The sequence below is a fragment of the Corallococcus caeni genome, from assembly GCF_036245865.1.
GTDB lineage: Bacteria > Myxococcota > Myxococcia > Myxococcales > Myxococcaceae > Corallococcus > Corallococcus caeni.
The window spans coordinates 1-56,295 of record NZ_BTTW01000015.1; the positions used below are offsets into that span (position 1 = coordinate 1).

Here is a 56,295-nt window from a genome sequence, read left to right on the forward strand (position 1 = left end):
GCCGTCCAGTGACTTTCGCCGCTTCTTTTCGAAGGGGAGCGGCTTCTACTTCAGCGCCGCGTTCCCTGTCAACCTGCTTGCTGTCAGCTTCCTTCACCGCTTGCCGTCCGTGTGTTGCCTGCCGGACAGCTGCTTCTTCGGTGGGGGGCGGCTTCTATCTCTTCGCCGCGTTCGCTGTCAACCCGCTCGTTGACTGCCCTATTTCCTTGTCGGTCCTGCGCTCTCTTCGAAGTGCCTTCCGCGCCAGTGCGCGGGCTTCGAAGCGAGGGGCGCGGCTTGTACCACCACCGCATCCTGTGTCAACCGCCCTACTGCAGCTTCTGCTCCCGACTGCCGCCGCCACCAGCTCCGCCTCTCATGAGGCGGCAACCCGCTCCAACACCCTCAACGCCCGCTGATCCACTGTCCCGCTGCGGCAACCATCTAAGAATCGGATCGGAGAATGTCAACTTCTCGTCACCGTGACCGCTTCGACCCGCTGTCACCGGAGTGACGCCTGCGTGTCGCCGCGAGGTGTGCGGCTTATCCATCAGGCGATCGGGCGGCGCAAGAAATTTGATGCAGGCCGCCGGCGCAGTGCGACGTCGTGGGGGGAGAACCCGTGGGGCGGGCCGTCCCATTCCCCGGTGGATTTCAGCTCCCGAACCTGAGCTTCGAGAGGTCCACCCTGCCCCGCCGGCACTTCTCCGCGACCACCACCGAACGCAACTCCTGGTAGGCGCGCTCGAAGTCGTCGTTCACCACGATGTAGTCGTAGGACGCGATCCCTCGCTCGATCTCCGAGCGGGCAGCCAGCATCCGGCGACGGATGGTCTCATCCGAGTCCGTCTGGCGGTCCCGAAGGCGGCGCTCCAGTTCCTCCATGGACGGAGGGAGCACGAAGATGAGGACCGCGTCCGGGTGCTTGCGCTTGATGGACTGCCCACCCTGGACGTCGATGTCGAAGATGGCGGTGCCGCGGCGCTTGCGGGCCTCATCCACCACGGACTGCGGGCTGCCGTAGAAGTGGCCGTGTACCTCGGCCCATTCCACGAACTCGCCCTGTTCGATCTTCTCCTGGAAGGCGGCGACCCCCACGAAGTGGTAGTCCACGCCCTCCTGCTCCTTGCCCCGGGGGCGCCGGGTGGTGACGCTGGTGGAGAAGATGCCGTCCGGCATCTCCTTCAGCAGACGGTGCGCGAGGGTGGTCTTTCCGGCCCCGGAAGGGGCGGAGAGGACGAGGAGCACACCAGGCTGGAGTCCAGAGGGTTCGTTCATTCGACGTTCTGCACCTGTTCGCGGATGCGCTCGACTTCGGCCTTCATCGAGACCACGCGCGCGGAGATCTCCGCGTGCTGGCTCTTGGAGCCTGTCGTGTTCACCTCGCGGTGCATCTCCTGCACGAGGAAATCCATGCGCCGGCCCACCGGCTCGGGGCTCGCCATCAGGAGCCGGAACTGCTCGAGGTGCGTCGCGAGCCGGGTCACCTCTTCCGCGATGTCCGTGCGTTCGGCGAACAGGGCGACTTCCTGCGCCAACCGCTGCGGATCCACCGCGACGCCACGCGCGAGCTCCGCCACACGCTCGGTGAGCCGCTGCTGGTAGTCGCTGACCGCTCGCGGTGCGAGCCGGGCAACCTCCTGGCTCCAGCCCTCGATGAGCTTCATCCGGGCGTCCAGGTCCGTGTGGATGGACTCACCCTCGGTGTTCCGCATCGTCTCCAGGGCCCCGAGCGCCTGCTGGAGCGCGGTCTGCGTGGCCTGGGTGGCGGACTCCACGTCCACGCCCTTCTCCTCCAGCCGGATGACGCCCGGCTGGTTGGCCACCTGCGACCAGGCGACCTCCACCGACTGGCCCAGGGCCTCGGCGACCTCCCGATAGGCGCGCGCGTACTCGCGGGCCAGGGCGACATCCACCGTGGGGACGTTGCCCGAGACGGTGGCGGCCTGCCGGCGCACCAAGATCTCCACCGAGCCTCGCGCGAGGCGGTCCTTCACCTGCTTCACGAGCGCGGGCTCCAGCGCGGACAGCTCGCGCGGCAGCCGGACCTTCACTTCACAGAACTTGTGGTTGAGCGAGCGTGCTTCCACGGAGACCTCTTCGTCCCCCACGCGGGCGCGGCCCGAACCAAATCCGGTCATGCTTTTGAGCATCGGGCCGGGTGCTAGGGGCTTTCCGCCCCAAGGTCAAGCCAGCGTCTTGTGTCCATTCCAATTCTGGTAGGGTCCGCCGCGATGGCGTGGCACAAGCGGCTTGAAACGTGGGCGAAGCTGGCACTGACGCTCCTGGCTTCCCTCCTGTTCTGGCGCCCCGGACGTCGGCGCGCTGCCGGAACGCCCCTCCCCTCCCCGCGAAAGGTCCTGCTCGTCCGGCCCGACAACCGCGTGGGCGAGGCCCTTCTCACGACGCCCCTGCTACGGACCCTCAAGGCGCATGTCCATCCGCGTCCGGAGGTGCACGTGCTGGTGCACGCCAAGGTGGCTCGCGTCCTCCAGGGCCACCCTGACGCGGATGCGGTCCTGGCGTTCGACCGGCGCATGCTGTGGCTGGGCCCCCTGGCGCCCGGCGTCCGCGCACTCCGTCGCGCGGGCTACGACACCGTGGTGGATTGCGCCAACTGGAGCGCTCCCTCCGTGACGAGCGCGCTCGTTGCCCGGATGGCGGGGCCGAAGGCGGTCGTCATTGGACCGGGCATCTGGCCGGTGTCTTTGCTGCAGTCCGTGTCCGTGCCTGCCCGTTCCGATACGCGGCACGAGGCCGTTCAGCGAACCCACCTGCTGACGCCCCTGACCCAGGGGGCTGTCGCGCAGGGGCTCTCGTTCCGGGAGCCGGTGGTGAGCGGGGCGTTCCGCGACTACCTCGTGGGGTTCTCCGGGCAGGGTCCTCGGCGGGCGGTCATCAATCCGGGAGGGCGGCTGGGCGAGCGCCGCATCCCGCCCGAGGCATTCGCGGCCGCGGCCCGGGAGCTGATTTCGCTGGGCTATTCGCCTGTCGTGACCTGGGGCCCGGGAGAAGAGGCCCTGGCTCGGACCGTGATCTCCGGCGCTCCGGGGGCGGAGCTGGCTCCCTCGACGAGCATCGATGAGCTTGCGGCCCTCATGCGGAGCGCGGGCCTCACCATCTGCAACAACACCGGACCCATGCACCTGTCGGTCGCCGTGGGCGCGCCCACGCTGGCGTTCTTCCTGCGCATCGACATGGAGCGCTGGGGCCATGCGGTGGCCCCCCACCGGATGGTGGACCTGACGCCCATCGTGGATGGGGCTTCCCGGGCGGGGCTGGAACAGCGCGTGGCCGAGGAGGTCCGGTCGTTCGTCTCGGAGCGGGCCTCGCTCACGGGGTGAGCGGTCGCTCCTGCTCGGACACCATCCTCGGGACGCCGTCTTCCACGGGCCAGGCTCGCAGGCACTTGGGGCACCGGACTTCGGGCGGGGGGCCTTCGTGTTCCTCGAGCGGGCCCTTGCAGTGGGGACAGCCCAGGATGGACCGCAGCAACGGGTCCAGGACCATGGGCTACTTCGCGCCCTCGCGCCCGAGCCGGCGCGCCAGCTCCGTGGTGCTGTGGTCCTTCGGGTCTCCCGCCACCGCGGTCCTGCCTCCGTAGGCCCGGACCTCGTCACCTTCCGGGATGGAGTCCGGCGTGTAGTCCGTCCCCTTCACGTGCACGTCGGGCTTCAGGGCCCGGATGATGGTTCGCACGTTCGGCTCGTCGAAGACGACGACGCGGTCCGTGCAGGCCAGGGCCGCGACCAGCTCCGCGCGCTCCGCTTCCGGAATGTGCGGACGGCCGGGCCCCTTGTAGGCCCGGGTGGAGGCGTCCGAGTTCACTGCCACGACCAGCACGTCCGCCAGCGCCTTCGCGCCCTCCAGGTACCGGACGTGCCCGACGTGCAGCAGGTCGAAGACCCCGTTGGCCAGGGCCACCGTGCGGCCCTGCTCGCGCCAGCGTTCCCGCTCCTCCGCGATGGCGGCGAGGGGACGAAGCTTGTCCAGGGTGTTCATCGTCGGCTCCGCAGCGCTTCGAGGAGTTCTTCGCGGGAGACCGTCGCCGTGCCCGGCTTCTGCACCACCAGGGAGCCCGCCACGTTCGCCAGCCTCGCGGCTTCACCGAAGGACGCTCCGGCCGCGAGTGCCAGCGCGAAGCTCGCGATGACCGTGTCGCCGGCTCCCGTCACGTCCACCGCCGACTTCGCGCCGTGCACGGGGATCAGGTCGACGCCGCCCTTCGCGTCGAAGAGGGCCATGCCGTGCCGGCCTCGGGTCACCAACAACGCCTGGCAGCCCAGCTTGCGGACCGCTTCGCGACCGGCCTCCAGCAGGTCTTCCTTCGTGCGCACCGGCCGACCCGTGAGCGCTTCCAGCTCCGGCTCGTTGGGCTTGCACACCGTGAGGCCCGCGAAGGCCGCGAGCGCGTAGCGGCTGTCCACGCAGACCGGGAGGCCGTCCGCGGCGAGCTTTCTCAGGGCCTCCCGGACCTCGTCGTTGACGACGCCCGCGCCGTAGTCCGAGACCACCACCGCGTCCGCGTCCTTCGCTGCCGCCGTCACCTGCCTGGCGATGGCCTTGCGCATCCGGGGCGGGAGGGGGCCTCGCTGGCCGCGATCCACGCGGAGCATCTGCTGCCTCGTGGTGCTGATGCCGCCCGCGAGGATGCGCGTCTTCGTCTCCGTCTCGATGCTCCGGCTGCTGACCGCGTGCAGCCGGATGTCCGCCGCGCCGAAGAGCTTGCGCAGCGAGCTGCCCATCGCGTCCACGCCCAGCGCGCCCACGGCCGTCACCTGCCCCGACAGCGCGCGGATGTTGGCCGCCACGTTGGCTCCGCCGCCGAGCTTCACCTCCGACGACTCGTACCGGACGATGAGCACCGGGGCCTCGCGGCTCACCCGGTCCGTCTGTCCGTAGAGGTAGTGGTCGGCGACCAGGTCCCCCACCAGCAACACCCGACGGCGCGCGAAGGCGAGTGGCAGGCGCGAGGACGATGCTGCCGGACGTGAAGACGGGACCGCGGGCATGGGCGCGCTTTGTCCCACAGCGTTCCGGACCTCACAAGTCGCGCGTCTCCCCCGGAAGCCCGAGCGCCCGCCTCAGATGCGCTTCGCCCTCCAGGACCTCCACTCCCAGGCGCACCACCCAGGCCTCGAAGCCGGCCGGCAGCCGCACCGCGTCCTTCTCCGTCGTCACGATGCGCGCGCCCTGCTGGCGGGCCCGGGCTTCGACCTGGCGCAGCTCGTCCGCGGAGAAGCGATGGTGATCCGGGAAGAGGGCCGCGTCCCGGACCTCTGCCCCGAGCGTGGTGACGGTCTTCAGGAAGCCTCCGGGCCGGGCCAGCCCCGCCAGGGCCAGGACCGGCTTTCCTTCGAGCGCGTTCGTCGCGTGCTCGGCGCCCGAGGGATCCCACCAGCCGGTGGGCCCGTAGCGCGTCCGGACCCTGGGCGCGGTCACGGCATCGAGCCAGGGATTGGGGGCGGCGTCCCCCGGGGCGGCTCTCAGCCAGAGGAGCGTGGCGCGGCGCAGGGCCGATGGGGGCTCTCTCAATGGGCCTCTTGGGAGCAGCTGGCCGTTGCCCAGGCCCACGGCTTCGTCCACCACCACCAGGTCTTCGTCGCGGTGCAGGCGGCGGTGCTGGAAGCCGTCGTCCAGCAGGACCGTGTCCAGGCCGAAGTCGTCCCGGGCCCGGAGTGCCGCCGCGACCCGATCCGCTCCCACGAAGAGCCTGGCTCCCGGACACCTGCGGGCGAGCAGGAGGGGTTCGTCTCCGGCTTCCGTCACGGCGGGCAGCGGCTCCTTGCCCGCGAAGGTCAGCGGCTCCTGGGATTCGCGCCCGTAGCCTCTCGTGAGGATGCCGACCTTGCGCCCTTCGCGGATCAGCAGCTCCGCGAGATGGAGGACCGCTGGCGTCTTGCCCGTGCCTCCGACGTTGAGGTTTCCGATGGAGAGGACCCGCAGTCCTTCGACGTGCTCGGCTCGCAGCAGGCCCGAGTCGTAGAGGGCGCCCCGGAGGCGGACCGCTCCGCTGTAGGTCCAGGACAACAGCGCGAGCGGCGACAGGAGGGCGCGACGGGTCCAGGGCTCCGGTGCCGGCGGATAGAAGATCCGCTCCAGGGCCGTGGGCGAGCCGGTCATCGCCGGGGCTCCGTGGCCTGCTGGTAGAGGGCCAGGATGTCCCTGGCGATGTGCTCGTTCGTCGGGTGCCGGGTCCCGGCCGTGGATCCGGACAGGGCGGCGGCGTTGACGGCCTCCACCGTGGGCGCTTCCACCCGCGCGTCCGCCAGCTCCGGGAGCGCGCCTTCGTTCACCGCGACCACCCGGACGCCACAGGCCCTGGCCTGGGCCGCGGCCCTCGCGCTCCAGTCGTTTCCCAGGCCGAGGATCCAGACCTCGTCCAGGGCCTGCAGCCACTTCGCGAAGTCCTCGCCCTGCTGGTAGCCCGCGAACTTCACCTGCTCCGTGAGGCCCCGCTCCTTCACCTGCGTCCGGGTCGCTTCGAGCAGGGCCCCATCCCCTACCAGCACGAGACGGGCTTCGGGGCGTTGCTGGTGGAACGCGGCGAAGGCCTCGACGCCGAGCGCGTGACGGCGGCTCTGCTGGAACGTGGAGATCATCCCCACGAGGTGCGTGTCGTCGAGGCCCAGGGTCCGGCGCAGGGCCTTGCGGTCTTCTGGAGGCTTGAACATCGGGTCCACCAGCGCGGGCAGGACCTGGACGGGGCGATGCCTGCCTTCGAGCTTCGACACCAGGTGGCCCGCGGGCACCGTGTAGGCGGCGGCCTCGGGCAGGGAGGCGCGCAGCGAGCGTGGCGCGTGGATGGAGCGGATCCGCACCGATCCCTTCGGCGTTCCCCAGCGGGCCACGAGATGATCATGGGTGAAGTGCGCGTGGACGACGTCCACCGTCCTGCGGCGGAGGGCTCGCAGGTCGCTCCAGAGCTCCCACGGCGGGGACTTCACGGACAACGTCAGGCCCCCTTCGTCCAGGAGGCCCAGTTGCTGGAAGCGGGGGACGGCGGGTTCCTCGGCGGCGATGTCCCGGCGCTTGCGGTCCACGGCCACCGTGACCTCGTGGCCCAGGGCGCGCTGTGCCTGGGCCAGCAGCGCGACGTTCTCTGCCGGGCCGCTCCAGAAGGGGCTCGCGAGCAGGTGCAGGATGCGCATCAGCGCTTCACCAGCGAATGGTAGAGGTCACCGAGCGCCCGGGCTTCGTGCTCGACGCCGCAGCGGCGACGCGCTTCTTCCTCGGCGTTGCGGCCGACCTGCCGGGCCCGTTCCGGTTCACGGGTCAGTTCGTCCAGCAGGTCGCGCAGGCCCTTCACGTCGCCGGGCTCGAAGAAGAAGCCCGTGCGGCCGTGCTCGATGAGGGTGTCCAGGTACGGCAGCTTCGAGGCCACCACGCAGCAGCCGGATGCCATGGCCTCCACGTGCACCAGCGAGTAGCCCTCCGCGTAGGAGGGATGCACCAGGATGCTCAGGCCCTGGTACCAGGGCTCGATGGCGGACTGCTCTCCCGCGAGCAGCACCCGGTCCTCGAGGCCCTCACGCAGCCCGTTCACCCACGCCAGGTCCGGCCCCTTCGCGAGCCCCACCAGCACCGCCTGCCAGTCCGGCCTTTGTGGCAACAGGGGCCTCAGCGCTTCGATGAAGTCGCCCTGCCCCTTCTCCTTGCGGATGCGCCCGATGACGCCGATGCCGTAACGGCCGCCCTGCTTCAACCGCGCCCAGGCCGCGTCGCGGTCCTCCGGTGGACGGAAGCGCGTGAGGTCGATGCCGTGCGAGATCACCGTGGACGGGAGCGCGATGACGTCCGAGATCTGCTGCGTGAGCGACACCAGCGCGTCCGCGCCCCTGGCGAGCCAGCGGGTGAAGCGCGTGGGGGCCACCGACGTGTGCCTCGTGAAGACGAGCTGGACCCTTCCTCCCAGGGCCTTCAGGAGCATCCCCGCAAGCAGCTCGTTGTTCCGGTGCGCGTGCCAGACGATGGGCTCTCGGTGGGAGCGGCGGATCAGCTCTCCCCAGGTGATGCGCGGCAGGGCTTCCGTCAGGCCGGAGCCGATGACCCGCGTCTCGTCTCCCCGGGCCAGCGCGGGCACCACGGACTCCACGTGCCTCGTCACTCCCGTGTAGCGCTTGTGGAAGTGCGGATGGACGATGAGCGTCATCGAGGGGCCCTCCTTAGGCCGGACATGGCCTCCGCGTTGCGCTCGCTGGCTCCGGAGATGCGGCGCACCGTGGCTTGCGCCTGGGCTCCCAGGTGCTGCCGGTGCTCGGGGTTCGCGAGGAGGTCCTCCAGCGCGGCGTACAGGGCCTCTCCGTCCGCCACCTGGATGCCTCCGTTGCCTTGCAGCACCGCGACGCTGTCGCGGAAGTTGTCCATGTGCGGCCCGAACAACACCGGCCTGCCCTGCCCCGCAGGCTCCAGGATGTTCTGACCGCCCCGCTTCGTGAACGAGCCTCCCACGAACACCACCGTCGCCAGACGGTAGGCTCGCGACAGCTCGCCCATCGAGTCCATCACCACCACCGGCGCGCGCTCGGGATTGCCCTGCGAGCGCAGGCCCACGGTCAGGTTCCGCTCCTTCGCCAGGGTCAGGATCCGTTCAGCCCGGTTCAGGTAGCGCGGCGCGATAACGAGGCTCAGCCTGGGCCAGCGCTCCCGTAGACGCTGATACACCTGCAACAGGATTTCTTCCTCGCCCTCGTGCGTGCTTCCCGCGAGCCAGACCGGATCCGTTGGGGACAGGCCGAGCGCGGTTCGCAGGGCTTCGTCCTCGGGGGCGGGCCCTGCCGCCAGGGCGTCGAACTTGGTGTTTCCGGTGGTGAGGACGCGCTCGGTGGGAGCTCCGAGGGCTCGCGCCCTTTCGGATTCCTCGTCCTGCCGCATCAGCAGCAGGTCCATGTCCTTGAGCGGGTTTTCGATGAGGCCGAAGAGCGTCCGGTACTTCCCTACGTTCGCCGGGGAGAAGCGCCCGTTGGTCATCACCACGCTCGCTCCGGACTGCTTCGCGGCGCGGATGAGGTTGGGCCAGACCTCCGTGTACTCGAGGACCAGGAGGTCCGGCTGGAGGGCCCGCACCGCCCGTCGCGTCGCGCCCCAGAGGTCGTAGGGCGCGTAGACGACTCCGTCGATCTGCTTCGCCAGACGGTCCCTTGCCATCGCGTGGCCGCTGTCCGTCATCGTCGAGAGCACGATGCGGCAGCCTGGGAATCGCTGGCGCAGGGGGCCGAACATCGGCGCGAGGGCCAGCAGGTCTCCCGCGCTGGCTCCGTGCAACCACAGCAGCGGGCCTTCTCCCTTCGGGAGGTCTCCCGGTCCGTAGAAGCCCAGCCGCTGCTTCAGCCCGTGGCGCGTCTTCCTGTGCACGCAGAGCACCGGGAACAGGAGCGCGAAGAGGACGTAGGTGGCGACGACGTAGAGCAGGCGCATGGGCGACTTCCCGCGCTCTATCAGATGCCCGGCGGTCTCGGCACCACTCGCACCGGGCTGGGGACCAGCCAGGGCCGCCACTCGTGGCCGAAGAAACGTCCGGGCGCGTGGGCCCAGACCTCCACCTGGACGACTCCGGGCCCTGTCAGCTCAACGTGCTGTCCGTCGGGTTGCAGGCGGCCGTCGCCCCACACCCGGACCTCGACGGTCCCCGGGGTGTGTTCCGGGAGGCGGACCGTCAGCACCGTGCCCACGGGGGCTTCCCGCGTGTTCGCGTCGAAGCCTTCCAGGGCGAAGCCTTCAGGAGCTCCGAGCGCTGGGAAGACGCAGAGGGCCTGGCCGCTCGACAGGGCCCGCGTGACCTGGGCCTCGGCTTCGCGTGCATCCTGGGACAGGGGGGCTGGCAACACGTCCGGCGGGAGTTCCATGCCGAGCGCGTTGAAGATGTCCTCGTACGCGGGCAGGCCGTGCGCGTCGTTGCCACACAGAGCGATCCGCTTTCGCTCGCGCGCCAGCTCCAGGAAGCGCTCCGTGGGGCGCGGCTCGGGGACCGCTAGCAGCATCACGCCGTGGACCGGGTTCACCAGGGAGGCCCCCACCGCGGGCAGGAGCCGGCTCACCGGGCTTCGCAGCGACTGCCTGAAGAAGGTGTCCGCTGAGTACAGCTCGAAGCCCTGGACCTGGTGCGCGGTCGCATCGTCCTTCCAGGGGTTCTTCGTCTGGACCGGATGCGCGAGGACCGCCGTGCCCCCAGCGGCTTCGACCGCGGCCACTGCCTGCTCCGGTGGCCCCCAGGGCTTCACGCCTTCGATGGGGCGCTGCATCCCGAACGCGGCCAGATGACCCGCGCTGGTGGAGATCTCCACTCCGGGGATGAGCAACACGCCGTCCACCCAGGTCGCGGCGGGCGGCTTGAAGTCGTTGTGGTCCGTGAGCACCACGAAGTCCAGGCCGGCTGCCTTCGCCGCCTGGGCGACCTCCGCGGGCGTCCCCTTCCCGTCCGAGCGCGTGGTGTGTACGTGGTACGCGCCGCGGATCCACGGCTTCGCGTTCGGCGCGGGCGCGATTACGGGGTAGTCCGCGAAGCCGGCCGCGAAGGCGAAGAAGCCCGCGACACCCATGAGAAGGAACAGCACACCGAACACGGCGCGGATCGCCAGGGAGAGCGGCTTCCTGGCCGTGCCGGCCTTGCTCACGCCGCTCCCCGCTCGATGGGGCCTGACGTCTGCAGGCGCCACATGGCGGCGTAGCGGCCTTCCTTCAGGAGCAGCTCCGCGTGGCTTCCGCTCTCCACGATGCGGCCTGCCTCCACCACGTGGATGACGTCCGCGCTCGTCACCGTCGACAGCCGGTGGGCGATGACCAGCGCCGTCCGGCCGGGGAGCACCTTCGCCAGCGCGGCCTGCACTTCGCGCTCGTTCTCCGGATCCAGGCTGCTCGTCGCTTCGTCCAGCACCAGCACGGGGGCCTTCGACAACACGGCCCTCGCGATGCACAGGCGCTGACGCTGGCCTCCGCTCAGGATGACGCCCCGCTCGCCGATTCGCGTGTCGTAGCCCTGCGGCAGGCCCTGGATGAAGGCGTCCGCGTTCGCCACCTTCGCCGCGGCTTCCACTTCCTCGCGCGTCGCTTCCGGCCTGGCGTGCCTCAAGTTCTCCAGCACGGTGCCGTGGAAGAGCAGCGGCTCCTGCGTCACCAGCGCGAACTGACTGCGGACGCTCGCCGCCGTGTACGTGTCCGCGTCCACGCCATCCAGGAGGATGCGCCCCTGCTGCGGACGCTCGAAGCGCAGCAGCAGCGACGTCACCGTGCTCTTGCCGCCTCCACTGCCTCCCACCAGCGCCGCCACCTGCCCCACCTTCAGGTCCAGGGTCAGCCCGTCCAGTGCGCGGCGCTCGCCGTAGAAGAAGCGCACGTCCTCCATGCGCAGCGACCCGCGCAGCGCGGGGGCGGGCACCGCATTGGGTGCGTCCTCCACCGGGTGCTTCAGGTCGAGCAGCGCGAAGAGGCGCTCCCCCGCCGCTCCCGCCTGCACCGCGAACTGCGTCACCCGGCCCAGGTCCTTCACCGGCTGGTACACGAGAATGACCGCCGTGAGCAGCGACAGGAGCGCCTCCGGCTCCATCGCCCGCGTCGCCGCCGCGTACCCCAGCGCCCCCGCGAGCGCCGCCGCCGCGAGCACCTCCATCAGCCCTGGCACGCCTCCGCGCGCCCAGGCCGCGCCCACCACCGCCTCCTCGTGCGCCTTCGCGTAGGACTCGAAGCGCGCCAGCTCCGCCTGCTGCCCGTTGAAGGCCTGGATGGTGCGCAGACCTCCCAACCCTTCGTGCAGCTGGCCCGCGAGCTGCCCCAGGTGGGCCTGCCCTTCCCGCGTTCCCTTCAGCACCTTGCGCGTGAGCTTCGACGCCGGCAGCGCCGCCAGCGGGATCACCGCCAGCATCAAGCCGCCCAGCATCGGACTCATCGCCAGCGCGACGCCCGCGAGGACCAGCACCTGGAGGGTGTCTCGCAGGTACGAGCCCACCGTGTACATGGCGGCCATCTCCACGGCCATCACGTCCGAGGAGAAGCGGCTGAGCAGGTCTCCCGTGCGCTCCTTCGACAGCTGCGACGGCGACAGCGCCGTGAGCCGCAGGAACAGGTCGCGCCGCAGGTCCTTCACCACGCGCTGCGCGAACAGGCCCATGAAGTAGAACTGGCCCAGGTACCCCACGCCCTTCACCGCGCCCACGCCCAGCACCAGCACCGGGAAGCCCCAGAGCGCCGCCTCTCGCGGCAGGTCCGCGAGCCACGGCACCCGGTGCGCGCTCGCGAAGCCCTCCTCGCCTCCCGACAACAGGAAGCGCAGCGCCGGGCCCAGCAGGTACGCGTACGCACCCGTGGCGAGCCCCAACACCGCCATGCACGCGAAGGCCAGGACGAGGATTCCCGCGTGCGGCTTCGCGTAGCGCAAGAGCCGCCAGAGCGCGTGATGCATGACTACTTCACCACCTTCTGCAACGCCGCCCTCGCGAGCACCGAATACGGGTTCAGCTCCAGCACCTTCATCAGCTTCTTTCGCGCGAGCGGCGCGTCGTCCAGGTCAATCTCGATGATGGCCGCGATGATCTGCGCCCGCTCCAGGTACGGATCCAACGTCAGGGCCTGCTTGAGCACCTTGCGCGCCGCGAGCGCCCGCTGCATCAGCGACCCGGGCGAGCCCCGGTACTTCGCCCAGGCGAGGTACGAGTAGTACTCGGGCTCGCTGCCGTTGAGCGACACCGCCTCCTCGAAGCCCTGGATGGCCGCCTTGTAGTCGCCCCGCTTCATCGCGGACTCGCCCCGGCGCAACGCGAGCTCCGCGTCCACGTTGATGGCGGTCGCCCGGCCCACGACCTCCTGCCGGCTGAGGAAGTACTGGAGATAGGCGCGGCGCTTCTCGTCCACGCTCAGCACGCGGTACGCCGCGGACAGCTTCTCCTGCACCTGCTCCAGGAGGTCTTGCAGGTCGGAGATGTCGAACTCCGCGTAGGTGTCCGGGTGAAAGCGCATCGCCGTCTCGTGGTACGCGCGCTCCACCGCCTCCTTGTCCGCCGCGAGGTCCAGCCCCAGCCCGCCGAAGTAGCTGCGCGTGATGATGCGCACCGCTTCCTCGCGCACCGACGCCGCCGTCTCCGGAGGCAGGCTCTTGCGCTTGCGCGGCGCGATGACGTCCGGCGCCGCCGCCGCGCTCAGCACGTCCGTTCCCGTCGCCACCGGCGTCGCGGAGAACGTCACCCCGCCCGTCAGCTTGAGGAACCACAGCAGCGTGTACGCCGCGCGCAGCTCCGCGCGCCCGTGGGCCAAGAGGTCCTTGAGCACGATGCGGCCGTTCACCTGCATCGCCAGCTTGAGGTCCTCCGTGTCCAGCGCCATCGCCTGGAGGTCGCGGCCGAAGTCCGCCGAGCGCACCGGGTACTCGTTCAGGTGCGCCTTGAGGCCCGCCGCCACTCCCCGCAGGGGCATCCGCCGGCGCGCGGCCTCCAGCAGCGGCGCCAGGGCGGGCTGATCCACGGAGGCCACTTCGGAGGAGAACTCGTCGCCCGCGTAGAACGCGTAGCGGCCCTCGCGCATGGCCAGCACGCGCCCGAGCCGGTCCCTCGTGAAGTCGCGCAGGAGCGACAGGAGGTCCTCGCCCACCGCCTCCACGCCCACGTCCGCCAGCGCCGCGCCGATGCGCAGCCCGGAGGCGAGCGCCTCCACCACCGGCTGCTCCTGCGCCTCCGTGAGGACCTTCCGCTCGCGCAGGAAGCGCGGCAGCGCGTCCTCCTTCGCGGAGGAGTCGAAGTTCACCGGCCCGCCGCGCAGGAAGTACACGCGGCGCGACAGGCCCTTAAGGGCCACCACCAGCACGCCGTCACGGCGCAGCCGGTAGAGCGAGTGCAGGAGCGCCGGCAGCGGGAAGGCCTTCAGGTCCCCCGCCGCCACCGCGGGCCGCGACAGCGTGGCGGACAGGCCCGTGGGCGTGACGGCCTGCGCGGCCTTCACCAGCGCCTCCAGGCGGGGCACCAGCTCACCGGGCTTGAGCGGATCCGGGATGTACGCGTTGACCTTGAGGTCCAGCACCGAGCCCACGCCCCTGGCCCGGCCCAGGTGCCCCTTGTCGATGGCCACGATGGGCACCCGCCCCCCCTGGCTGTGCCCGCGGATGAGGTGCACGACGTGCTGCCCGTCCACGCGCGGCAGGTCCACGCCCAGCACCACCACGTCCGGGTTGTCCGCCGAGAAGTGCTCCAACGCCATCACGGCGTCATTCACCGCCCGAACGGTGTACCCGGCCTGCGAGAGCAGGCCCGTCAGGTGCTCCAGTGTCGGGGGGTGGCTCTCAGCGAGCAGAAGCGTCTTCAAGGGGGCCGCAGTCTACAGCCTCCCTCCCCCCGCGCATCAGCTACGATGAGGGTCCTGCCCCTCATGACACCTTCTCCCCGCATCCTCGTCGTGGCCGGCGAGGCCTCCGGTGACACCCACGCCGCGGAGCTCGTCGCCGCCCTCCAGGCCCTCCGGCCCGACCTCACCTTCTTCGGCATGGGAGGCGCCCGGCTGGCCGCCAGGGGGGTGGAGCTCATCCACGACGCCCGCGAGGTGTCCGTCATGGGCATCACGGAGGTGCTCCCCCGCATCCCGCGCATCCTGCGGATCATGAAGGACCTGGCCCAGGCCGCCGAGGAGCGCCGCCCCGACTGCGCCATCCTGGTGGACATCCCGGACTTCAACCTGCGGCTGGCCAAGAAGCTCAAGGCCCTGGGCATCCCGGTGGCCTACTACGTGTCCCCGATGATCTGGGCCTGGCGCCGGGGCCGCGTGCGCACCATCCAGCGGCTGGTGGACCGGATGCTCTGCATCCTGCCCTTCGAGGAGGACTTCTACCGGGAGGCCGGGGTCCCCGCACGCTACGTGGGCAGCCCCGTGCTGGAGCAGATGCCCAAGTCCGCCAGCGCCCGCGAGTTCCGCCAGCGCCTGGGCCTGTCGCAGGACGCTCCCACGCTCGCGCTGCTGCCCGGCAGCCGGATGAGTGAAATCCGCCGCATCCTGCCCACGCTCGTCGGGGCCGCGAAGCAGCTGGCCTCCGAGCGGCCGGGGCTCCAGGTCGTGGTGCCGGTGGCACCCACCATCGCGAAGGAGGAGATCACCTCCCGCTTCGAGGGCAGCGGCGTGACGCCGGTGCTGGTGGACGGCCGAGCCCCGGAGGTGGTGGGCGCGAGCGACGCGGCGGTGGTGGCCTCCGGCACGGCGGTGCTGGAGGCGGGGCTGATGGAGCGGCCGCTCGTGGTCGTCTACCGCGTGTCGCTGGTGACGTACCTGGTGGGCCGGCTGATGCTGAAGGTGGCCTTCGTGTCGCTCATCAACCTGCTGGCCGGCCGGCGCGTGGTGCCGGAGCTGCTCCAAGGGGACATGACGCCGGAGAACATCGCGGCCGAGGTGCGGCGCGTGTGGCTGCCGGGCGAGCCCCGCGACGCCATGGTCCAGGGCCTGGCCGAGGTGCGCGGGCGCCTGGGCGAGGTGGGGGCCGCCCACCGCGCGGCCGAGACGGTGCTGGAGCTGCTGCCCCCGCGCGCTGTCACCTGAGAGGGCAGAACCGACCGGGTTGGCGCCGGTTCTGCTGTTCCGGCGCCGGGTTTGGGGTATGTCCGCCGGGTCATGAACCGTGCGCTGGTCTGTATCCCCACCTACAACGAGCGGGACAACATCGGCCCCATCACCCAGGCGGTGCTGGCGGCGGACCCCCGTGTGGACATCCTCGTCGTCGACGACAACTCGCCCGACGGGACGGGGCAGCTCGCGGACGAGCTGGCCGCGAAGGACCCGCGCGTGCGGGTGCTCCACCGCGAGAAGAAGGAGGGCCTGGGCCGCGCGTACCTGGCCGCCTTCCGGTGGGCCCTGGCCGAGGGCTACACGTACATCCTGGAGATGGACGCGGACTTCAGCCACGACCCGCGCTACCTGCCCACCTTCCTGGACGCGGCGGAGGGCGGCGCGGACCTGGTGCTGGGCTCGCGCTACGTGGCGGGCGGCGGCACGGTGAACTGGGGCGTGGGCCGGAAGATCATCAGCCGCGGCGGTTCGCTCTACGCGCGCAGCATCCTGGGCGTGGACGTGCGCGACCTCACCGGCGGCTTCAAGTGCTTCAACCGCCGCGTGCTGGAGAGCATCAACCTGGATGAGGTGCGCAGCACCGGGTACGCGTTCCAGATTGAGTTGACCTACCGCACCCTGCGCAAGGGCTTCACCGTGCGCGAGGTCCCCATCGTGTTCGAGGACCGGCGCGTGGGGCACTCGAAGATGAACAAGAAGATCTTCGTCGAGGCGCTGGGCATGGTGTGGAAGCTGCGCTTCACGGTCTAGCCGCCATGACGATGTCCGCAATGGTGTCCACCTTCCTCGTGTCGCTGTCCGCCATCTTCTTCGTGGTGGACCCGATTGGCGTCGTGCCGCTGTTCCTGGCGATGACGGCGGGGGACACCAAGCAGCAGATCCGCAGCACCGCCCTGCGCGCCTGTCTGGTGGCGTGCGGGCTGATGCTCTTCTTCGCCGTCTTCGGCCGGGTCATCTTCCAGGTGTTCGCGGTGTCGCTGGGCGCCTTCCGCGTGGCGGGCGGCATCCTGCTCCTCATCACGTCCCTGGACATGCTCCGCGCCCGTCCGTCATCCACGCGCACCAGCCCCACGGAAGAGGAAGAGGGCGTGGTGAAGGACGACGTGGCCATCGTCCCGCTGGCGATTCCGCTGCTCGCGGGGCCGGGCGCCATCGCCACGGCCATGGTGCTGATGGCGCGCTCCGGGACGTCCTTCGTCTCCGCGCTGCCGGTGGTGGCCGCGGTGGTGCTCACCTTCACGTCGACCTACTTCATCCTCAACGCGTCCAGCCTGGTGCAGCGGGTGCTGCGTCAGTCCGGCGTCGCCATCCTGGAGCGCGTGTCCGGCCTCATCCTGGCCGCCATCGCGGTGCAGTTCATCGCGGACGGGGCGAAGGACCTGCTCAAATAACGTCCGCGCCCGCCACCCACGTGGCGCCGTCCTTGCGCACGGTGCCCTGGGGGCGGCCGTCCATGGTGAGGTGCTCCGGGCTGGAGCGCTGCGCGTCGTACGCGTAGCCGCCCTGGACCTCCTGCAGGTACACCACCACCGCGTCCACCACGTTCTCCTGCACGACCTTGAACTGGTCGTTCGCGCACTGGGTGTCGCCGGTGAAGAAGCGCTCCAGCGTGGCCTCCTCCGGGTGGCGCACGTAGACGACCACGGGGGCCCTCTCCTCCTTGCCCTCCGCGACGAACTTCTGGATGGCCTGCGCGGGCGCGGGCTGGCGCATCAGCGCCTGGAGGAGCGTGCACTTCTCGTCCTCCGCCTCCACGCGCTGCGCGTACGGCACGGTGCGCACGCAGCCCACCGTCCCCAGCAAGCCCAGGCCCGCCACGGCGAGCGCCCAACGGATGCGAGGAAGTTCCAGCATGTGACACCTCAAGGCTTGCGCCAGCGAGGGGTGAAGGGCGCGTTCGTCAAGGACGGGTCCTCCACCGCGATGATGTATTCGGCGCGGCGGTTGCCCGCCTCCGCCGTCTCGTCCGGCGTGGGCACCGCCGGGGACTGCTCACCAAAGCCCTCGTAGAACACTGGCACCTTCAGGCCGCGCTGGCGGAAGTAGGACGCGATGCTCTTCGCCCGCTTGAGTGACAGCTCGCGGTTGTCGTTTGTGCTGCCCACCGTGTCGGTGTGCCCCAGCACGTACAGGCGCAGCGACGCCCAGCGCCCGTACTTATTCAGCGCGTCCGTGATGCTCTTGTAGCTGGCGTCCAGCTTGCCCTTCTCCGCCGGGGGGACGTCCGAGCGGCCGGAGGCGAAGGTCACCTCCTCGTGCGGGATGTCCACCTGCCACGGGTAGAGGTCCACGCCGGTGTAGAAGTCGGAGGTGTCGTAGGCACGCAGGCGGATGTGCATGACCTTGCCCTCCGCAGGCAGCCACTTCACCTCCAGGGGCGTGCCCGCGGGCGCGCCCTTGAAGTCCACGTCGCCCGCGAAGGCCGTCTTGCCGGTGTCCATCGTCACCGTGACCTCCGTCTTCGCGGCCGGACGGGACAGCGTGAAGCGTAGCTTGCGGCCGGGCACGTCCACGTCCTCGGGGCGCACCTCCAGCTTCAGCGGGCCGTTCAGCTCCGTGTCGAAGGACAGCGGCAGGGTGCCCGGCTCCGCGTTGTCCGGGAACCGCACGGTGAGCTCGCCCTCGTAGTGGAACTTCCCTTCCGGCTGCTCCAGGGCGACGCGGCGGGTGATGCCCGGCTTGCCGCCCCCCTTGAGCTCCACCGCCTTGCCGTCGCTGCGCTTGAGCTTCACCTCGAAGCCGGCGATGGGCTCCTCGATGTGGATGAGCAGCGCGGGCAGGCCCTCGCCCAGCGCCGCCTTGCCCTCCAGCGAGACCCGGATGGCCTCCGCGAAGGCGGGCAACGGCAGGCCCAGCAGGGCCACGAGAGGTAGGAGTCGAACGGACATGCGGCGTCGGCCTCGGCGTCGCGGGGGGAGGTGGGAAAGCAACTCCAGCCCGGGGGAACGGATTCCCGCGAAGCCTACCGCACGCCCACCAGGGTGATGCCCCGCGCGGTGGCCCCCGCGAAGAGGGCGGGTGCGTCCAGCAGCACCGTGCGCCCTACCTCCAGCGCCAGCACCCGGGCCCCCACCTCCGCCATGACCTCCAGCGTGCGCGGGCCCACGGCGGGCAAATCAAAGCGCAGGTCCTGCTCCGGCTTGCAGCGCTTCACCACCACCGCCCCGGGGCCGCCCAGCTTCGCCCCCCGGCGGATGGTCTCGTCGGTGCCCTCCACGGCCTCCAGCGCCAGCACGTGGCCGTCGCGCACCACCACCGTCTGGCCCACGTCCGCCTGGCCCAGGAGCACCGCCACCTCGCGGCCCAGGGCCACGTCCTTCTCCTGCGCGGGCTTCAGCGTAGGGCCGGCCAGGTGCCCTTCGGGGCACAGCACCTCGCCCAGGAAGTCCGTGGGCGCGATGATGGTGATGCCCTTCTCCTCGAAGTCCGCGGCCACCGCGCGCAACAGCGCGTCGTCCCGGAAGCTGCGCAGGCGGGAGATGATGCGCACCGCGCCCAGGTCCGGCCGGGCCTCCGTGAGCGCGCGCACGCGGCCGATGCCGCCCGCCATGGCCGCCCGGGTGACGCCCGCCTGGAGGAACACCTTCTGGATGCGGGCCACCTGCCCCACGCGCACCCAGGCGAAGTGACTGACTTCCCGCTCCAGCGCCGGGTCCGTCTCTCCCCGGTGCGCGGCCACCACCACCTCCAGGCCGCGCGCACGGGCGGCGCGGACGAAGAGGAAGGGAAGCTGGCCGTTGCCGGCGATGAGGCCGATGCGCTCCACGCGCTGCACTCCGTTCCCTGGCGAAAGGGCCTAGCGCGTGACGCCGCGCTTGCTCGTCTCCACGAACCGCACCAGGTGCTCCACTTCCGGGTGGGCGGAGAGCTCCCCGCGAAGCTGCGCGAGCGCCTCCTGCAGGCCCAGCTTGGAGCGGAAGAGGATGCGGTAGGCCTCCTTCACGCGGCCAATCTGCTCCTCGGTGAAGCCGCCGCGCTCCAGGCCCACGACGTTGAGGCCCACCAGCGTGGCCCGGTCCCCCTGCACGGTGCAGTAGGGGGGCACGTCCATGGTGACCATGGAGCCGCCGGAGATGAACGCGTAGCGCCCCAGCCGGGTGAACTGGTGCACCGCGACGAGGCCCGAAATCTTCACCGAGTCCTCCACCACCACGTGGCCCGCGAGCGCGGCCCCGTTGGCGAGGAGGACCTCATTGCCCACGACGCAGTCGTGCGCGATGTGGCTGTTGGCGAGCAGCAGGTTGCGGTGGCCCAGGCGCGTGGCCCCGCCGCCGGCCACCGTGCCCAGGTTCACCGTGACGAACTCACGGATTTGATTCTCGTCACCGATGACGAGCTCCGTGTCCTCGCCCGCGTACTTCAAGTCCTGGGGCGCCGCGCCCACCGAACAGAACTGGAAGAGGTGGTTGCGCTCCCCGAGCGTGGTGCGGCCTTCAATGACGACGTGCGGCCCGATGCGGGTGCCCGCGCCGATGACGACCTGGGGTCCGATGACCGAGAACGGCCCCACCTCCACGGTGTCGTGGAGCCGGGCCCCCGGATGGACCACCGCGGTGGGATGAACCTGCGCCATGTCCTTCTCTCCTCAGCAGCGCGTGTGACGCGCCCTACGGCGCCGCGCTCTCGTCGCCCTTGGCGGCCTTGTTCTTGTCCACCACGGTGGCGAGGAACTCCCCTTCCGCCACCTTGGCGCCATCCACCGACGCCAGGCCCCGGGTCTTCCAGATGGCGCCCTTGTGGCGGATGACTTCGATGTCCAGTTGGAGCCGGTCCCCGGGCACCACCGGCTTGCGGAAGCGCGCGTTGTCCACGCCCATGAGGTACGTCACGAGCCGCGACGGGTCCATGGCTTCCGTCTTGTACGCAAGGATGGCCGTGGCCTGGGCGAGCGCCTCCAGGATGAGCACGCCCGGCATCACCGGGTGCCCCGGGAAGTGGCCGTTGAAGAAGGGCTCGTTGATGGTGACGTTCTTGTAGGCCGTGAGCTTCTGGCCCGGCACGATTTCCACCACCCGGTCCACCAGGAGGAACGGGTAGCGGTGCGGCAGCAGCGCCTGGATCTCGCCAATGTCCATCATCCGCCCTTCTCCTTCTCCAACAGCTCCACCCTCTTGCGAAGGGCGCGCACTTCCTTGAGCAGGTCCGCCAGCTGCCCCGACGCGGCGCTGGCGCGCAGCCAGTCCTTGTGGGGGATGGCGGGGCTGCCACTGACGACCTGCCCGTCCGGAACGTCGTGGGCGACGCCGGACTGCGCGCCCACCTTGGCCAGGTCACCCACGCGGATGTGGCCCACCACGCCCACCTGCCCCGCGAGCACCACGCCGGTGCCCACCTCCGCCGAACCCGACACGCCCGCCTGCGCGCAGATGAGCGACAGCGGACCCACGCGCACGTTGTGAGCGATCTGCACCAGGTTGTCGAGCTTCGTCCCCTGGCCCACCACCGTTTCCCCCACCGTCGCGCGGTCGATGCAGGTGCAGGCACCCACCTCCACGTCGTCCTCGATGCGGACGATGCCCACCTGGGGAATCTTGAAGTGCCGGGGGCCGTCCTCCCCTTCCGCGTCGAAGGCGAAGCCGAACCCGTCCGCGCCCACCACCGACGAGGCGTGCAGGATGACGCGCGAGCCCACCACGCACCGCTCGCGCACCGTGGCGTGCGGGTAGAGCACGCAGTCGTCGCCGACGCGCGCGTCCTCGCCCACGTAGGCGCCGGGGTGCAGCACCGTGCGGGCGCCGACGTGGGCGCCCTTCTCCACCACCGCCCCGGCCTTCACCGTGGCCTCCGGGTGCACCGTGGCCTCCGGGTGGACGTGCGCGGCCGGGTGGATGCCCGCCGAGGGCCGAGTGGCCGGGTGGAACAGGGTGAGGAGCTTCGCGTAGGCCAGGTGGGGGTTGGGCACCCGCACCAGGGCCACGCCGTCGCGAGCGGCGGCATCCACCCCCACCAGCACCGCCGAGGCGCGGGTGGCCTCGAACTGCCGGCGGTAGCGGGGGTTGCCGTAGAACGACACCTCCCCGGGCACTGCCTCCTCCAGGCCGTTCAGGCCATGGACGAGGAGCCCGGGGTCGCCGAGGAGCTCACCCCGGACGTGGGCGGCGATGTCCCCCAGCCGGTGCGCGGTGGATGCGGAGGGCACGGGGGTGTCCGACGCCTACTTCTTGACCGGGGCGTCCTTGGCCACCGGCGCGGCGGGCTTCTTGCCGTTGTTGTAGCTGCGCACGACCTCGTTGGAGATGTCGTACTGGGACAGCGCGAAGACGATGCCGGAGTCGCGCTTGTCCAGCACCATGCCCAGGCCGTCCCGGTCCGCGATGGACGCGATGACCTGGTCGATGCGGTTGATGATGGGCTCCATCTCCTGGCGCTCCTTGTTGGCGGCCTCGGCGCGGCTGCGCTCGTACTTCTGCGCCAGCTCCATCACCTTCTTCTGGAGCTCGGTGGCCTTCTGGGTGCGCGTGGCCTCGCTCATGGCGCTGGCCTGCTTGTCCAGGGTCTCCTTCTCCTTGCGCAGCGCGTCCTGCTCCTTGTCGATCTCCTTCTGGCGGTCCTCCAGCCACTTCTGCAGGCGGGCCTTGGCGGCCTTGCCGTCGTCCACCTCCAGCAGCACGCGCTGCAGGTCGACGTAGGCCACCTTGAGTTCGGCGGCCGAAGCGGCAACCGGGAGGGCGAGCGACAGGACAGCGGCGGTGGCCGCCAGAGTGCTTCGAAGCGACATGGGTGAGGCTCCTCAAAAGGGTGCTGCAGGCTCCGACGTCCACCCTCCCGGCCTGTTCACTTCCGCCCGGACAGGGGCGGAGGCGAAAGGGCCGGGAAGGCCATGGGGTCAATGCCTATCAGAAGAAGTTACCGATCGTGAACTCGAACAGGATGGGGTCATCCGAAGGCCGCTTGGTCAGCGGGATGCCCCACTCGAAGCGCAGGGGCCCGATGGGCGAGAACCAGCGGAAGCCGAAGCCCACGGAGTGGAAGAGGCCCAGGGGCAGCTTGTCCTGCCGGTCCTCGAAGAACTTCTCGTTGGAGCCGAAGGCATTGCCCGCGTCGTAGAAGAGCACGCCGCGCAGGCCGGCCTTCTCGAAGATGGGGAACTCCAGTTCGAAGTTGAAGATGAGCTGCTTGTTGCCGCCCACCCGGAACTCCGTGACGTTGGCGTCCGGGTTGTCCGCGCGCGGCACGAGCAGCGTGGGGCTGATGCTGCGCAGGTAGTAGCCGCGGATCGTGTTGATGCCGCCCACGTAGTAGAGCTCGCTGATGGGCAGCGGCTTGCTGGAGTCCAGCTGCTGCACGTAGCCCAGCGTGGCGTTCGTCTTGAAGACGAAGCCCAGCGGCATGGGGAAGTACAGGCGCGAGTAGGCGGTGTAGCGGTTGAAGAGGAACGTGCCGCCCAGGAACGAGGGCGCCGTCTCCACCGAGCCGTAGTGGATGAAGCCGCGCGACGGGAAGAGGCGGTTGTCGCGCCGGTCGAAGGACACCGACAGGCGCAGCGCGCTGGTGACGCCGGACTGGAACTGGTTGGCGAGCAGCACCGCGCCAATGCCCTGCCCCGCCTGCACGTCCACGTACTCGCGCGAGTAGCCGACCGTGGCCAGCACGTCGTCCACCAGCTGGCGGCCCAGGGAGATGGTGCCGCCCGTGGAGTTGCGGATGAAGCCCTCGTAGTCCGCCTGGACGCGGAAGAACTCCGCGGACAAGAGGTAGTTCGTGTCCAGGAAGTACGGGTCGTAGAACGACAGCTGGACCAGGGAGCGCAGGCCTGAAATCTGCGCGGACGCGGACACGCTCTGGCCCCAGCCGAGGAAGTTGTTCTGCGACACCTGGGCCGTGAAGATGAAGTTCTCCACGTTGGAGAAGCCCAGGCCCACCTGGAAGGTGCCGGTGGCCTTCTCCTTCACCTCCACCTGCAACACGATGGTGTTGTCGGTGCTGCCCGGGTGCTGGGTGATTTCGACGGTCTCGAAGAAGCCCAGCGCGGTGACGCGCTCGCGGCTGCGCTTCACGCCGGTGCCGTTGTAGAGCTCTCCCTCGTAGACGCGCAGCTCGCGGCGGATGACCTTGTCGCGCGTCTTCGTGTTGCCGACGACGTCGATGCGCTCGATGTTGACGAGCGGGCCCTTCTGGATGTCGAAGGTGAGGTCCACCGTCCGCGACTCCGCGTTGACGGAGGTGACGGGGTTGATGTTGGCGTACGCGTACCCCTTGTCGAAGTACACGTCGGAGATGGCGGAGATGTCCGTGGAGAGCTGGCCGCGGTTGAAGCGCTCCTTCGGGCGCGACTTCATCAGCTTCAGCAGCTCCTCCGGCGGGCGCTCCAGGTCGCCCGCGAAGTCGATCTTCCCGATGTCGTACGACTCACCCTCGGTGATGTGCAGGGTGATGTAGATGTCGCGCTTGTCCGCGGACAGCTGCACGGTGGGCTTGTCCACGCGCACGTTGATGAAGCCGCGGTCGTAGTAGGCGATTTGAATGACGGCGAGGTCGCGCTGGAAGGCCTCCTCGCGGTAGGTGCCCTCGCCGGTGAAGAAGGACAGGAAGCCGCCCTCCTTCGTGATCATGGTCGCCTTGAGCTCCTCCGGGGACACCTTCTCCGCGCCCTGGAGGATGATCTGCTTCACCATCACCTTCGAGTGCTCGTTGATGACGTAGACGACGTTGACCGCGGCGCCGCCCTCCACCGGCTCCAGCCGGTACGTCACCTCCGCCAGGAAGTAGCCCTTCTCGACGTACTTCTCCTGGATCTTCTTCTGCGTGGCGCGCACGGCCTCGATGTCGAGGATGGTGCCGGCCCGAAGCTCCAGCTGCTCCTTCAGGTCATCCGCGCTGAGCTCCTCGTTGCCCTGGAGCTTCACGGAGCGGATGGTAGGGCGCTCCACCACGCGCACCACGTAGGCGATGCCGTTGGCCATGCGCTGCGCGAGCAGCTGCACGTCCGAGAAGTAGCCCAGGGCCCAGATGGCGCGGAGGTCCTCCGCGGTGCGCGTCAGCGGGTCGCCGACCTTCGTGCGCAGCGCGCGGCGGATGGCCTCCGACTCCACGCGGCGGTTGCCCTCGATGCGGACCTCCACGACGCGGTCCGAGGGGGACACGTTGGTGTCCTCGTCGTCCGGGGAGGTGGCCAGCGGTACGTCGCCGCCCGCGGGGGTGCCCGCGTCCGGAGGGGGCACGGGCGTGGCGGCGGGGGAGGACGGGGGGACGACGGCGGGCGAGCCCGCGTCCACGTCCACCTGGGCGTGGGCGGGAAGCGGCCCGAGCGCCCACAGGGCGACCGCCAGCAGCGGGAGCAATGACTTGCGCAGAACGGTGAGCCTCAAGTGCAGTCCGGCCAGGAAAAGGCGGGGCAATGTACGGGATGGGGGGAGGCCCCCTCAATCCAAAAGCGAGCGGCCATCAGGCCTCCGACACCTGCCCGCCGGCCAGTCTCAGGCGGCGGGGCATGGAGCGAGCAAGCGTCTCGTTGTGCGTCACGACGACGGCGGTGATGCCCAGGTCCCGGTTGACGTCCCGGAGCAGCTGGTGGATGCCCTCGCCCGTCGTCGGGTCCAGGTTGCCGGTGGGCTCGTCCGCGAGCAGCACCGCGGGCTTGAGCACCAGCGCGCGCGCCAGGGCCACGCGCTGGGCCTCGCCGCCGGACAGCTCCCCGGGGCGGTGGTCCACGCGGCTGCCCAGGCCCACGCGCTCCAAGAGCTCGCGGGCGTAGGTGTAGGCACCCCCGCGGTCCTTGCGCTGGATGAGCGCGGGCATGGCCACGTTCTCCAGCGCGGTGAACTCCGGCAGGAGGTAGTGGCTCTGGAAGACGAAGCCGATGGTGCGGTTGCGGAACTCGGCGATCTCCGCGTCGTTCATGGAGAAGACAGACCGGCCGTCGAAGAGGACTTCACCGGCGGCAGGGGCATCCAGCGTGCCCAGCACGTGCAGGAAGGTGCTCTTGCCCGCGCCGGACGCGCCAATCATGGAGACGAGCTCCCCGGCCTGGATGTCCAGGGACACGCCGCGCAGCACGTCAATGCGCTTGCCGTGCAGGAAGTAGCTCTTGAAGACGTTGCGGATGGACAACAGCGCCATGGCTACTCCGCCTTCAGACCTTCCACCGGTTCCACGCTGCTCGCCTTGAGGGCCGGGTAGATGGACGCCAGGTAGGTGACGAGCACCGCGATGAGCACCGCCAGCGCCGTCTGCACCGGTTCGATGCGCACCGGCAGCGCGGGGATGTAATAGACCTCGGGGTCCAGCTTGATGCCGACCTTCTCGATGAAGAGGCACCACGCGAGGCCGGAGAACAGGCCCAGCACGCCGCCGGCCACGCCAATCTGGAGCCCCTCGGCGAGGAAGATCTTCACGATGCCGCCGTCCGGGACGCCCAGCGCCTTGAGGACGGAGATCTCCTTGCGCTTCTCCAGCACCAGCATGATGACCGTGGCGACGATGAGGCCCGCGGCGACGATGATGATGATGGACAGGATGATGCCCATCACCAGCTTCTCCAGGCGCAGCGCGGAGAAGAGGTTCTTGTTCATCTCCCCCCAGTCGCGCGCGCGGTAGGGATAGCCGCCCAGCACGCGCACCACCTGGTTGGAGATGCGGCGCGCGTCGTCGATGTCCGCCACCTTCAGCTCGATGCCGGTGGCGCCCTTCACGGCGAAGAAGTCCTGCGCTTCCTTGAGCAGGATGTAGACGAACTTGGAGTCGTACTCGTACATGCCCGAGTAGAAGACGCCCGCCACCCGGAACGCGCGGCTCTTGGGGATGGGACCCGTGGGGCCCAGCTCCGTGCCGAGCGGCGAGACGACGTTCACCCGGTCGCCCACCACCACGCGCAGGGAGGCGGCCAGCTCGCGGCCGATGATGATGCCCGGGAGCACCGTGGGCTTCGCCGGCTTGGAGGGCTTGCCGATGATGGGGTCCTCCTCCGCGTCCTTCTTGCCTTCCGAGTCCTCCACCGCGCTGCTGGGGAGGATTCGCGCGGGGTGCTCCAGGTGGTCCAGGTCGCCGCCGGGCAGGATGTTCTGCGGCAGGTCCGTCACCGAGCCGACCGACTTCGGGTCGATGCCCTTGATGATGACGCCGTCGACGTTGCCCTCGGAGGCGATCATCACCTGGTTGATGATGAAGGGCGTCTGGCCCACCACGCCGGGCACGCGCTTCACCTGCTGCATCACCTTGTCGTAGTCCGGCAGGTCCCCGGCGTAGCGCGACACCACCGCGTGCGCGTTGGTGCCCAGGATCTTCTGCTGGAGGTCGGCCTCGAAGCCGCTCATCACGCTGAGCACGATGATGAGCGCCATCACGCCCACGCCCACGCCGCCCACCGACAGCGCGGTCATCATCATGGTGGGGGACTGTTCGTGCAGCTTCATCCGGTGCTGCGCGGACGCGGCGGCGAGCGGATCCGCCAGGCCCAGCGCCTTGACGCGCGTGCGCTCCACGGCGGCCTCCGCCCCGCGGATGATGAAGTAGACGATGAGCGGCGGGATGATGCCGAACATCAGCACCGCGAGCGCGCCCAGGAGCAGCGACGGGCGGAACACCGCCACGTGCCGGCGCGCGACGAAGAGCTCGAAGCCCAGCCGCAGGTCCACCCGGCCGCTGCCCGCCGCGATGAAGCCCGTGTTGATGCCCAGGATGAGCGCCAGCACCAGCGCGGCGAAGACGAGCCAGTACGCCAGCTCCGGCCGGCCGATGAGCCCCGCGACGTACGTCACCTCTCGCAGCCGGTAGCCGAGCGCCAGTTGCAGGGACGGCACGCGCTCCATCAGCGACAGGAGGATGGGCACCGGCAGGCCCAGGTAGAACACGCCGATGGTGGCTTCCGGGAACGACAGCCGCTGCGCCCGGGACGCGCCCACGAAGCCGGACGCGAACGCCACGGCCATGCTCACGATGAACGCGATGGCGAAGGCGACGGTGGGGGGCAGGGACAGGCCCCCGCTCGCCTCGCGCGCCGCGCCGCCCAAATCCGACGGCACGCCGCTGGAGAGGACGGTCTGCAGCAGCAGCAGCACCAGCTCCGCCAGGAGGATGCCACCGCCGTAGGCGCCCAGCGTGCTCCAGTAGAAGTCCCGGTAGCGCGCCAGGCGGGGGTACAGGGGAGCACCCGCGGCGGGGCTGGGCCCTTCAGCGGAGGCCGGCGCGCGGCGGATTCCGGCCGCGATGAGGCCCCAGCCGGCCAGCCAGACGAGCGTCCCGGCGACCAGCGCCTTGGGGCCGGCCACGGCCGCCGTCTTCTGGGCGCCCAGGGCGAGCGCCCCGGCGTCGAAGGAATGGACGAGCCCGCCCCACCCCACGAAGGAGAGGCCCAGGGCGCCGGCCACCTCGGCCCACGCCTCGGACTCGGAGATGGCCACCCCCAGGAGGATGGCTCCCACGAGTGCCACGAGGGCGCCGGCCCACAGGAGGGGCCAGCGATAGTCGGTCTGCCGTTCGGCGGGGTGCACGAGGCCTCGTGGCTACTTCGCCAGCGGCTTGAGGAGGGGGAAAAGAATCACGTCGCGGATGCTGGCGGCGTCCGTGAACAACATGGCGACGCGATCAATCCCGATGCCCTCACCGGCCGTGGGCGGCATGCCGTGTTCCAGGGCGCGGATGTAGTCCTCGTCGTAGTCCATCGTCTCCTGCTGGCCCCGCTGCTTCGCGTCCAGCTGGGCCTGGAAGCGGCCCTTCTGGTCCAGGGGGTCGTTCAATTCGGAGAAGGCGTTGGCGATTTCCCGGCCCGCGACGAAGAGCTCGAACCGGTCCGTGACTTCCGGGTTCTGGTCGTTGCGGCGGGCGAGCGGGGAGACGGCGGTGGGATACTGGGTGATGAAGGTGGGATGGATGAGCGTGTGCTCGACGTGGGCCTCGAAGAGGGCGCCCACGAGCTCGCCGTGGTTCATGGCGTCCACGGCGCGGCGCTCCACCTCCGAGTGCACCGTCTTGAGCAGCTCGTGACGCAGGCGGTCCACGTCCACCATGTCCTTGTCGGACAGGCCGGGGACGGCCTCGCGGATGGCCTCCGGCATGGGGATGCGCTTCCAGCCCTTGCCGAAGTCGATGGTGTGCTCTCCGTACTTCACCTTGGAGTCGCCGGTGACGTGGCGGGAGGCCTCCGAGAGCATCTCCTCCGTGAGGTCCATCAGGTCCACGTACGTGGCGTACGCCTGATAGAACTCCAGCATCGTGAACTCCGGGTTGTGCCGGGTGCTGATGCCCTCGTTGCGGAAGTTGCGGTTGATTTCGTAGACGCGCTCCATGCCGCCCACCACGAGCCGCTTCAGATAGAGCTCGGGCGCGATGCGCATGTAGAGGTCGATGTCGTACGTGTTGTGGTGCGTGACGAACGGCCGCGCCGCCGCGCCCGTCACCAGCGGGTGCATCATCGGGGTCTCCACCTCGACGAAGTCGCGCCCGTCGAGGAAGTTCCGGATGAACTTCACCAGCTTGCTGCGCTTCAGGAAGACCTGCTTCACGTCCGGGTTGGAGACGAGGTCCAGGTAGCGCTGGCGGTAGCGCACCTCCACGTCCGTGAGGCCGTGCCACTTCTCCGGCATGGGGCGCAGGGACTTGGTGAGGGGCACGAACTTCGTGGCAGACAGGGACAGCTCCCCCGTCTTGCTGCGGAAGATGGGGCCCTCCACCGCGACGAAGTCACCCAGGTCGCACTGCTTGAAGACCTCATAGAGGTCCCCCAGCGCGTCCTTCTTCACGTGCGCCTGGATCTCCCCGGTGCGGTCGCGCAGCTTGATGAACGCGGCCTTGCCGAACGAGCGCATGGCCACGATGCGGCCGGCGACGTCGTAGACGGGCGCGTCCTTCTCCAGGTCCTCCATGGAGTGGTTCGCGTGCGTGGCCAGGATGTCCGCGGCCCGGTGCCTGGGGGCGTAGCCGTTGCCGTAGGGGTTGAACCCGGCCTCGCGCCACTTGGCGGCCTTGTCCAACCGCTGCTGGTAGATCTCCTGCTCCTTGGAGCCGAGATCCGCCGCTTCACCGCTCTTGTCGCCTGGGGGGGTCTTGTTATCGGTCTCGGCCATGACGCGCTCTCGTGAAAGGCGCGGCACGCTAGCCAAGCGGCCCCCGGGACGCAACGCATCAGGGAGGCCGTTCTGCTTCAGGAAGACATCAAAAGAAATGCGCCCACCGCCGCGGCCAGCAGCAGCGGGATGAGGATCTCCACCGGGAAGCGGTGGTTGGCGTGGGCCAGGTGCAGCCCGCGCAGGCCGAAGCGGCGCTGGCGGCGCACGCGGCCCGCCACGAGCGAGGCGAGCGCGGGCGGAGCCTTCTCCCGCTCCACCGAGCGCACGCGCTCCACGGTGCGGGCGTAGCGGTCCCACCCCTGGCGGCACTCCTCGCAGCCGTCCAGGTGACCGCGCACCGCCTGTTCCTGGGCGGCGGGCAGCTCTTCGTCGGCGAGCGCCAGGAACAGCGCCCTCGCCTCACGGTGATCCAAACGCGGTTCCACGTCCGTTGACCTCCACCCGCCGCCGCTCATGGTTCGAAGCGCCCCAGCAGGTCCGCCAGCTTCTCGCGTGCCCGGTGGAGCCGGCTCTTCACGGTCCCCTCGGGCAGCTCGGTGATGTCGACAATCTCGTCGTAGCTCAGGCCCTCGATGTCGCGCAGCGCCACCAGCATGCGCGCATCCGGGTCCAGTTGGGAAATGGCCCGCTGCACCCGGGCCCGCTCGCGCGCCACGTCCAGGGCGGCGTCCGGCTGCGGCGGGGCGCCTCCGCCCTCCGCGATGGCGGCGGCGCTCACCTCGTCGTAGACCTCCGAGCGCCCGCGCCCCCGGCGTTGGAGGTACTTCAGCCGGTTGAGGCAGTGGTTCTTGGAGATGCGGAACAGCCACGTGGACAGGCGCGCGTCCTCGCGGAAGCGCCGGACGTTCTGGTGCACGCTGACGAAGATCTCCTGCACCAGGTCGTGGGCCTCCTCGCGGTCGCCCACCATGCGGAAGCAGAAGTCGTAGAGGCGGTCCTGGTGTTCGCGCACCAGGGACTCGAAGGCCTCCGGGTCCCCGCGCCGCAGCCGGACGAGCAGCGCCTGTTCCTCGCGGCGGGCGGCCTCGCGACGCGGGTCGGCGGCGGCCTTGGAGGCCAGGGCCTGCTGTCCGACGTCGAGCACTCCGCCCGGTGACACCCGCGCCTCCCGTGTAAGGCCCACTCCATCCTACCGCACCACCCTGCCCCGCCCCCTGACACCGGCCTTCCGAAAAAGGTTCCCGGGCACGAAAAACCCCTCCCGGCCTTGGGGCCCGGGAGGGGTGGGAGGCGTCCGGACAGGGCCGCCGGAGCCTGCCTTAGTCCGCGGAGGCGTTGCGGTTGGGGTTCTTCACGCCCAGGAGCTGCGCGGTGACGAACTCGTCCAGGTCGCCGTCCAGCACCTTGTCCACGTTGCCCGTCTCCACGCCGGTGCGCAGGTCCTTGACCATGCGGTACGGCGCCAGCACGTAGCTGCGGATCTGCGAGCCGAAGGAGATGTCCTTCTTGGCCGCCTCCGCCGCGTCGCGCTCGGCATCGCGCTTCTTCATCTCCAGCTCGTACAGGCGGCCGCGCAGGATCTGGAAGGCCATGTCCTTGTTGGCCGACTGCGAGCGCTCCGTCTGGCAGGTGATCATGATGCCCGTGGGCAGGTGCCGCAGCTGCGCCGTGGACGACGTCTTGTTGACCTTCTGGCCACCCGCGCCACTGCCGCGGATGAACTTCAACTCGTAGTCCTTCTCCGGCAGGTCGATCTGGATGCTGTCGTCGACCTCCGGGTACACGTCCACGGACGCGAAGGCCGTCTGCCGGCGCGCGTTGGCGTCGAAGGGGCTGATGCGCACGAGCCGGTGCACGCCCACCTCCGCCTTGAGGTAGCCGTAGGCGTTCTCGCCCTCGATGCGCAGCGAGACGTTCTTGAAGCCCGCCTCTTCGCCCGGCAGCGCGTCGCTGATCTCGACCTTCCAGCCCTTCGTCTCGCCGTAGCGCGTGTACATGCGCATGAGCATGGCGGCCCAGTCCATGGAGTCCGTGCCGCCCGCGCCCGGGTTGATGTCCATGAAGCAGTTGCTGTGGTCCTGGGGCCCGGAGAGCATCCGCGCCAGCTCCAGCTTCGCGACCTCCGCCTCCAGCGACCCGAGCGAGCCTTCGGCTTCCTGCGCGCTCGCCTCGTCGTTCATCTCCGCCGCCAGCTCCAGCAGCGTCTGCGCGTCGTCCAGCCCGCGCATCGTCTTGTCGAAGGCGCCCACGCTGGCCTCCAGCGTGGACTTCTCCTTCAGGAGCCCCTGGGCCTTGGTGTTGTCATCCCAGAAGCCGGGCTGCGTGGAGTCACGTTCAATCAGCGCGATGCGGGACCGCTTGCGGTCCAGGTCAAAGATGCCCCCGGAGCGCGTTGAGGCGCTCCTTCAGGGCGTTGATCTTCTCCATCGAATCGTTCGCCATGGTGTTCGTCGTCTCCTTCGTATCGAAACAGTTGGGAAAGCCGGGGTGTTTCAGGAGGCCTTGAGCGACGACACCGGCGCATCCTGACGGGGCTGCGTGCGCGCCGTTCCTGGCACGAGCGCCCGCAGGCGGTCCAGCCAGAAGGCGCCGGCCATGCCCAGGGAGATGGGCAGGATGAGCGCGATGGCGCGCCAGTTGTCCTGGTCACACCAGGGCAGCACCTTGAGCGCCAGCCCCAGCGCGCCCGTGGCCGCGAGCAGGCCCCACACCCACTTGAGCCGCGCGCGCGCCTTCGCGCTGTTCCAGGTGAGGCGCAGGCCGTACGGCACGGCCAGGAGCGTCAGGGGGTTGGCCAGGAAGAGGTTCTCATTGTGGTGGGTGACGACGTGGTTCGTGCCCACCCACATGATGACGAGCGCCAGCCCCGGGATGCCCAGCACCAGCCCCACCACCACGTTCTCCAGGCCCAGGAGGATGCGGGCCGCGCGGCTGCCCCTGCGCTCCCACGCGGCCAGCCCCAGGGCGGCGCCGCCCAGGAGCACGCCCAGCGCCAGGATGTACGGGCCAAAGGCCGGCGGCCGCGCGGGGGGCCGGGGACGGGAGGACGCGTAGTAGTCCCACTGCTTCTCCACCAGCGGCACGGGCCTGCCGTCCGGGCCCGGCACCTTCAGCTCCGCCACCTGCTGCTCCAGCTCGTCCGGGAGGAAGGCCTCCTCGCGGCGGGTGATGGGCTTGTCGATGGAGTCGTTCATCATGAAGTCGAGCAGGAAGCTCATGGGCGGGCTCACCGCCGTGTAGCGCCGCGTGTGCTCGCGCAGCGTCATGCGGGCCGGGGCCTTCTCCGCCTCCGACAGCCGGCCGCCGACGGCCACGTCGATCATGTCGCGCAGCCGCGTCACGCAGTTGTCGCTGTAGTGCTCGTAGAGGTAGTCGCGGTTCTGCGGCAGCACGTTGTCCGCCAGCTTCTTCGCCACCGTCACGCGCTGCTCGGGCGTGAGGTTGAGCTCCTGCACGCGCACGTCGCGCCGCTCCGACTTGTAGAAGCGGAAGGTGCCGTTGACGCTCGACTCACCGACCCAGAACTCCAGGCGGCCCTTGGCGAAGCGCACCACCGTCTGGTCGTCGAACGAATACATCCCGTAGTTGTAGAGCCGCTGCAGGTTCCGGGCGCGGTCCTCCACCACCAGCGAGCCGTGGCCCCACCAGGAGAAGACGTCGTCGCCGGGGCTGAAGGTCACCAGCCAGATGGACAGGTCCTCGCCCCGGCTCTCGCCCGTACCCCACGGCGGCACCGGCGCGGCGCGCGCGGAGGACGCGGTCAGCAGGAGACCCAACAGGCTTGCGACGACGAGAGACGACAGGCGGGGCATCGTTCCATCCAACACGAGACACGGGAGGCCGCAAGCCCCCCGGCGGGGTTTCAGATGAGCTTCGCCCGGCGGGCGCGCGAGTCGATGGTCAGCGAGTCCGCCACCATGCCCCGCTCGCCCAGGAGCTGCTCCTCCAGGGCGGCCATGCGCTTCGCGTCGCGCGGCTTCTCATGGTCGTGCCCCAGCAGGTGCAGCAGGCCGTGCGCGAGGTAGCGACCCATCTCCGACTCCAGCGTGCGGCCGTACTCCTTCGCCTGCCGCTTCGCCGTGTCCAGGGAGATGACCACGTCGCCCAGCGGGCGCGGGCCCGGCGTGCCCTTGGGCTGGTCCCCCGCCGGGAAGGACAGCACGTCCGTGGCCTTGTCCTTCTGGCGCCAGGTGCGGTTGAGCCGGCGGATGGCCCGGTCCCCCACCAGCGACAGGGACAGCTCGCAGTTGGTGAGCCCCAGGCGCTTGAGGTAGTCGCGGCCCCAGGTGGAGAGCAGGCGCTCGTAGTCCTCGCCCTGCCCGTGCGCCACCTGCACCGTCACCTGGTTGTCCGCGGCCTTCGCCCTGGGCTCCGGCTTCTCGATGTGGGCCAGCTCCACGCGGAACGCCGGCGCGCAGACGGACCAGTAGTCACACGCGCCCTGGCTGTCGTTGCGGTACACGACGCGCTTGCCGCGCGGCACCAGCCCCACCTCGCCCGCGCCAATGCGTTCGCGCTTGCCGTCCACCACGAGGGTGAGCTCGCCCGTGAGCACGAGCACCACCTCGTCGAACTCCGGCGTCTGCGCGGGTTCGCTCCAGCCCGGCGGGGCCCGCATGCGCGCCACCGACGCGGACTCCGTCTGCGTGCTCGCGACGCCGACGAACTCCTCGATGCGCTTGCCGTCGTCCCGCGGAATCACCTTGCCCTTGCGCAGCTTCACGCCCTCCACCTTGCGGCTCATGACATGCCCGCCGTTCGCACCTTCGAGTCCTTCGCTTCCGTCTTGGCGGGCGCGGGCGCCATCATCAGCGGCGCGCCCCCGGCCTTGCCCCCACCCATGGCGCCCGCCGGGTAGACGGGACGCGTGTGGTAGATGCCCTCCAGCGTGTGCAGGAAGGACTGGGCGATGAGGTTCAGGTCCTTGAGCGTCAGGTCGCACTCGTCGAGCTGGCCCTCGGAGAAGATGATGTTGATGATCTTCTGCACCTGCGCCTGGAGCTTCGCGCTGGTGGGGTCCGGCATGGAGCGCGTGGAGGCCTCCACCGCGTCGGCGATCATCACCAGCGCCGCCTCGCGGAACTGCGGCTTGGGGCCCGGGTAGCGGTAGATGCTCTCGTCGATGGGGGGCGCGCCTTCCTTGCCCTCCTGCTCCTTCAGGGCCTTGTGGAAGAAGAAGCCCACCGTGCGCGTGCCGTGGTGCTGGGGGATGGCGTCCGCCACCAGCTTGGGCAGGCGGTACTGCCGCGCCATCTCCAGGCCTTCCGTCACGTGGCGCTTGATGATGACCGCGCTCATCGCGGGCGCGAGCCCGTCGTGCCGGTTCTCCCCCTTCTGGTTCTCCCCGAAGTAGAGCGGGTTCCGGCCCTTCCCGATGTCGTGGTAGTACGCGCACGAGCGGGCCAGCAGCGGGTTGGCGCCAATCGTCTCCGCCGCGTTCTCCACCAGCGTGCCGATGATGATGGAGTGGTGGTACGTGCCGGGCGCCTGGACGATGAGTTCCTTGAGCGCCGGGTGGTTCAGGTTCGCCAGCTCCAGCAGCTTGATGTCCGACGCGTAGCCGAACGTGGCCTCGATGAGCGGCGTCAGCGCCATCACCATCACCGGGACGGCCAGCGCGGTGCCGACGAACGCGCACAGCGCCGTGACGACGGTGTCCCCGGCCAGGCCCTTGCCCTCCACGAGGAACAGGAACAGCACCGCGATGAGGTTGGCGATGCCGGTGACGAGGCCCGCGCGGAAGATGCCCACGCGGTCCTTCGCCTTGACGATGCGGTCCGCCGCCACCAGCGAGCCCACCAGCGTGTAGATGCCGAACGCCAGCGAGTTGCCCAGCATCACGCCCGCGAGGCACGCGAACACCATGGCGAAGAACAGCGCCAGCTCCTGCGCGAGGATGAAGCGCACCAGCATGGCGCCCGCCGCCACCGGGAAGGCGTAATAGAACGCTTCAATGGGCAGCGCCGTGTAGCGGTCCTGCACCGCGTCCGCGATGGACACCCAGACCTGGAGCAGGCCCAGCAGGCCCACCAGCAGCAGGCCCAGCAACATGCCGTCCTTGCGCGTGGGGCGGAAGCGGCGGAAGGCCGCGCGGCAGAAGCCGTAGAAGCACACCACCAGCAGCGCCACCAGGCCCGTGCCGCCCACCTGGAGCTGGAGCAGGTCCAGCCGGTCCGTCTGCGCGCGCATCCCGCGCAGCATGACGAGGTGCGTTTCGTTGACGAGCTCGCCGTCGCCGATGACGCGCTGGCCCTTCTTGATGGCGATGACGGCGTCCTTCACCGCGTCGCCCGCGAGCCGGCGGCGCAGGTCCGTCTCCGCGATGTTGATGGTCAGGCTGGGGCGCACGAGCCGCTTGGCGATTCGCAGCACCGCGCGGCGCTGCACCGCCGGGGCGTCCGGCAGCACGTTGCCGGGCACGGAGGCGAACCGGTCCAGCTCCTGGTGCGCCTCCCGCATGTCCACCACCTGGGCGGCGCCCGCGGGCAGCGTCTCCTCGTTCTTGTGCTGCACGTCGCGCACGGTGAGGCCCTGGGGCGCTTCCCGCACCAGCTCCTCGCGCGAGCCGGCCACGTACACCTGGCCGCCATCCGCGCGGTAGGCGCGGTCGAGCAGCACCAGGGTGGCGGCCTCCGCGTCTTCCGAGAAGCCGTTGGCGACGAGCGCCTGGAAGTCCTCGTTCTCCAGCCCCGCGTCCCGCTGGCCGAAGAGCTGCTCCAGGAACTGGGCCTGCATCTCCTCGCGGTCGTGGCGCTGGCGCTCCAGGGCCTCGGGCGTGAGCGGCGCGGGGCGGCGGCGCCTGGGCGCGCCCTCCTCCGGCGGGGCCTCGTCGGCGTGGGCCTCCTTCTCCTCCGCCAGGTGGTCGCGCGCGGAGGCGAAGGCGGCGCGCACGGACGCGCGCAGGTTGCCCACCACCGCCGGGTTGAGGTCGTACACCGGGCGCACGGCGCTCCGGGCCTCGCGGCGGCGCTGCTCCGTCATGGCCTGGTGGACGATGTCGTAGTCGCGCGCGGCCTTGAAGCCGGCGGGCGAGTTGGCCCGGAACGGCTTGCCCACGTTGTCCTGGGTGAGCGCCGGGATCTGCTGGCTGTAGAGCCCCGGGGAGATGACGAAGCCCGCCCCCACGGAGACGACGAGCAGCAGCAGGCCCTGCACGACGCGCCGGCCCCAATCCCCACTGCGCCCCAGCCCCAGGCGGACCGCGAGCGCGTCCAGCGGACTGGGCCCGGGGGTTGGTGATTCAGGATCGGCCATGGGGGAACTCCTCACCCTGCGAAGACGTCAAGGCTCCCTAGAAGGAAGCAGCGACGGGGAAAATTCGTGAGGGTGGGACAGCCGCCGCCCGGACGCCAGTTCGCTCTGCGAAAAATGCGGGTAAACCAACAGGCGACGGTGTGGGCCCACCAACGACTCCACCCCCGCCCCGGCGCATGCCTGGGAGCGGGGGTGGCGGGTGTGCGACGTCTCGACTTCAGCCTTCGGCAGAGGCCTCGGAGGCCGCCTTCTGGGCCTCGGAGCGCTCGTAGGCGCGGATGACCTCCTGCACCAGCGGGTGGCGCACGACGTCCACGTCGGAGAACTCCGAGAAGTGGATGCCGTCGATGTTCTTCAGCACCGAGCGCGCGTGGTTCAGGCCGGACGCCTTGCCCGTGGGCAGGTCCACCTGGGTCACGTCGCCGGTGATGACCGCCTTGCTGTTGTAGCCCAGGCGGGTGAGGAACATCTTCATCTGCTCCACGGTGGTGTTCTGCGCCTCGTCGAGGATGACGAAGGCGTCGTTGAGGGTGCGGCCGCGCATGAACGCGAGCGGCGCCACCTCCACCACCCCCTGCTCCACCAGCGTCTGCGCGCGCTCCACGGCCATCATGTCGTGCAGCGCGTCGTAGAGCGGGCGCAGGTAGGGGTTCACCTTCTCCGCCAGGTCGCCGGGCAGGAAGCCGAGCTTCTCACCGGCCTCCACGGCGGGGCGCGCCAGGATGATGCGCTTGACCTTGCGCTCCTGGAGGAAGGCGACCGCCATGGCCATGGCGAGGTACGTCTTGCCGGTGCCGGCGGGGCCCACGCCGAAGACGATGTCGTGGGCGCGGATGGCGTCCACGTAGCGCTTCTGCGCGATGCTCTTGGGGGCGATCTGCCGGTTGCCGGAGCTCTTGAGGACGGTGCCGAGCATGACCTCCTGCAGCGACTCCGAGCCGCGGCCCAGGACCTTGATGGCCTGCTCCACGTCCTCGCGGTAGACGGTGCGTCCGGCCCGGATCATCTCCTCCAGGTTCTCCACCAGACGTACGGCGAAGGCGACGGCGTCCGCGGGGCCCGACAGGAGCAGTTCCGTACCGCGCTGCCCCACCCGGACCCCCAGGCGCCGCTCCATCAGCTTGAGGTTTTCGTTCTGGTTTCCGCACAGGGCCAGGGTCGTCTCGTTGTCACGGACGTCCACCTTGGCGGAGGTGGGGGTGGTTTCAGCACGAGTGGCGGGCACTTCCAGCGTGGCGGGATTTCGCAATGCGCGTCGTTCCTCGTTCAGTGATCGCTCGCCTTCAAGTTAACGCCGCCCCTCCCCCCATGCCCGCCATCTCACGACGGCGAGCCTGCCTGCGGGCTAGCGCACGGGCGGTAGGAGGATGAACTGCCGGGCGGCCGTGCGGCGGTAATAGTACTCCTCCCGCCACGGGTAGCGCAGTTCCTCCGGAAGCAACAATCCTGCATCCACCAATGCGTCCAGCCGCTCCGGGAGGGTCCCCTTCTCCAGTTGGAACACCTCCAGCGCGGCCTCGATGCGGACGCGCTGCGCGTGGGCAATCTGACGCTGGGCGGCGGGATCACCCAGCCGGGAGGCGCCCGGCTCCTGCCCGCCGGCCCCGACCCAGCGGGTCGCGACGAAGGCCAGCCCCGCGATGACCGCCATGGTCACCGCGACGCGGCCCACGGGGCCCGCCACGCGGGCGACCAGGCGGGTGTCCTCCGGCACGGGCGCGCGGCCCTCCGGGTCGATGGCGCGCACATAGTCGCCCTTGACCAGGTTGTAGAGCGCCTTGCAGGTCTCGAACTCGCCCAGGCCGCAGAGGTCCACCATGCGGCGCAGGTCGCGCCCCACGGCGATCTCCTCGTAGATGTGGCGCTCCGACGGGCCGATGACGCCCAGCTCCCCGCCCTCGTCGGAGTTGCGGGGCGGAGGGAGCGCCTTGACGCGCTCGAAGGTCATGTCGTCGCGGTGGATGCGCTTCCGGATGACGGGCCACTCGTCCACCATCCGGAAGCCCTCCATCAGCACCGTCTCCGCGCGCAGCGGGGTGATGCCGTCGGGGCCGGGCTCCACGGGCTCCTGGACGAACTCGTAGGTGCCCGCCTTCCAGGTGAAGAGGCGGTAGAGCGTCTCCGTCACCTGGAGCTGGGCCATGTGCTGGAAGCGCTCGGCGGTGAGGGCGTGGCTTGCCACCAGCACGTCGCCCAGCCGCTTGAGGGTGCGCTTCTGGACCTCCAGCGCCGCCTCCAGCTGCGTCTCCGTGATGATTTCGGCGCGCACCAGCATGGCGCCGATGAGTTCCTTGCGCTTCCGGGTGAGGCTTTCGGCCTTGATGATGTGGCCGTCCTGGAAGCCGACGCGCACCTCCTGGTCCTTGTTGCGCAGGTGGAGCGTGCCCGTCTTCTGCTGCTGCCCGATGAGCTGCAGGATGTCGCCGATGCCGAAATCCTTGAGGGTGCCCTTGAGAGCCATGGCTCAGGCCTCCCCCCGCTGGAGCCGGCGCAGGCCGCGCAGGGTCAGCAGGTAGACGAAGAAGAGGACCGTGCCCGCGGGCACGAGCTTGAGGTACAGCGGCGCGTCCCCGTACGGGGTGCGGACGAGGCCCCGGTGGAGCACCAGCGCGGCCACCGCGAAGCTGAACACGAAGGCGTAGAGGGCGCCGCGCACCGGCAGGCCCGTGCCCACGTGGCCCGCGCCGGACACCAGCCCGCCCAGCGCGTACGTCACGCGCTTCGTCCAGGCCTGGTGGCGTTCCACCTCGCCCTGCTTGCGCGAGCGGAGCTCCTTGGGCACCTGGCTCTTGCGCGCGTAGACGTGGACGCACTGGCCGCACATCGCGCTGGCCACGCCCAGGTCCTTGTCGCAGCGCTGGCAGACCGCCCGGCCGCACCGCTCGCAGCCGCGCGACGCCTTCATGCGCCAGGAGGCCTCACCGATGACGGCCACCAGGGCCGCGAGCGCCGCGGTCAGACCCCAGCCCACCGGGCCCGCCGGCAGGACGGGCGACAGCCAGCGGCCCACCTGGGACTCCACGCGGGCGCCCTCCGGGGTGCCGTCCGCCAGGTCCATCCAGTCGCGCTCCGGCACCGCCGGAGACAGCAGCAGGCGGTTGAGCAGTGGGCGGTCCTCCGGCGGCGGCTCACGGCGCAGGAGCGAGTCGTCCAGCGACTGCGCGGTGGCGATGGCGGAGGTGGAGCGGTCCAGCTCCTTGCCCAGCTGATCATCCGGCAAGAGCCGGGCCCGGCGCCGGTACACCTGCCCCAGGTTGTAGTGCGGCGCCGCCATGGACGGATCCGCCCTGGACGCCTGCGTGTAGAGGAGCACGGCGCCGTCCACGTCGCCCAGGCCCAGGAGCGCGTTGCCGAAGCGCGTGAGCATCCGCGCGTCGCCTTCCTTCAGGGCGGAGGCGGCCTTGAAGTCCGCCCTCGCCTCCTCCAGGAGGCCCCGGCGGGATTCGTAGTACGCGAGCGCCCCCAGCTCCTGGAAGCGGGCGGTGCGCGCTTGCGCCCGGGCGCGCACCCGGGCCGCCGCGCCCTCCGCGGACAGGCCGCCGCGCTCCAGGAGGTAGACGTCCTCCGCGGGCGTGCCGGCGAAGACGGTGACGCGCGCCAGCGTCCCCGCGGCGAGCGGCATCAGCCCCAGGCCCACGAGCAGCACCGCGGCCACCCAGCGCTCGGCGCGGCCCACGTACAGCGCCACGGAGGCGAAGAGCACGAGCAGCACCGGCACCAGCCCCGCGCCCAGCACGGCGGGCAGCGCCAAGAGCAGCAGGCCCAGCAGGCCCGACTGCCAGCGCGTCACCGCCCGGGGGAACAGGTGGTGGAAGTCATGCAGCGCGTAGCGGATCCGCCGCAGGAAGAGCACCGCGACCACCGCCACCGCCGTGGCCGCCCACGCCGCGAGCACCAGCGCGCCCAGGTCCGTGAGCGCGGGCCTGCGGTAGCGCGCGTCCTTCGCCAGCGTCACGAGCGCGGTCTTCCACTCGCCCAGCGCGCGCGGCACGTTCAGCGGATCCTCCACCACGTAGGCTTCCGCCCGGGCGAAGCGCGCGGCGGGCAGCCCCGGGGACAGGGCCACGGCCACGTCCAGGAGCGCGAGCGCGCCCGTCAGGTCCCCGGCGCGGCGGCGGACCCCGGCCTCGCGCACGAAGCCCATGCTCAGGGGTTCCAGGTCGGAGGCGAGCACCTCCTCGCGCAGCGTGAGCAGCTCCTTCTGGGCCGCCTCCGCCGCCGCGAGGTCGTTGCGCGAGCGGGCCGCCTTCCACTTATCCCAGACCGCCAGCAGCTCCGCGTCCGTCACCTTCGGCGCCATCACCGGGGTGACTGCGGGACGGGCGGGGACGACGACGGGCGGGGGCGCGGGTTCGGCGGGAGCCGCGGGCTTGACGGGCGGCGGGGCGATGACGCGGCGCCGGGTGTCGGGGCGGGCCTCGGGCTCCGGTTCGTCGGCGGGCTCGGAGGCGGAGTCGTCCTGCGGATCCTCGTCGGTGGCACGGAAGACGCTGGGGTCCGGCTCCGGCTCGATGACCTTCTCCTCGATGCGCAGGAGCGGCTCCTGCGTCAACGCAGGGGCACGCGCGGGAACAAGCAGCACGAGGCTGCAACACAGGCCGAGGAACGAGCGGAGCATCCGGGCGTCCGATGATAGGCCACAGGGCGGACGATCCGAAATCATGTGGTGCCCGGCGCCCGTGCTACAGGAGCGCGCGGCGGGGGATTTGCTCGGGAGTGAATGAATGGCGGCGCCTGGAACAGAGCTGGAACGACTGGTGGAGATCATGCGGCGGCTGCGTGCCGAGGGCGGCTGCCCGTGGGACCGCGAGCAGGACCTGCGCTCGCTCCGCCCCTACCTGACCGAGGAGGCCTTCGAGGTCCTGGACGAGATGGACCGCGTCTCCGACGGCGGCCCCTGGCGGCCCCTGTGTGAAGAGCTGGGGGACCTGCTCTTCCAGATCGTCTTCCACGCGCAGCTGGCGGCGGAGCTGGGCGAGTTCACGATGGCGGACGTGTGCGCGGCGATCAGCGACAAGATCACCAGCCGCCACCCGCACGTGTTCGGGGATCAGCAGGTGAAGGGCGCCGAGCAGGTGCTGGCCAACTGGGCGCAGCTGAAGGCGGAGGAGCGCAAGAAGAAGACGGGGCGCGCGGGCTCCGTGCTGGACGGCGTGCCCACCGCGGCCCCGTCCCTGCTGCGCGCCGAGCGGCTCACGGAGAAGGCGAGCCGCATCGGCTTCGACTGGCCAGACCTGGCCGGGGTGCGCGGCAAGCTGGACGAGGAGCTGCGCGAACTGGACGAAGCCATCGCGTCGGGGGGCCGGGACGCCATCGAGCACGAGCTGGGGGACGTGCTGTTCTCGCTCGCGAACCTCGCCCGCTTCGTGAAGACGCCGGCGGAGGACGCGCTGCGCATGGCCACCCGCCGCTTCGTCAGCCGCTTCCAGTACATCGAGGCGAAGCTGCACGAGGAGCAGGTCCCCTTCGGCGGCGCCACGCTGGAGCACATGGAGCGCCACTGGCAGGCCGCGAAGGCCGTGGAGAAGGCGCTGCCCCCGCCGGCCCACCCGCCGCGCGCGTCCGTGGCCACCCTGCGTCTGGCCGTGCCGGACGTGGCGGCCCAGCGGGCCTTCTGGGACACCGTGGCCTCCTGGCTGGGCTGGGCCCCCACCCGTTCACCGGAAGGCACGGCGGCCTACACGGGCGCGGGGCTGGGGCTCGTCTTCACGCCGGGCGCCCAGGCCCCGGCCGGCTCCGCGGTGGCCCTCACCCTGGAGGCGCCCTCCCCGGCCGCCGTGGGCCGGCTCCTGGAGCTGTTCCGGGCCCACCACCCCGAGCGGTTGGTGGCGGGTTCCAGCTCCGCGGCGGGCTTCCAGTTCGCGGATCCGGCCGGGCTGCGGTGGGAATACGCCGCCCCGCCGGCTTGATTCCTCCTGCTCGGGGCCTCCGGGGGCATTCCGGGGGCCTCCCGGGCGTTCCGGAACGGGAAATCCTGATCGCGAACGCACGCGTGCCTTGACGCAACCAGGGCGTCGCAGTAAGGACGGCCACTCTTTTTTCCTTGCCTTGCCTTCCGCTGGAGCATTGCCTTGGCGAACACCAAGTCCGCAGAGAAGCGTCACCGCCAGTCCCTGAAGCGCCGTGCCCGGAACGTGAACGTCCGGACCACCGTGAAGGACGCCGTCAAGTCCGCCCGCGAGGCCATTGCCTCCAAGGACGGTACGAAGACGACGAACGCGCTGAAGGCGGCTTCCAAGACCCTCAACAAGGCGGCCAGCAAGGGCGTCCTCCACAAGCGCACCGCCGCGCGCCGCATCTCCCGGCTGGCGAAGGCCGCCGCGAAGGCGAAGGCCTAGTCAGTCAGTCGTCCCGTCGCACACCGCGCGTTGAGGACCGGGCTCCCCGGTCCTCACCAGGTGCTGGCCAACCGGTCGTATCCGTCGCGCATCAGCGTCTCAGCGAGGCGCGCCAGCGCGGCCTGACGGTTGGCCTCCGCTTCCAGGACGTTCCCGCGTCCCTGGAGGTAGTCCTCGGTCCCCGACACCACCGTCTCCCCGAGCAGTTGCCCCTCCTTCACGAGGCGCAGCCGCACCGTGGTGGAGACGCGGTAGTTGTTGCCGATGATGGTCGGGGACGCCCAGACGTTGAGCACCGCCCCTTCAATCGTGGACGTGCAGCCCGGAGCGCTGGCCAGCCGGCCCGCCTGGACGAGCTGTTGGCGCAGGTAGCGCGTGAAGAGGTTCTCCAGCGCGGGCTCCGGCGTCTCGTTGGCGAAGATGGGCGCGCACACCTGCCCGGTACCATCCGGCAGCGCCGAGCCCCAGGGGCTGAAGCGGTAGCCGCACCCGGCCCCCAGCATCGCCGCCGCCGCCACGCCCCACCGGAACGCCTTCACCGCACCCGCCTGCACCGCGTTCCTTGAGGGCCGCATGGGCGCGCACCCTACCCGCCCGCGATCCACCGTCAAGCGTCGGAGCCAGCCCAGGGACTGCCGCGCATGCCTCCGGCGGCCGTCTTCACATGGGGCCGGCGAAGGGCACGTTGTGCGCGCGGCCCGACTCGGCCAGGCCGGCGCGGGCCTCCTGGAGCCGGGCCTCGCGAGCCGAGCCTCGTGGCGCCATGCCCAGCGGCCACCGCATCCGCGTGCCGTCCTCCAGTTCCACGGTGAGGCCATGGTGACGGTAGAGCCCCGCGAGCAGCAGGCCGAGGACGCCCGCGGCGAAGGCCATGAGCCGTACCGCCTGCGTGGGAGCCCAGAGGAGGCCCAGCGCGGTGAAGGCGAGCAGACCCAGGGCCTCCAGGTACGGCCGCGTGCTCCACTCCAGGCGCCGCACCCGCGTCCACGGCACGTCGAGCGCCGGGCCCCCGCCCGGGCGCCCCTGGAACGACAGCCGTTCGTCGCTCACCGCCAGGGTGCGCCGGTTGCCCAGGTCCAGCGCCAGCGGGGAGACGCGGGGCGGAGGGGCAGAAGCCTCCGGAGCCACGGGGGGCAGGGGTGCCTCCGGCAGCTCCGCGTTGCAGAAGGCACAGCGGCGCCGGGCCGCCGTCTGGGGGCGCCCGCAGGAGGAGCACATGACGAGCACTTCCGCGGGCACTTCCCCTCCCTCGCTTGCCGTCAGCCGACGACGAAGTTCACCAGCCGCTTGGGGACGAAGACGAACTTGCGCAGCGTCTTGCCTTCGAGGGCGGCCTTCACCTTGTCGTCCGCCTCCGCCGCCGCGCGCACCGCCGCCTCGTCCGCGTCCGCCGCCACGCGCACCTCCGCGCGCAGCTTGCCGTTTACCTGCACGGCGTACGGAATCACGTCGTCCACCACCAGCGCCGGGTCGAACTCCGGCCAGGCCTCCGTGACGGTGGACGACTTCGCGCCGTAGGCCTCCGCCAGCTCGTCCGCGATGTGCGGCGCGAACGGGGTGAGGATGCGCGCGAGCAGCCGCATCGCCTCGCCCATCGCCGCCTTCTCCGCGGGCGTCTCCGGCGTGCCCACCGCGTAGAGCGCGTTCACGCACTCCATCACGCCGGCGACGGCGGTGTTGAAGGACAGGCGCTCGATGGCCTCCGTCACGCGCTTGACGCACTTGTGCGCCGCGCGGCGCGTCTCCAGCGCCTTGCCCTCGTAGGGGCCCGAGTGCGTGGCCTCCGCCGAGGAAGCGTGGTGCGTGGCGGCCAGCGTCCACACGCGCTTGAGGAAGCGGAAGACGCCCTCCACCTGCTCGTGGGACCAGTCGAAGTCGCGCTCCGGCGGGCCCGCGAAGAGCACGTAGGTGCGCGCCGTGTCCGCGCCGTACTTCGCCACGATGGTGTTGGGCGCCACGCCGTTGCCGTAGCGCTTGCCCATCTTGCGGCCGTCCGCGCCGTTGACGATGCCCTGCGTGATCAGCCGCGTGACGGGCTCGTCCACCGGAGAGAGCCCGAGCAGCTTCATCACCCGGGTCCAGAACCGGAAGTAGAGCAGGTGCATCACGCCGTGCTCGGGGCCGCCCACGTAGATGTCCACGGGCAGCCAGCGCTTGCCCTCCTTCGGGTCGAAGGGCGCGGCGTCGTACTTCGGCGACAGGTAGCGCGCGAAGTACCAGCAGGAGTCGACGAACGTGTCCATCGTCTCCGCCTCCCGGCGCGCGGGGCCGCCGCACTTCGGGCAGGTCGTGTTGATGAAGGACGGCACCTTCGCGAGCGGCGGCTCACCCTTGCCGGTGAGCACCGCCTGCGTGTCGATGTCCGGCAGCCGCACCGGGAGCTGGTCCTCCGGGACGGGGATGCCCTTGCGCTCCGGGTCGCACTTCTCGCAGTAGACGATGGGGATGGGCGTGCCCCAGTAGCGCTGGCGGCTGAAGCCCCAGTCCTTCTGGCGGTACGTCACCGTCGCCTTGCCCTGCCCCTGCCCCTCCAGCTTCGCGGCCAGCTTCACGCGCGCTTCGGCCGAAGGCATTCCGGTGAAGTCACCGGAGTCCACCAGCACGCCGTCCTCCGTGTAGGCCGCCTCCAGCGTCTCCCCAGCGCCGAGCTTGTCGCCCGTCGCGGGCTGGATGACGACGCGCACGGGCAGCGCGTACTTGCGCGCGAAGGCGAAGTCGCGGGCGTCGTGCGCCGGCACGCTCATCACCGCGCCGGTGCCGTAGTCGCTCACCACGAAGTTGGCGATCCAGATGGGCACCGGCTGGCCCGTCACCGGGTTCAGCGCGTAGCCGCCGGTGAAGACGCCCTCCTTCTCCGCGTCCTCGCCCAGCCGCTCCGTCTTGTTCTGCGCGGCCATCTTCTTCGCGAACGCGTCCACGTCCGCGCGGCGGTCCGCCGTCGTCACCTGGGCCACGAGCTTGTGGTCCGGCGCGAGCACCACGTAGGTGCAGCCGTAGAGCGTGTCCACGCGGGTGGTGAAGACGCGCAGGGCGGCGTCATGCCCCTGCACGCGGAAGTCCACCTCCGCGCCGTCCGAGCGGCCAATCCAGTTGCGCTGGGCGGCGGTGATGCGGTCCGGCCACTCCTTGAGCGTGTCGAGCGCGTCGAGCAGGTCCTGCGAGTACTTCGTGATGCGGAACGCCCACTCGGGCATCTCCTTGTCCTGCACCTCGGAGTCGCAGCGCTCGCAGCGGCCGTCCTTCACCTGCTCGTTGGCGATGACGGTGAGGCAGCCCGTGCACCAGTTCACCTTGCTGAAGCGGCGATAGACGAGCCCGCGCTCCAGCATCTGGAGGAAGAACCACTGGTTCCAGCGGTAGTACTCCGGCTGGCTGGTGTTGACCTCGCGCGTCCAGTCGTAGCTGTAGCCGAGCGTCTTGATCTCCGCCTTGAACGATTCGATGTTCTCGCGGGTGCGGATGACCGGGTGGACGCCGTCCTTGATGGCCGCGTTCTCCGCCGGCAGACCGAAGGCGTCCCACCCCATGGGGTGCAGCACGTCGAAGCCGCGCATCTGGTAGTAGCGCGCGTAGACGTCCCCGATGAGGTAGTTGCGCACGTGCCCCATGTGCATCTGGCCGCTGGGGTACGGCAGCATCTCCAGGACGTACTTCTTGGGGGCGTCCGGACGCCTGCCTGCCCGGAAGAGGCCCTCCTCTTCCCAGCGGGTCTGCCACTTTCCTTCAATCGACTGCGGCTCGTAACGCTCGTTCATCGCCATGGCTCCTCGGACTCTTAGCGGGAGGTAGGACACGCGGGCAACAAGTCTTGGCGCGTCGAAAGCCTGGACGCCCGGCGCCCCGGGGCCCCTGACCGGGAACCCGGGTGGGAGGGGGCCAGGCCGGCCCCAGGCAGGGGGTGGGCCTCGCTCGGTGCTTGCCCTCGGGCCCGGGCGCGACTAACTCGCCTTCCCGGTCTGGAGCAGAGGGAGAGCACCATGCAGGTCGTGAGTGTGAAGAAGGCCCTGTCGGGGGCCGTCGAAGCGGGCTCGAAGGTGGAGGTGCGCGGCTGGGTGCGGACGCGCCGCGACTCCAAGGCGGGCATCAGCTTCGTGAACGTGAGCGACGGGTCGGTCTTCGACCCCATCCAGGTCGTCGCGCCCAATTCGCTGCCCAACTACGAGAAGGAAGTGCTGCACCTCACCGCGGGCGCCTCCGTCATCTGCCGGGGCACGCTGGTGCAGTCGCAGGGCAAGGGGCAGGCCTTCGAGATTCAGGCGGATGAGGTCCAGGTGCTGGGCCTGGTGGACGACCCGGACACCTACCCCATCCAGCCCAAGCAGCACTCGCTGGAGTTCCTGCGGGAGGTGGCGCACCTGCGCGTGCGCACCAACACCTTCGGCGCCATCACGCGCGTGCGCAACGCGGCGGCGCAGGCGGTGCACCGCTTCTTCCACGGTGAGGGCTTCTGCTGGGTGAACACGCCCATCATCACCGCGAGCGACGCGGAGGGCGCCGGGCAGATGTTCCGCGTGTCCACGCTGGACGCGACGAACCCGCCGCGCGGGCCGGACGGGAAGATTGACTGGGGCAAGGACTTCTTCGGCAAGGAGGCCTACCTCACCGTGTCCGGGCAGCTGAACGTGGAGGCGTACTGCCTGGCCATGTCCAAGGTCTACACGTTCGGCCCCACGTTCCGCGCGGAGAACAGCAACACCACGCGGCACCTGGCCGAGTTCTGGATGATTGAGCCGGAGATCGCCTTCGCGGACCTCAACGAGGACGCGCTCTTGGCGGAGCGGTTCCTCAAGTACGTGTTCAAGGCCGTGCTGGACGAGTGCGCGCCGGACATGAAGTTCTTCGAGGAGCGCCAGCAGAAGGGCGTCACGGAGCGGATGGAGAAGTTCATCGGCTCCAGCTTCGAGCGCATCGACTACACGGAGGCCGTCTCCATCCTCCAGAAGGCGAAGAAGAAGTTCGAGTACGCGCCGGAGTGGGGCAAGGACCTCCAGACGGAGCACGAGCGCTACCTCACCGAGGAGCACGTGGGCCGGCCCGTGGTGGTGATGAACTACCCGGAGGCCATCAAGGCCTTCTACATGCGCATCAACGAGGACGGGAAGACCGTGGCCGCGATGGACGTGCTCGCCCCGGGCATCGGTGAGATCATCGGCGGCAGCCAGCGCGAGGAGCGCCTGGACGTGCTGGACGCGCGCATGCGGAAGTTCGGCCTCGATCCCGCCCACTACCAGTGGTACCGCGACCTGCGCCGCTACGGCACGGTGCCGCACGCCGGCTTCGGCCTGGGGTTCGAGCGCCTCATCGTCTACATGTGCGGCCTGCAGAACATCCGCGACGCCATCCCCTACCCGCGCGTGCCGGGCTCCGCGACGTTCTAGTCCGCGCCCCGACGCACTGAAGTCGCACTGAAGTCAGCGAGGGCCTCCCGTGGCGCGTCCCCGGGAGGCCCTTTCTTTTCGGGGCTGGATTGACCGGATCGGGGCCCTGGCTACGTTGGGAACCGTGTCCTGGCATCCGCATCAGGTGGCTCGCTGGCTGAGGCTCGCGCTGGCGTGCGTCGCGCTGGCGCTGGGCGCCGGTGCCTCCGCGCATCCCCTGCCAGGACCCCAGGCGGCGGTCGCGGTCCTCGTCGAGCGGCGCGCTCCCGAGGCCCGGTTCCAGACGGAGGCACCTGCCCGGACCGAGGCGCCCCGGCCGTCATCGCTCCCGCGGGTTCACGCCGGGACGTCCCCTGGCGGCGTTGCCCGGGCCTCGCGGCTCCCGGGGCCGCCGCGCCGCTACTTCCTGCTGCATCGAGCGCTCCTGCACTGAGGGCATCCAGAGGTCCCGTCCCTGGAAGGTCACTCAATCCCTGGAGTTCTCCATGCCGCCGCTCTTGCGTGCGGGACGCGCCTGCTTGCGCGTCCTCAAGGCGGGCCTGCGCAGGTGCATTCGCGCCTGCCGGCTCGTCCTCATCCTCATCCTCGTCATCCTGCCCAATCCCCTGGTGGTGGTCCTGTCCGTCTTCCTCGGGCCCGAGCGCCGCAACCATCCCGCAGAGGTCTTGCGAAAGAAGAAGAAGGAGTAGGCCGCCTTCGCGTTTCAGGCCTTCTTCGTGATGCCCGCGCGCTCCTGGGCGAGCGCGCCGAGCGCGGACCAGTCCTCGTCACCGCGTCCCTGCGCGACGCCGGTGAGGAAGTGGTCGCGCAGGAGGCTGGCCAGCGGGAGGGGCACCTCCGCCGTCCGCCCCGCTTCGAGCGCCAGCGTCACGTCCTTGAGGCCCAGGCGCAGCGCGAAGCCCGCGGGCGTGTACTGCCCCTTCGCGATGGCGCCCGCGTAGTTCTCGAAGATGGGCGCCTTGGCGAAGACGGACTTGAAGACGTCCAGGAACGCGGCGCGCTCCACGCCGCACTTCTCCGCGAGCGCGAAGGCCTCCGACAGGGCCTCCATCATGGATGCGATGAGGAAGTTGCCGGACAGCTTCACCGTGTTCGCGGCGGAGGGCCGCTCTCCCAGCTCCGTGAGGCCGCGCCCCAGGCCTGTGAGCACCGGACGCACGCGCTCTACCTGCGCCTTGGGGCCTGCCGCGACGACCCAGAGCTGCTTGCCCGCCGCTGCTTCCGGCCGGCCGAAGACGGGGGCCGACACGTAGCCCTGCCCCGCGTCCGCGTGCGCCTTCGTCAGGCGCTCCGACAGCGCGACGGAGATGGTGCTGGAGGAGACGTGGATGCCGTTCCTCGGCAGGGCGCTGACGATGCCGTCCTGGCCCAGCACGGCCGCTTCCGCGGCGTGGTCGTCCGCGAGCATGGACACGACGACCTCCGCGTCGCGTGCGGCCTCGGCGGGCGTCTTCGCCACGCGCGCGCCCTGCTGCTTCAGCGGCTCCGCCTTGGAGGCGGTGCGGTTCCAGACGGTGAGTTCATGGCCCGCGCCGGCCAGGTTCTTCGCCATGGGCGTGCCCATGTTCCCCAACCCGATGAAGCCGACCTTCATGAAGATGCTCCCTTTGCAATACCAGCGAGTTAAGGGCAGGCGTCACCCATCAAGCACCTCATCGTCCAGTGACTCGGAAGGTCAATCCAGACCGCATCCAGTAGCCGTTCAGATCTTGGCACGGCGCTACTTTCCTGCCTTTAACAAGCCGACTAGTCTTCTGTGAGTCTACTCCATTTAAGGTGGGTTTATGGATTCTCCATGGGAGCAACGACGTCTACCCGAAAGCCCCCGCAGTGAAGACAGGCGCGATGGGTACGAACGCGATCGGTCACGAATCATCCATTCGGCCGCATTCCGAAGACTCCAGGCAAAAACCCAAGTCCTAGGCATCGGTGAGGGAGATTTCCATCGAACCCGATTGACTCACTCAATGGAGGCAGCGCAAATCAGCAGAGGGCTTTTATATGTCCTTGGTCGCCAAACGCCGGACCTTAAGCGCCACCTGCCTCCGATCCATTTGCTAGAAGCAATTTGCCTTGCGCATGACCTTGGACACCCCCCGTTCGGCCATACCGGCGAGACAGCGCTCAATCTCGCCATGTTGGAACATGGCGGATTTGAAGGGAACGGGCAGACCTTGCGCCTCCTGGCAAAACTCGAAGCCCACACGGAAAATTACGGACTAAACCCAACACGGCGGACGCTCCTCGGCATTCTTAAATACCCGACTTCCTATTCACAGATTAGGAGCGCCGAAACAATCAAGACACCAAAAGACAGATTTGAAATCCGCTGGAACGACTGGAAACCACCCAAGTGCTATCTTGACGACGATAAAGATGTCGTTGATTTCATCTTGGAACCGCTTCCATCTGCCGAAAAATCGCGCTTCACGGAACCCCAGGCACCTGCCACAAAGAACAAGCACGGCAAGCCGAAATGGCAATCGCTCGACACATCAATCATGACGTTGGCCGACGATATTGCATTCGGCGTTCACGACCTTGAGGACGCTGCAGCGCTCGGGCTTATCGAACAAGCAGATATCGAAAATATTGCCTGGGACCCAGAAAGTGAGTGGGCGACCAAATTCGAAGTCAACAAGTCTCTACATAAGGTCTTCTCAAAGAGCCATCACATCAGGAAGCAAGGCACTGGGGCTCTTGTCAATGCTTTTATACAGGCAGCAAAGTGGTCCCAGACGGATGAATTCGAGACCCCTTTGTTGAAATATAACGCTCGACTCACAAGCGAAGCAGACGCTCTCCTGGCCAAACTCAAGGACGTCGAGTTTGAAAGAGTAATCAATACGCACACAGTGCAAACCTTGGAATATAGAGGTGGACACTTGGTCCTTGAGCTCTTCAAGGCGATCGCGGCCGCCCCCGAGAAACTATTGCCTGAAACATTCCGCATGGAACACAAGGCACGCACAGGCAAAGAGGCGATGCGAGTCATCTGCGACTACGTTTCGGGCATGACAGATGAGTTTGCCACCAAGCAGTACGAACGCCTGTTTGTTCCACGGCGGGGCAGTGCACTTTCCCCAGCTTGATTGCGCCAAATGACTACGTCTCTTCCGACACGTCCAGCCGCTCGAAGGCGCGGCCCAGGACGGCGACGCCCAGCGCCACCTCCGCGAACAGTGCTCCCGCCGCCACCAGCCCCGCGAGCGGAACCGCCCAGGGCCCCATGACAGTGAACAGCGGATAGCCCACCAGGAGGGCCACCACCCCCGCGGGCAACAGTCCCAGGAACGTCACCACCAGCGTGCCCACCAGCGTGAGCAGCCGCTGGCCCAGCGCCTCCACGCCGCGCGCCCGCTCGGAGTCCGCTGGAATCCACGCGGGCAGCAGCACCACCGCCGCGTTCTGCACGAACAGCCCCGCGAGCCCCAGCGCCGGCAACACCGGCAAGAGGCCCAGCACCACCGGCGCGGACCACGGCGCGAGCGTCTCGTCGTCCGTGCCCACGCCCAGCACCAGCGCCACGGCCAGCATCACCCACTGCGCCGCGCCCAGCGTCAGCGCGGAGGCGCCCAGCTCCGCGCCCACCACCTGCCGCCCCGTGAGGGGCAGGGCTCGCAATAGCTCCAGCTTGGGCAGGTCCATGCGCAGGTCGGTGCGGAACGCGCTCGGGCCAATCACGGCCATGGCCACCGCGATCATCAGGGCCATGGGCCCCAGGAACTCACGGCTGTTGGAGAACAGCCGCGTGTCCCCCATCAACAGCGCGAACACGGCGCCCATCACCCCGAAGGACAGCAGCATCACCAGCCCGCTGCCCATGCGCCTGCGCGCGATGAGGTTCTTCCAGAGCAGCGCCACCTCGGGACGCCCCCGGGCCTCGAGCACGAAGGGCACGCGGCCTACGCGCAGGTTGGCCGAGCGCGACGCCCGCTGCGCCCGCTGCCGCGTCCGCGCGTCCGCCCCCGCGACCGCCGAGTCCTCGAAGGGGACCTCCACCGCCAGCACCCAGGCGTAGTGCGCCACGAGCAGCGCCAGCGACGCCGGCAGGTAGCGCAGGAAGTCCTGTCCGCTGCGCGCCAGCGACGGAGCCACCAGCGCCCGGCCCGGCCACAGCACCGCGCGAGGCCCGGGTGCGTTGAGCACGTCGCGCAGCCACTCGCGCACGGCGAAGGGCGCGGAGAGGTTCTCCGGCAGCGGATGGTCGCGCAGCGTGGACAGCAGCGTGCCCATCCCCGCCACGAGGACCACCGCCACCACCGTCCACCGCACCGCGCTGCCCCAGCGCCCTCGCGACACGAGCCACGCGCGCACGAAGGACGCCGCGGTGCCGTGCAGGTACAGCGTCCCCATGGCCAGCGCCGCGCCCAGGAAGAAGAGCTCCGGCCGGGGGCTGGTGAAGCGCCCCACGAAGAGGGTCGCCGCCAGCGCCGCGAGCATCGCGCTCAAGAGGCCGCGCAGCAGCTTGTAGTGCAGCAGCGCCTGGCGCGTGACGGGCGCGGTGAAGAAGGTCTGCACCTCCGTCTGCGTGAAGGTCAGCGCCGGCCGGTCCGTGCCCAGCACCCACGCCGTCACCAGCGTGGCCAGCACCGACACCTCCAGCGAGAACTCCGCGAACAGCCTCGCGTTGGGAGACACCGCGCGGCCCGTGCCCTGGACGAAGACGCTGCGGCCCACCAGCGAGTACAGGTACGCGAGCCCCACCGCCGCGCCCAGGAGATAGCGCGGGCGCTTCAGCCGCTGCACCTGGCGCACCACCCGGTTGCGCCACGTCCTCACCCAGAGGAACGCCACCGCGCTCGGGAAGCTCACGCCGGTTCGTTCCCCCGCGCCGCCGCCTCCGCTGACGCCGCGCTGGTGATGCGCACGAACAGCTCCTCCAGCGACGCGCCGTCCCCCGCCCCGCCCGCCATCTGCTCGCGGATCTCCGGCAGCGACCCCAGCGCCACCGCGCGCCCTCCGGCGATGACGAGCAGCCGGTGGCACAGCTCCTCCACCAGCGGCAGCAGGTGCGACGACAGCACCAGCGCCGTGCCCTCTTCCGAGCGGCGGCGCAGCGACGCCTTCATCCTGCGGATGCCCAGCGGATCCAACCCCGTCAGCGGTTCGTCCAGGAGGATGAGCCGGGGCTGGTGCAGGAAGCCGCACGCGATGGACAGCTTCTGCTTCATGCCCCGCGACAGCTCGCCCGGCAGCGACTTCTCCCGTCCGGTCAGCTCCATCTCCTCCAGCAGCGCGCGGCCTCGCGCCTCCCAGTCCTCCACGCCGTAGAGGCGCGCGGTGAAGTTCAGGTGCTCCCAGACGGTGAGGTACTCGAAGAAGCGCGGCTCGTCCGGCAGGAACGCCAGCTGGCGCTTCGCCTCCACCGGCGCCACCGCCAGGTCATGCCCCGCCACCCGCACGCGGCCCACGGACGGCGGAAGGATGCCGGCCAGGCACCGCAGCGTGGACGTCTTGCCCGCGCCGTTGGGGCCCACCAGGCCCAGCACCTCGCCGGGCGCCACCTGGAAGGTCAGCCCGCGCACCGCCCGCACCGCGCCGTACGTCTTCTCCAGCCCCTCGACGTCCAGCGCCGGTTCCATGCGTGCCCTTGGGCCTCCTTGGGAAAGCTCAGCCGAGCTTCAGGAGTTCCTTCACGGTGTCCAGCACCACGCGGGCCTGCACGGGCTTCACCAGGTACGCGGTGGCCCCCAGCGCCATGGCCCGCTCGCGGTCCGCGCTCGCGCCCTCGGTCGTCACGACGACGATGGGCACCGCCCGGTGGTCTTCCGTCTGACGGATGTGGTGGATGAGCTTCAGCCCGTCCATCAACGGCATGTTGATGTCCGTCATCACCAGGTCGAAGCGCCCCTGCGTGGTGAGCTTCTTCAGCCCCTCCACGCCGTCCTGCGCCTCGATGCAGACCACGTCCGTCAGGCGCTGGAGCGCGTACATGATGCTGCGGCGCATGGCCTGCGAGTCATCCACCACCAGCGCGCGGATCTGCTGCGACATGGCCCTCAGCCTACCACCGGCGCACCGCCCGTCCCGGGTTTGTGCGGCGGCTGTCATGCACCCGGCGATTCACTGCCCGGAGGACTGCTTGCGGCGGCGCACCAGCGCGGCCAGCTCAGAACCGATGTCGTCCAGTGGAAGCACCCGGGTCACCGCCCCGGTGGCGATGGCCTCCTTGGGCATGCCGTACACCACGGCCGTGTCCTCGGACTCCGCCCACGTCTCGCCGCCCTCGCGGCGGACCGCGCGCACGCCCTGCGCCCCGTCCGCGCCCATGCCCGTCAACACCACCGCCACCGCGCGAGGGCCCAGCACCTCCGCCGCGCTCTCGAAGAGCCGGTCCACCGACGGGGCGTACTTGTCCGCGGGCACCGGCGACGGCGTGCGCAATTCCAGGCGCCCGGTCCGGTCCGACAGCAGCAGGTGCCGCCCGCCCGGCGCGATGTAGACGTGGCCCGGCGTCACCACGTCGCCCTCGCACGCCTCCGTCACCGTGAAGGGACCGATGCGGTCCAGGCGCTCCGCGAAGGCCCGGGTGAACTGCGAGGGCATGTGCTGGCCCACCAGCACGCTGACGGTCGGCTCGGAGGCCAGCCCCTCCAGCAGCCGCTGCACCGCGGGGGGCCCGCCCGTGGACGCGCCCACGGCGATGACCTGCGGCACCTCGCCCGTCAGCAGGGCGCTGCGCAGCGCGGCCCCGTGGCGTCCGCCGGACTTCACGTGGCGGGTCGCGTGCACCTTGTCGAGCAGCTCGCGCCGCAGCTTCTCCAGCGCCTCGGGGGTGCCCTCGGGCGGCTTGGCGATGAAGTCGAACGCGCCCAGCTCCAGCGCCTTGAGCACGTCCGACTGGTGCGCGTAGCTGGAGATGACGATGACGGGCGTGGGCGACGCGCGCATGAGCAGCCGCAGGAAGGTGTGGCCGCCCAGCCGGGGCATCTCCAGGTCCAGCGTCACCACGTCCGGCTTCAGGTCCAGGACCTTCTTGAGCCCCTCCTCGCCGTCCTGCGCCCAGTCCAGCACCATCACGTCGGAGGCGGACTCCAGCAGCGTGGTGAGCGTGCGGCGGTTGGTGGCCGAGTCGTCGATGACGAGCACCGTGAGCGGACGTGCCATCAGCGGCCCTCCCCGCCCGGAAGCTCGGGCCGGCGGTACACGAGGTCGCCCTTCAGGTGCACCAGCTCGAAGTCCGCGCCCAGGCTGAGCAGGTTCTCCGCGTGGCCCAGCAGCAGGTAGCCGCCGGGACAGAGCCGGTCGCGGATGACGCCCAGCACGCGGCGGCGCGCGGCCTGGTCGAAGTAGATCATCACGTTGCGGCAGAAGACGACGTCCGTGCGCGGCACCAACTGGCTGCCCGCCACGTCCGCCAGGTTGTGGTGGCCGAAGTTCACCCACGCCTTCACGTCGTCGCGCACGCGGACGCGGTTGACACCCACGGGGATGAAGTAGCGCTCCAGCAGGTCCGGCGGCGTCGCGCGCAGCGCGCTGGGGCCGTACTCCGCGCGGCGGGCCACGGCCAGCACGCGGCGCGACAGGTCCGTGCCGATGACCTCCACGTCCCAGTCGTTGAAGCGGCCGCTGTCCTTCAGCAGCATGGCCAGCGTGTACGCCTCCTCGCCGGAGGAACACCCCGCGGACCACAGCCGCAGCCGGCGCGTGTGCGCGTTGCGCTTCTCCAGGATGGGAAGCAGCTCCTCGCAGAAGGCCTTGAGCTGCGCGGGTTCGCGGAAGAAGTACGTCTCGTGCGTGGTGAGGGACTCCACCGCCGCTTCCAGCTCCGCGTGGCGCTGGGCGTCGTAGCGCAGGTAGCGGTGGTAGGAGCCGAAGTCCTGGATGCCCAGCGCCTCCAGCCGGGGCCACAGCCGGCGCTCCATCACGAAC

51 protein-coding genes (1 of these 51 only partly in view) are annotated in these 56,295 nt (G+C 70.0%); 10 read left to right on the forward strand and 41 right to left on the reverse strand.

Features of this window, described 5'->3' with window-relative positions; translation table 11 throughout:
* Positions 1-633: 633 nt before the first annotated feature.
* Together gmk and AABA78_RS37680 are read right to left on the reverse strand one after the other, a co-directional pair.
* Entirely contained in the window at positions 634-1,257 is a 624-nt protein-coding gene (gmk, locus tag AABA78_RS37675; protein WP_338270355.1) for a guanylate kinase, read from the reverse strand.
* Positions 1,254-2,132 carry a YicC/YloC family endoribonuclease gene (locus tag AABA78_RS37680; RefSeq protein ID WP_338270356.1) on the reverse strand — a complete coding sequence of 293 codons (879 nt, stop codon included), beginning with the start codon at positions 2,130-2,132 and terminating at the stop codon, positions 1,254-1,256. The genes gmk and AABA78_RS37680 overlap by 4 nt, the downstream gene beginning before the upstream one ends.
* An 81-nt stretch (positions 2,133-2,213) precedes the next feature.
* Between AABA78_RS37680 and AABA78_RS37685 the strand changes: the two genes are divergently transcribed.
* Positions 2,214-3,323 (forward strand): glycosyltransferase family 9 protein, encoded by a 1,110-nt coding sequence (locus AABA78_RS37685; protein WP_338270358.1) that lies wholly within the window; start codon positions 2,214-2,216, stop codon positions 3,321-3,323.
* On the opposite strand, the gene AABA78_RS37690 is transcribed toward AABA78_RS37685, so the two are convergent.
* From AABA78_RS37690 to AABA78_RS37735, 10 genes are read right to left on the reverse strand one after another with little or no spacing between them, the layout of a single operon-like run.
* On the reverse strand, positions 3,313-3,489 hold the full coding sequence (locus AABA78_RS37690; protein WP_338270359.1) for a Trm112 family protein: 177 nt from the start codon (positions 3,487-3,489) through the stop codon (positions 3,313-3,315). The two genes, AABA78_RS37685 and AABA78_RS37690, sit on opposite strands and share 11 nt — an antisense overlap.
* A 3-nt stretch (positions 3,490-3,492) precedes the next feature.
* A complete protein-coding gene (locus AABA78_RS37695; protein ID WP_014395511.1) occupies positions 3,493-3,981 on the reverse strand; it encodes an adenylyltransferase/cytidyltransferase family protein in 489 nt (162 codons plus the stop codon).
* Positions 3,978-4,991, reverse strand: coding sequence for a bifunctional heptose 7-phosphate kinase/heptose 1-phosphate adenyltransferase (locus AABA78_RS37700; protein ID WP_338270360.1), 1,014 nt, complete (start codon positions 4,989-4,991; stop codon positions 3,978-3,980). Before AABA78_RS37700 ends, AABA78_RS37695 begins: the two co-directional genes overlap by 4 nt.
* A 31-nt stretch (positions 4,992-5,022) precedes the next feature.
* Positions 5,023-6,102, reverse strand: coding sequence for a tetraacyldisaccharide 4'-kinase (lpxK, locus tag AABA78_RS37705; protein WP_338270361.1), 1,080 nt, complete (start codon positions 6,100-6,102; stop codon positions 5,023-5,025).
* Complete coding sequence (locus tag AABA78_RS37710; RefSeq protein ID WP_338270362.1) at positions 6,099-7,130, reverse strand: glycosyltransferase; 1,032 nt, start codon at positions 7,128-7,130, stop codon at positions 6,099-6,101. The genes lpxK and AABA78_RS37710 overlap by 4 nt, the downstream gene beginning before the upstream one ends.
* On the reverse strand, positions 7,130-8,131 hold the full coding sequence (locus AABA78_RS37715) for a glycosyltransferase family 4 protein (RefSeq protein ID WP_338270363.1): 1,002 nt from the start codon (positions 8,129-8,131) through the stop codon (positions 7,130-7,132). Before AABA78_RS37715 ends, AABA78_RS37710 begins: the two co-directional genes overlap by 1 nt.
* Positions 8,128-9,396: a 3-deoxy-D-manno-octulosonic acid transferase gene (locus AABA78_RS37720; protein WP_338270365.1), complete on the reverse strand. Its 1,269-nt coding sequence runs from the start codon at positions 9,394-9,396 to the stop codon at positions 8,128-8,130. Before AABA78_RS37720 ends, AABA78_RS37715 begins: the two co-directional genes overlap by 4 nt.
* 20 nt (positions 9,397-9,416) lie before the next feature.
* Complete coding sequence (locus tag AABA78_RS37725; RefSeq protein ID WP_338270367.1) at positions 9,417-10,592, reverse strand: PHP domain-containing protein; 1,176 nt, start codon at positions 10,590-10,592, stop codon at positions 9,417-9,419.
* Complete coding sequence (locus tag AABA78_RS37730) at positions 10,589-12,373, reverse strand: ABC transporter ATP-binding protein (protein ID WP_338270368.1); 1,785 nt, start codon at positions 12,371-12,373, stop codon at positions 10,589-10,591. Before AABA78_RS37730 ends, AABA78_RS37725 begins: the two co-directional genes overlap by 4 nt.
* A 2-nt stretch (positions 12,374-12,375) precedes the next feature.
* Positions 12,376-14,262: a DUF4388 domain-containing protein gene (locus AABA78_RS37735; protein WP_171415324.1), complete on the reverse strand. Its 1,887-nt coding sequence runs from the start codon at positions 14,260-14,262 to the stop codon at positions 12,376-12,378.
* Positions 14,263-14,325: 63 nt separating this feature from the next.
* On the opposite strand from AABA78_RS37735, the gene lpxB reads away from it, so the two are divergent.
* From lpxB to AABA78_RS37750, 3 genes are all read left to right on the forward strand, one after another.
* Complete coding sequence (gene lpxB, locus AABA78_RS37740; protein ID WP_338270370.1) at positions 14,326-15,480, forward strand: lipid-A-disaccharide synthase; 1,155 nt, start codon at positions 14,326-14,328, stop codon at positions 15,478-15,480.
* 72 nt (positions 15,481-15,552) lie between these two features.
* Complete coding sequence (locus AABA78_RS37745; RefSeq protein ID WP_338270371.1) at positions 15,553-16,257, forward strand: polyprenol monophosphomannose synthase; 705 nt, start codon at positions 15,553-15,555, stop codon at positions 16,255-16,257.
* A 5-nt stretch (positions 16,258-16,262) separates the two neighbouring features.
* Entirely contained in the window at positions 16,263-16,898 is a 636-nt protein-coding gene (locus tag AABA78_RS37750; RefSeq protein ID WP_370469508.1) for a MarC family protein, read from the forward strand.
* On the opposite strand, the gene AABA78_RS37755 is transcribed toward AABA78_RS37750, so the two are convergent.
* The 20 genes from AABA78_RS37755 to AABA78_RS37850 all read right to left on the reverse strand — a co-directional run bounded on the left by AABA78_RS37755 (position 16,891) and on the right by AABA78_RS37850 (position 41,322).
* Entirely contained in the window at positions 16,891-17,361 is a 471-nt protein-coding gene (locus AABA78_RS37755) for a hypothetical protein (RefSeq protein ID WP_171415318.1), read from the reverse strand. The two genes, AABA78_RS37750 and AABA78_RS37755, sit on opposite strands and share 8 nt — an antisense overlap.
* 8 nt (positions 17,362-17,369) lie before the next feature.
* Positions 17,370-18,395: an OmpA family protein gene (locus AABA78_RS37760; protein ID WP_338270372.1), complete on the reverse strand. Its 1,026-nt coding sequence runs from the start codon at positions 18,393-18,395 to the stop codon at positions 17,370-17,372.
* 74 nt (positions 18,396-18,469) lie between these two features.
* The gene (locus AABA78_RS37765) at positions 18,470-19,273 is read right to left on the reverse strand and encodes an LpxI family protein (protein WP_338270373.1); all 804 of its coding nucleotides are present in this window, start codon (positions 19,271-19,273) and stop codon (positions 18,470-18,472) included.
* 30 nt (positions 19,274-19,303) lie between these two features.
* Positions 19,304-20,080, reverse strand: a complete 777-nt coding sequence (gene lpxA / locus AABA78_RS37770; RefSeq protein WP_338270374.1) for an acyl-ACP--UDP-N-acetylglucosamine O-acyltransferase — start codon at positions 20,078-20,080, stop codon at positions 19,304-19,306.
* Positions 20,081-20,114: 34 nt separating this feature from the next.
* A complete protein-coding gene (gene fabZ, locus AABA78_RS37775) occupies positions 20,115-20,582 on the reverse strand; it encodes a 3-hydroxyacyl-ACP dehydratase FabZ (RefSeq protein WP_338270447.1) in 468 nt (155 codons plus the stop codon).
* Positions 20,582-21,646, reverse strand: coding sequence for a UDP-3-O-(3-hydroxymyristoyl)glucosamine N-acyltransferase (gene lpxD, locus AABA78_RS37780; protein ID WP_338270375.1), 1,065 nt, complete (start codon positions 21,644-21,646; stop codon positions 20,582-20,584). Before lpxD ends, fabZ begins: the two co-directional genes overlap by 1 nt.
* 15 nt (positions 21,647-21,661) lie before the next feature.
* Positions 21,662-22,225, reverse strand: a complete 564-nt coding sequence (locus AABA78_RS37785) for an OmpH/Skp family outer membrane protein (RefSeq protein WP_338270376.1) — start codon at positions 22,223-22,225, stop codon at positions 21,662-21,664.
* Between the two features lie 118 nt (positions 22,226-22,343).
* On the reverse strand, positions 22,344-24,815 hold the full coding sequence (bamA, locus tag AABA78_RS37790; RefSeq protein WP_338270377.1) for an outer membrane protein assembly factor BamA: 2,472 nt from the start codon (positions 24,813-24,815) through the stop codon (positions 22,344-22,346).
* 76 nt (positions 24,816-24,891) lie between these two features.
* Positions 24,892-25,566, reverse strand: coding sequence for an ABC transporter ATP-binding protein (locus AABA78_RS37795; RefSeq protein ID WP_338270378.1), 675 nt, complete (start codon positions 25,564-25,566; stop codon positions 24,892-24,894).
* Positions 25,567-25,568: 2 nt separating this feature from the next.
* Positions 25,569-27,935, reverse strand: a complete 2,367-nt coding sequence (locus AABA78_RS37800) for an FtsX-like permease family protein (RefSeq protein WP_338270379.1) — start codon at positions 27,933-27,935, stop codon at positions 25,569-25,571.
* 12 nt (positions 27,936-27,947) lie between these two features.
* Positions 27,948-29,507 (reverse strand): lysine--tRNA ligase, encoded by a 1,560-nt coding sequence (gene lysS, locus AABA78_RS37805; RefSeq protein ID WP_338270380.1) that lies wholly within the window; start codon positions 29,505-29,507, stop codon positions 27,948-27,950.
* Between the two features lie 77 nt (positions 29,508-29,584).
* Positions 29,585-29,965, reverse strand: a complete 381-nt coding sequence (locus AABA78_RS37810; protein ID WP_171418566.1) for an anti-sigma factor family protein — start codon at positions 29,963-29,965, stop codon at positions 29,585-29,587.
* Positions 29,962-30,609 (reverse strand): sigma-70 family RNA polymerase sigma factor, encoded by a 648-nt coding sequence (locus AABA78_RS37815; RefSeq protein ID WP_171418564.1) that lies wholly within the window; start codon positions 30,607-30,609, stop codon positions 29,962-29,964. Before AABA78_RS37815 ends, AABA78_RS37810 begins: the two co-directional genes overlap by 4 nt.
* A 160-nt stretch (positions 30,610-30,769) precedes the next feature.
* Positions 30,770-31,892 (reverse strand): peptide chain release factor 2 gene (gene prfB / locus AABA78_RS37820; RefSeq protein WP_338270381.1). Its coding sequence is split into 2 segments (ribosomal slippage): positions 30,770-31,822 and positions 31,824-31,892, totalling 1,122 coding nucleotides; the frame shifts between segments, so codons are not numbered across the junction.
* A gap of 50 nt (positions 31,893-31,942) precedes the next feature.
* The gene (locus AABA78_RS37825) at positions 31,943-33,262 is read right to left on the reverse strand and encodes an Lnb N-terminal periplasmic domain-containing protein (RefSeq protein WP_338270382.1); all 1,320 of its coding nucleotides are present in this window, start codon (positions 33,260-33,262) and stop codon (positions 31,943-31,945) included.
* Positions 33,263-33,312: 50 nt separating this feature from the next.
* Positions 33,313-34,194, reverse strand: coding sequence for an rRNA maturation RNase YbeY (gene ybeY, locus AABA78_RS37830; protein ID WP_171418560.1), 882 nt, complete (start codon positions 34,192-34,194; stop codon positions 33,313-33,315).
* Positions 34,191-36,704 (reverse strand): HD family phosphohydrolase, encoded by a 2,514-nt coding sequence (locus AABA78_RS37835; protein ID WP_338270383.1) that lies wholly within the window; start codon positions 36,702-36,704, stop codon positions 34,191-34,193. Before AABA78_RS37835 ends, ybeY begins: the two co-directional genes overlap by 4 nt.
* 217 nt (positions 36,705-36,921) lie before the next feature.
* Positions 36,922-37,953 (reverse strand): PhoH family protein, encoded by a 1,032-nt coding sequence (locus AABA78_RS37840; RefSeq protein WP_171420788.1) that lies wholly within the window; start codon positions 37,951-37,953, stop codon positions 36,922-36,924.
* 96 nt (positions 37,954-38,049) lie between these two features.
* The gene (locus AABA78_RS37845) at positions 38,050-39,165 is read right to left on the reverse strand and encodes a DUF4388 domain-containing protein (RefSeq protein WP_338270384.1); all 1,116 of its coding nucleotides are present in this window, start codon (positions 39,163-39,165) and stop codon (positions 38,050-38,052) included.
* A 3-nt stretch (positions 39,166-39,168) separates the two neighbouring features.
* Positions 39,169-41,322: a tetratricopeptide repeat protein gene (locus AABA78_RS37850; RefSeq protein ID WP_338270385.1), complete on the reverse strand. Its 2,154-nt coding sequence runs from the start codon at positions 41,320-41,322 to the stop codon at positions 39,169-39,171.
* Positions 41,323-41,428: 106 nt separating this feature from the next.
* Here AABA78_RS37850 and mazG point away from each other — a divergent pair, with 106 nt between their 5' ends.
* Complete coding sequence (mazG, locus tag AABA78_RS37855) at positions 41,429-42,613, forward strand: nucleoside triphosphate pyrophosphohydrolase (protein WP_338270386.1); 1,185 nt, start codon at positions 41,429-41,431, stop codon at positions 42,611-42,613.
* Between the two features lie 162 nt (positions 42,614-42,775).
* Entirely contained in the window at positions 42,776-43,042 is a 267-nt protein-coding gene (rpsT, locus tag AABA78_RS37860; RefSeq protein WP_338270387.1) for a 30S ribosomal protein S20, read from the forward strand.
* Between the two features lie 53 nt (positions 43,043-43,095).
* Here rpsT and lptE read toward each other — a convergent pair whose 3' ends face one another.
* The 3 genes from lptE to leuS form a co-directional block, all read right to left on the reverse strand.
* Positions 43,096-43,617: an LPS assembly lipoprotein LptE gene (lptE, locus tag AABA78_RS37865; protein ID WP_338270388.1), complete on the reverse strand. Its 522-nt coding sequence runs from the start codon at positions 43,615-43,617 to the stop codon at positions 43,096-43,098.
* A gap of 85 nt (positions 43,618-43,702) precedes the next feature.
* Positions 43,703-44,260 (reverse strand): hypothetical protein, encoded by a 558-nt coding sequence (locus AABA78_RS37870; protein WP_338270390.1) that lies wholly within the window; start codon positions 44,258-44,260, stop codon positions 43,703-43,705.
* A 41-nt stretch (positions 44,261-44,301) separates the two neighbouring features.
* Positions 44,302-46,803: a leucine--tRNA ligase gene (gene leuS, locus AABA78_RS37875; protein ID WP_338270391.1), complete on the reverse strand. Its 2,502-nt coding sequence runs from the start codon at positions 46,801-46,803 to the stop codon at positions 44,302-44,304.
* Between the two features lie 216 nt (positions 46,804-47,019).
* On the opposite strand from leuS, the gene asnS reads away from it, so the two are divergent.
* The 3 genes from asnS to AABA78_RS37890 all read left to right on the forward strand — a co-directional run bounded on the left by asnS (position 47,020) and on the right by AABA78_RS37890 (position 49,109).
* On the forward strand, positions 47,020-48,420 hold the full coding sequence (asnS, locus tag AABA78_RS37880; protein WP_338270394.1) for an asparagine--tRNA ligase: 1,401 nt from the start codon (positions 47,020-47,022) through the stop codon (positions 48,418-48,420).
* 145 nt (positions 48,421-48,565) lie between these two features.
* Positions 48,566-48,853 carry a hypothetical protein gene (locus AABA78_RS37885; protein WP_338270395.1) on the forward strand — a complete coding sequence of 96 codons (288 nt, stop codon included), beginning with the start codon at positions 48,566-48,568 and terminating at the stop codon, positions 48,851-48,853.
* A 52-nt stretch (positions 48,854-48,905) separates the two neighbouring features.
* Positions 48,906-49,109 carry a hypothetical protein gene (locus tag AABA78_RS37890; RefSeq protein WP_338270397.1) on the forward strand — a complete coding sequence of 68 codons (204 nt, stop codon included), beginning with the start codon at positions 48,906-48,908 and terminating at the stop codon, positions 49,107-49,109.
* A 14-nt stretch (positions 49,110-49,123) separates the two neighbouring features.
* Here the strand turns inward: AABA78_RS37890 and AABA78_RS37895 are convergent, their stop codons facing one another.
* Positions 49,124-50,014 carry an NAD(P)-dependent oxidoreductase gene (locus AABA78_RS37895; protein WP_338270399.1) on the reverse strand — a complete coding sequence of 297 codons (891 nt, stop codon included), beginning with the start codon at positions 50,012-50,014 and terminating at the stop codon, positions 49,124-49,126.
* 190 nt (positions 50,015-50,204) lie between these two features.
* Here AABA78_RS37895 and AABA78_RS37900 point away from each other — a divergent pair, with 190 nt between their 5' ends.
* The gene (locus AABA78_RS37900) at positions 50,205-51,512 is read left to right on the forward strand and encodes an anti-phage deoxyguanosine triphosphatase (protein ID WP_338270400.1); all 1,308 of its coding nucleotides are present in this window, start codon (positions 50,205-50,207) and stop codon (positions 51,510-51,512) included.
* A 13-nt stretch (positions 51,513-51,525) separates the two neighbouring features.
* Here AABA78_RS37900 and AABA78_RS37905 read toward each other — a convergent pair whose 3' ends face one another.
* The 5 genes from AABA78_RS37905 to AABA78_RS37925 all read right to left on the reverse strand — a co-directional run.
* Positions 51,526-53,235: a putative ABC exporter domain-containing protein gene (locus AABA78_RS37905; RefSeq protein ID WP_338270401.1), complete on the reverse strand. Its 1,710-nt coding sequence runs from the start codon at positions 53,233-53,235 to the stop codon at positions 51,526-51,528.
* Positions 53,232-54,005: an ABC transporter ATP-binding protein gene (locus tag AABA78_RS37910; RefSeq protein ID WP_338270403.1), complete on the reverse strand. Its 774-nt coding sequence runs from the start codon at positions 54,003-54,005 to the stop codon at positions 53,232-53,234. The genes AABA78_RS37905 and AABA78_RS37910 overlap by 4 nt, the downstream gene beginning before the upstream one ends.
* A 28-nt stretch (positions 54,006-54,033) precedes the next feature.
* The gene (locus tag AABA78_RS37915) at positions 54,034-54,417 is read right to left on the reverse strand and encodes a response regulator (RefSeq protein ID WP_338270405.1); all 384 of its coding nucleotides are present in this window, start codon (positions 54,415-54,417) and stop codon (positions 54,034-54,036) included.
* Between the two features lie 69 nt (positions 54,418-54,486).
* Positions 54,487-55,530 carry a chemotaxis-specific protein-glutamate methyltransferase CheB gene (gene cheB, locus AABA78_RS37920; protein WP_338270407.1) on the reverse strand — a complete coding sequence of 348 codons (1,044 nt, stop codon included), beginning with the start codon at positions 55,528-55,530 and terminating at the stop codon, positions 54,487-54,489.
* Positions 55,530-56,295, reverse strand: partial view of a CheR family methyltransferase gene (locus AABA78_RS37925; protein ID WP_338270408.1) — the 3' portion only. The gene runs 107 nt beyond the window's last position; only the last 766 of its 873 coding nucleotides appear in the window; its start codon lies beyond the right edge, outside the window — the gene reads right to left on this strand; it ends in the stop codon at positions 55,530-55,532. Before AABA78_RS37925 ends, cheB begins: the two co-directional genes overlap by 1 nt.

Excerpts from the sequence above, each read along its gene's own strand:
- AABA78_RS37910 (WP_338270403.1), bottom strand. The coding sequence starts at position 54,005 with ATGGAACCGGCGCTGGACGTCGAGGGGCTGGAGAAGACGTACGGCGCG.
- AABA78_RS37810 (WP_171418566.1), bottom strand. The coding sequence starts at position 29,965 with ATGAGCGGCGGCGGGTGGAGGTCAACGGACGTGGAACCGCGTTTGGAT.
- AABA78_RS37690 (WP_338270359.1), bottom strand. The coding sequence starts at position 3,489 with ATGGTCCTGGACCCGTTGCTGCGGTCCATCCTGGGCTGTCCCCACTGC.
- AABA78_RS37915 (WP_338270405.1), bottom strand. The coding sequence starts at position 54,417 with ATGTCGCAGCAGATCCGCGCGCTGGTGGTGGATGACTCGCAGGCCATG.
- AABA78_RS37700 (WP_338270360.1), bottom strand. The coding sequence starts at position 4,991 with ATGCCCGCGGTCCCGTCTTCACGTCCGGCAGCATCGTCCTCGCGCCTG.
- fabZ (WP_338270447.1), bottom strand. The coding sequence starts at position 20,582 with ATGGACATTGGCGAGATCCAGGCGCTGCTGCCGCACCGCTACCCGTTC.
- ybeY (WP_171418560.1), bottom strand. The coding sequence starts at position 34,194 with ATGAGCCGCAAGGTGGAGGGCGTGAAGCTGCGCAAGGGCAAGGTGATT.
- AABA78_RS37895 (WP_338270399.1), bottom strand. The coding sequence starts at position 50,014 with ATGAAGGTCGGCTTCATCGGGTTGGGGAACATGGGCACGCCCATGGCG.
- gmk (WP_338270355.1), bottom strand. The coding sequence starts at position 1,257 with ATGAACGAACCCTCTGGACTCCAGCCTGGTGTGCTCCTCGTCCTCTCC.
- AABA78_RS37720 (WP_338270365.1), bottom strand. The coding sequence starts at position 9,396 with ATGCGCCTGCTCTACGTCGTCGCCACCTACGTCCTCTTCGCGCTCCTG.
- lptE (WP_338270388.1), bottom strand. The coding sequence starts at position 43,617 with ATGCGGCCCTCAAGGAACGCGGTGCAGGCGGGTGCGGTGAAGGCGTTC.
- AABA78_RS37850 (WP_338270385.1), bottom strand. The coding sequence starts at position 41,322 with ATGCTCCGCTCGTTCCTCGGCCTGTGTTGCAGCCTCGTGCTGCTTGTT.
- AABA78_RS37900 (WP_338270400.1), top strand. The coding sequence starts at position 50,205 with ATGGATTCTCCATGGGAGCAACGACGTCTACCCGAAAGCCCCCGCAGT.
- AABA78_RS37750 (WP_370469508.1), top strand. The coding sequence starts at position 16,263 with ATGACGATGTCCGCAATGGTGTCCACCTTCCTCGTGTCGCTGTCCGCC.
- AABA78_RS37835 (WP_338270383.1), bottom strand. The coding sequence starts at position 36,704 with ATGGCCGATCCTGAATCACCAACCCCCGGGCCCAGTCCGCTGGACGCG.
- AABA78_RS37890 (WP_338270397.1), top strand. The coding sequence starts at position 48,906 with ATGCCGCCGCTCTTGCGTGCGGGACGCGCCTGCTTGCGCGTCCTCAAG.
- AABA78_RS37825 (WP_338270382.1), bottom strand. The coding sequence starts at position 33,262 with ATGCCCCGCCTGTCGTCTCTCGTCGTCGCAAGCCTGTTGGGTCTCCTG.
- AABA78_RS37795 (WP_338270378.1), bottom strand. The coding sequence starts at position 25,566 with ATGGCGCTGTTGTCCATCCGCAACGTCTTCAAGAGCTACTTCCTGCAC.
- asnS (WP_338270394.1), top strand. The coding sequence starts at position 47,020 with ATGCAGGTCGTGAGTGTGAAGAAGGCCCTGTCGGGGGCCGTCGAAGCG.
- lysS (WP_338270380.1), bottom strand. The coding sequence starts at position 29,507 with ATGGCCGAGACCGATAACAAGACCCCCCCAGGCGACAAGAGCGGTGAA.
- mazG (WP_338270386.1), top strand. The coding sequence starts at position 41,429 with ATGGCGGCGCCTGGAACAGAGCTGGAACGACTGGTGGAGATCATGCGG.
- lpxK (WP_338270361.1), bottom strand. The coding sequence starts at position 6,102 with ATGACCGGCTCGCCCACGGCCCTGGAGCGGATCTTCTATCCGCCGGCA.
- AABA78_RS37755 (WP_171415318.1), bottom strand. The coding sequence starts at position 17,361 with ATGCTGGAACTTCCTCGCATCCGTTGGGCGCTCGCCGTGGCGGGCCTG.
- AABA78_RS37695 (WP_014395511.1), bottom strand. The coding sequence starts at position 3,981 with ATGAACACCCTGGACAAGCTTCGTCCCCTCGCCGCCATCGCGGAGGAG.
- AABA78_RS37870 (WP_338270390.1), bottom strand. The coding sequence starts at position 44,260 with ATGTGCTCCTCCTGCGGGCGCCCCCAGACGGCGGCCCGGCGCCGCTGT.
- leuS (WP_338270391.1), bottom strand. The coding sequence starts at position 46,803 with ATGGCGATGAACGAGCGTTACGAGCCGCAGTCGATTGAAGGAAAGTGG.
- AABA78_RS37730 (WP_338270368.1), bottom strand. The coding sequence starts at position 12,373 with ATGCATCACGCGCTCTGGCGGCTCTTGCGCTACGCGAAGCCGCACGCG.
- AABA78_RS37715 (WP_338270363.1), bottom strand. The coding sequence starts at position 8,131 with ATGACGCTCATCGTCCATCCGCACTTCCACAAGCGCTACACGGGAGTG.
- AABA78_RS37680 (WP_338270356.1), bottom strand. The coding sequence starts at position 2,132 with ATGCTCAAAAGCATGACCGGATTTGGTTCGGGCCGCGCCCGCGTGGGG.
- AABA78_RS37745 (WP_338270371.1), top strand. The coding sequence starts at position 15,553 with ATGAACCGTGCGCTGGTCTGTATCCCCACCTACAACGAGCGGGACAAC.
- AABA78_RS37785 (WP_338270376.1), bottom strand. The coding sequence starts at position 22,225 with ATGTCGCTTCGAAGCACTCTGGCGGCCACCGCCGCTGTCCTGTCGCTC.
- AABA78_RS37685 (WP_338270358.1), top strand. The coding sequence starts at position 2,214 with ATGGCGTGGCACAAGCGGCTTGAAACGTGGGCGAAGCTGGCACTGACG.
- lpxB (WP_338270370.1), top strand. The coding sequence starts at position 14,326 with ATGACACCTTCTCCCCGCATCCTCGTCGTGGCCGGCGAGGCCTCCGGT.
- cheB (WP_338270407.1), bottom strand. The coding sequence starts at position 55,530 with ATGGCACGTCCGCTCACGGTGCTCGTCATCGACGACTCGGCCACCAAC.
- lpxA (WP_338270374.1), bottom strand. The coding sequence starts at position 20,080 with ATGGCGCAGGTTCATCCCACCGCGGTGGTCCATCCGGGGGCCCGGCTC.
- AABA78_RS37845 (WP_338270384.1), bottom strand. The coding sequence starts at position 39,165 with ATGGCTCTCAAGGGCACCCTCAAGGATTTCGGCATCGGCGACATCCTG.
- AABA78_RS37760 (WP_338270372.1), bottom strand. The coding sequence starts at position 18,395 with ATGTCCGTTCGACTCCTACCTCTCGTGGCCCTGCTGGGCCTGCCGTTG.
- AABA78_RS37710 (WP_338270362.1), bottom strand. The coding sequence starts at position 7,130 with ATGCGCATCCTGCACCTGCTCGCGAGCCCCTTCTGGAGCGGCCCGGCA.